We start from the raw sequence: 51745 nt of genomic DNA, 5'->3' as shown, positions 1-51745 counted from the left end.
GATGATTGTTAGCTTTGTAATTGAAGATGACAGCACTGATTTAAAATAAAGATTTTATTTATCCATAAAAAACCCTAGCATAGGCTAGGGTTTTTTGTTGGTTGCCATTATTCTTCCACCCACTGTCCTTTTCGATAAACCAAGGCAAATTTAGTCGCTTTGCCGTCTTTTTCTGAGCCGATATATTGCTCTGCATTTTTACGACTCCAACGCAAAATTGTTGGATTGCCCTCATTGTCGGTATCTGGCGCGGTAAATAAATACTGGAATTTATCTTCCAACTGATCTTGTATCGCGCGTAACTCTGACAGTTTTGGTGGGCGCGTCTCGCGCACTTTAGGAAATTTTGACGCTGCCAAGAATAACCCTGCTGCCCCTTCACGCAAAATATAATGGTCATCAAATTTTTGTGACTTGAGTTCTGGCATAGGGATTGCGGTCATGCGTGGCGGCGCTGCATCGCCATTTTTGAGCACTTTACGGGTGTTATCGCACTGCTGACAGGCAAAATAGGCACCAAAACGCCCAGTTTTAAGCACCATTTGCCCATCGCATTTATCACAAGGTATGGTAGGCACATCGTCATTGCCTGCGGTTTCAAAGACGCCTTTTTCTAATAGATAGCCATCACAGTCAGGATTGTTACCACAGACATGGAGTTTTAACCCGCCATCGACGATATACCCATCCATCGCGGTATGGCATTTCGGGCAGCGTTTTTTCTCAAGTAGCGCTTGTATCTCGTCGTTGTTGTCCGCGTCGTCCTCACCGAGATTTTGGCTCTCTTTACTGGTTTGGCTATGAAAGGCTTCCACAGGCATCAAATTTTTGGTGCCTTTACAACGCTCTTTGGGGGGTAAATTATAGCCGGTACAACCCAAAAACACCCCTGTAGAGCCTGTACGGATCTGCATTGGGCGCTGACATAAGTCACAATGAATATCTGGGACATCGGTTGGGTCATTAGGCTTCATGCCGTCTTCGTCTTTGGCACGCTCTAACTTGCCTTTAAAATCGCCATAAAAATCATCCAGCACTTTTTTCCAGTTTTGCTGACCTTCAGCGACTTCATCTAGGTTTTCTTCAAGCCCAGCGGTAAAAGTATAGTCCATCAAATGCGGAAAGCTGTTAACCAATCTGTCAGTGACAATATCACCCATTTTTTCGGCGAATAAACGTTTGTTTTCTACCTTGACATAACCACGTTCTTGAATGGTTGAGATGATAGCGGCATACGTGGACGGACGACCAATCCCACGTTTTTCCAGTTCTTTGACTAGGCTTGCTTCAGTATAGCGTGCCGGTGGCTTGGTAAAATGTTGGGTAGGCTCGATACTATCGACCACCAATTTTTCCCCAATTTTTACATCAGGTAATAGATTGTCTTCATTTTTGGCCGGGGGCTGTACTTTGGTGTACCCATCAAAGGTCATCACCCGACCTTTGGCTCTAAGCTCAACCTCACCAGCATTGACAATCAACGTCATGGATTGGTACTGCGCAGGTGGCATCTGACACGCCACAAACTGGCGCCAAATCAGCTCATATAAGCGCTGGGCATCGCGCTCCATGTCTTTTAGCGAGGCAGATTGCACCAAGACATCTGATGGTCGAATCGCTTCGTGCGCTTCTTGGGCGTTTTGCTTGTTGCCATACACATTGGGCGATGTTGGGACATATTTTGCGCCGTATTGCTTGTCAATAAAACCGCGCACACTGGTGAGTGCATCCGCTGACAAAAAAGTACTGTCAGTACGCATATAGGTAATGTGACCTGCTTCATACAGGCGCTGAGCCAGCATCATGGTTTTTTTAACCGGAAAACCAAGGCGAGTACTTGCGGCTTGTTGCAAAGTTGAGGTGATAAAGGGTGCAGCAGGTTTTGACTGGGTAGGTTTTTCTTCCCGATCCGCCACGATAAAATCTGACTGTTCAAGCAGCGCAACAACGGCATTGGTCTGTGCTTCGTTTTTTAGTTCAAGGGGTTTGCCCGATTTTTTTACAGCTTCTAGGCGAATGGTCTCTTGTTTGGCTTGCTGACTGTGGGTATTGCTGTGAATTTCCCAATATTCCACTGGAGTAAAAGCGCGAATTTCACGTTCACGCTCCACTACTAGACGCGTGGCGACAGATTGTACTCGCCCTGCCGACAGTCCGCGCGCTACTTTTTGCCATAGCAATGGCGATACCATGAAACCTACGACACGGTCTAAAAATCGTCTAGCTTGCTGCGCGTTGACACGGTCATAGTTTAGCTTGGTCGGGCTTTTAAAGGCATTTTGAATCGCGTTTTTGGTGATTTCGTTAAATACCACACGGCTGTATTTGTCATCACTGCCACCGATGACTTCTTTAAGATGCCAGGCAATCGCTTCCCCTTCTCTATCCAAGTCGGTTGCAAGATAAATTTCTTTGGCGTCTTTGGCAAGGGATTTTAATTCTTTAATCACTTTAACTTTGCTGGGTAGAATTTCATAATGTGCCACCCAGTCGTGCTCGGGGTCAATGCCCATGCGCCGTACCAAGGCTTGCTGCGCTTTTTGCTCTTTGGTAAGCTTGGTATCCGACTTATCGTCGGTTTTTGCTGCGCCAGAACCCGACACAGGTAAATCACGCACGTGCCCTACACTAGAGCGGACGATAAAATCATTTCCCAGATACTTATTGATGGTTTTGGCTTTGGCAGGGGATTCCACAATCACCAAGGCTTTGCCTTGCCCCGACGTTTTAGGCGCTGTTTTTGATACTGCTGTTGATTTGGGCGCGGCGGCTTTGGTGTCTGCTTTTGTATCAGCCGTATCCGTGGTTTTGGTTGATTTTCTCGCTGTCGGTGTTTTACTCATGTTGGGTTCACAAAATCATTAAAAAGGGTAAGTTAAAATACGAAAAGTTAGTTATTCTGCACCAATTTGGCATAATCATGCAATTTACTTTTTAACATGATTAGGTCTTTTTCGGTGGTTTCAAGTTCTGATTTCATGCCCAGTTGGCTATTTTCTTGCCAATAAATACACACAAAATTGGCTTTACAGCTTAAACCTTTAACGGTTGTTGCGATGGATGCCGGTAAATCCACCTCCCGATTATCGAGCGCAAAATTAGCGGGATAATGCCCGGTAAAGGGTCGCCATTTGCCCTCAATCACCTGATAATCACAGGGGCGCATCTTCGCGTCCTCAATCACCACGCCGTACTGCGCCATCATGCCTTTACCGCGTTCGCCTGTATCGCCGATAATCCAATCGGGGCATGCGACCAGTTTTGGCTGCACGCCTACGCGTCTGGCTGCCATGCGTAGATTATCACGCATGGTCTCGCGAGCAGAGGGTTTTAACCCCATGATACTACCGACAATAAACACCCCGATGGCGATGGCTATCCATATTCCCATTGATTATATTACTCGTACCAGCTACTATTTTTGGATTTTTTAGATGACGTTTTTGCTTCAGTTTTGGTGTCAGCTTTATCAGTCGGCTGCGGCTCGGAAGCTAGCATATCCATAATTGGCTGCCACTGGGTTTGAATGTCGCGATACGGTTTTTGGCTTTTATCAAAAATCGTCAAGCCACGCTCTGCCAACGCTTGATAAATACTACGCTCAGATAGCCAAGCCAGGGGCTGCTGCCCAATATCAGCAAAATACGCCATCAGTTTTTCGGTCGGCTCATTGTCCTGCATCAATTGACTACGCACGCGATTGGCAACCAGATAAATATCGACTTTGCCTTTGCGGATACGTTTGATGTCTTCTAGGCTTTTTAAAAAGCGTTTGGTACTGTCAATATCAAAAAAAGCGGGTAAAACAGGAATTAAAATCGCCTTGCATTCGGCAATCAGCTGCTCGGCTTTAGTGCCTGATAACGCACCTGGGGCATCAATAATCAGCCAGTCATTTTTACCCAGGGTTTTTGGGATATCACCTATATCATTGCTATCGCGCCAGTCAATACCGATAACGGCAGGTACGTCCGCTGGGCGCATTTTTAGCCACTGTAGGCTTGATTTTTGGGGGTCTGCATCTGCCAATGCCACTGTTTTGCCTTGGTTTGCCAATGCCGCCGCTAGACTTACCGCAATGGAGGTTTTACCACATCCCCCTTTTTGATTGGCGATTAAAATTTTTTGCATGACCCTCACCCTGTTGATAAAAAATTAATGCAATATCACCACATTAACTCAAAAATTTGACCCTGTTAATTTGACGCTATTCATTTGGTTGTATTAAGTAGCCTAACAAAATTTTAACCATTGATAAATGCTTTTATATAAATAATCTGCTAAATTAAAAAATATCAATTCATTAACGGTTTGATCGGTTTAGCCAGTTTTTGACTGGCTAATAGCGACCGTAAACCTCAAAGGTACCACCATGACGATGCTTTCATTCATAGAGACCTATCACCCAGCAACCACCTCAAAAAAAATGCTTGGACTGTTTGCTGTCACTACCTCGATGACAGGTTGTGCTACCTTGGGCGGCGGATTAACACCCACTCAGTGCCAACAAAGCAATTGGCAAACCATTGGTTATCAAGATGGTTTACTGGGTCGCAGTCAAGATTATATTCAAAAGCATATCAAGCAATGCGCTAAAGCCAATGCTGTACCCAACCAGCAACAGTGGCGACAAGGTCGTGAAGAAGGATTAAAACGTTATTGCACACCGCTACGCGCTTACCAGTTGGGACGTGAGGGCTATGACTACAATGATGTATGCCCACAATCGATGACGCTTGATTTGTTAAAAGCGCATGACGAAGGTTATCTCAACTACCAACGTGAGCAAAGGCTAAATCAACTGTGGTACAACACCGACCCATTTTGGGGCTCACCCTTCTACGGTAGTCGTTTTGGTGGTTGGGGCGGTTTAGATAGAGGGTCACGTCCGTATTATCCGCGGAGTGTACCTAACATCCGTTACCCAAAATACAGCGATACCAATCAGCCTAAATCAAGCCAACCTGTAGCGCCTCGCCCTATTACCCCTAGCAATGATGCAACCATAGGTTCAAAAAATAATCGCAGCTAAGATAAAAACAACGCGACGAACTTATCGTGAAATTTTGTTTTGAAATCTCGTTGCGCAATCTCATTGAACGATGGAACCCGCTGCTTGGAACCCAATGCGTGACGACGATAATTTACAGGTTAGAACTAAAAAAGAAGTTCGGGTGTATTTAACCGAACTTTTTTATTAAACCAGTAGCTTATTAAATCAACCGCTTATCACCTCAATAGCTTAACCCATTACAGTAGTCAAAATAGCCGTGTGCTTGATCCGCTTGGTTATCAAACCAAAGGATTGATTGTCGGTATTTTTTGGCTTTCAGCGTTTTGGCTGGCGTTGGATCTTTGAGACGCTTTGTTTTTCTGAGATTTGGTGGGGTCAAAGCTTTGTACAGCGGGTGCGGTTGGTACCCCTTTTTGCTGAAGCTGCTCGTCAATCTGCCCCGCTTGGATGTTTTCCCCTTCAAATACACGGATATGCTCATCACGCTTTAACTGCAAATTTTCAAAGTCAAACAACTCACGGTCAGCGAGCTGTGACGGTGCGACATTTTGCATCGCGCCGAATATCGAATCCAAGCGATTCGGGTATTGTTGATCCCATGTACGCAGCATGTCATTAATCATCGCCCGTTGTAGGTTTTCTTGACTGCCGCACAGGTTACAAGGAATAATCGGAAACTGCTTATAATTGGCATATTTGATAATGTCTTTTTCTTCCACATACGCAAGCGGACGAATCAAAATATTTTGCCCATCATCCGATAACAGTTTTGGTGGCATCGCTTTGAGACTACCGCCGTGAAATAAATTTAAGAAAAACGTCGCCATGATATCATCACGGTGATGACCCAGTGCCACTTTGGTTGCACCGATTTGTTTGGCAAATCCATATAACGAACCACGGCGCAGACGTGAACAGGCAGAACAGTAAGTTTTACCTTCTGGTACGATTTGCTTGACCACGCTATAGGTATCTTTTTCTAAAATATAATACGGAATGCCATGCTTGGTCAGATAATTGGGCAAAATATCTTCAGGGTAATCAGGTTGTTTTTGGTCAAGATTGACGGCAATCACATCAAACTGAATCGGTGCTATTTTCTTTAAGAACAATAAAATATCCAGTAAGGTAAAACTGTCTTTACCGCCTGAAATACACACCATGACCACATCACCGTCTTCAATCATGTTGTAGTCACGAATCGCCCAAGAGACCAGCTTACGTAATTTTTTTTGTAGCTTACGAAAACGCGCGGATTTGATGTCATCGCGTTGACTGTCCCCTTTGGCATCGCCCAATGTTTGCTGCGCGTCATTTTTTAAAGCATCATTGTTTGACGCATCATCATCCCAATCATTATCATCAAGCCCATCTATGTCACTATCTGAGTCTACGTCACTCTCTAATAGTTGGGCTGATAATTGGGGATTTAATTCAACGGCAGACATGGTTGCCGCTGGGTTTACAGAATTGTTTGATTGCATAAAATACCTAACTGATGATAAACCAATAAATAAAAATATGAGGACGCTTCAGCTATCAACGACGCGTAATTGATTGGGATAATTGCAAATAAAAAAGCATTTAGCGTAAGGCGGACTAAAATACCACCCACAATAAATGCTTGATTGAGCGTATCTATAGCCGCCTATCGGATAGGAAATGCTTATCAGATAGGCGGCTATTATACGGCAAAATTACGCGCTTGTAGTCACTTGAATGACAGCTTGCTGTTTTAGAACATATTTTTTATCCGCGTCATCCAACTGGTATTTTCTTTTTTTACTTGCTCCTCGATTTGTTTTTGTTGCTGCTCAAGCTTGATATCCATCAGATTTTTTTCTTTAAATAGACTATATTGGGCATCGCCTTTGTAAAACTCAGTTTCACGGTAACTGTCATACGCATGTTGGAATAGCACATTGAGTACAGCGGCGAGCGGCAAAGCAATCAGCATACCTGCAATGCCTGCCAGTGCCGCCCCGGCAAGTACCGCAAACATCACCCATAATGGTGATAAACCAATTTTATCCCCCAACAATAACGGCTGCAAAACATAACCTTCCACCGCCTGCCCTACCATGAAGGCACCGACAATTAGCACTAAATGTACCCAGTCGACGCCAAATTGAAACAGCCCTGCAATAATCGCCGCAATAAAGCCAAGGGTAAAGCCAAGATACGGCACAAAACTTGCGATACCCGCTATCATACCGATGATAAGACCGACTTTAAGTCCAATGAGTTGCAATTGTACCGCATACACCATACCCAGCAGCACCATCACCAGTAACTGACCTTTGATAAATGACATCAACGCTTCATCACTTTCTTTGGCGATACGATAGACCGATGGAATATAACGGTTGGGAATCATATGACGCATTTTTACCAAGCGCTCATCCCAATTATATAAAAAATAAAACATCAAAATCGGCACCAGTACCACAATGCCCGCCACGTTGATTATATTCATGCCTGATAACATTAAATTGGTAAAAAATGAGCGTGCATCGGTGATATTGTAGTTTTCTTTGAGAAAATCGACCAAGCCTTTGGACATATCACGTACTTGCATGGCAGGTAAACGTATGGGTGTGTGAGAACGCACCCAGCCTCGAAGCGTATTGTTATAATAGTCAATTGCCGTCGGTACATACTTCCATGCCGATTGTAACTGCTCCCACACCAGTGGAATGAGCCACCAAAGTATCAATCCAATCATCAGCGCAGTGGACAAATATACCAGCAAAATCGCCACCCAGCGGCGAATGTGTGCCTTGTCCTGTAATTTTTGCACCAACGGATTAATCGCATACGATAAAATAAATGCTACCAAAAATGGCAAAATTACCGATTGTAATTGATAAATGATATAGCCTATTGCAACCAAAAATAGCGATATAAATACCCGTTTGAAAAACACATCTTTCGTAAATCGATAAGGGAATGGGTTGTACATAGGTTCCTCAAAAAAGCCAAATACGCCAAAAATATAAGGGTAATGTCAAATAAAAGACGGTCACTGCCATCGTTGTATTTTCGACTAATTTTAGGTAATTTGACAAAAATAGATAGCGCAAACTGCACAACTCATACAAATATTCAAAGCTATGTTATAAAGCCCTATCACATTTGTGAGGCTAGAAGGCGTCATCAACGATAAACAGCCTAATGCTAGCCAGGTAGGAAAGCGATGGATTATTTTTCTTTTTGATGGGAATTTGGGTATAATGCGCGTATTACTTTTCCCAATGATTCTGGCGATAGGAAGACCATGACTACACAACCCACTTCGTTAAGTTATAAAGATGCTGGCGTCGATATCGATGCTGGCGAAGCGTTAGTTCAGCGCATTAAATCAGTTGCCAAAGCAACTAGCCGCTCTGAAGTAGTCGGTGGTTTGGGTGGATTTGGCGCCTTGTGCCGTATTCCACAAGGCTATAAATCCCCTTTATTGGTCTCAGGGACTGATGGTGTCGGTACCAAACTCAAACTGGCTTTACAACTTCAGCAGCACGACACCATTGGTCAAGACTTGGTCGCGATGTGTGTCAATGACCTGCTAGTCTGTGGCGCCGAGCCGTTATTTTTCTTGGATTATTATGCCACAGGAAAACTGGACGTCGATACCGCAGCAACGGTTATCAGTGGTATCGGTGACGGCTGTAAATTGGCAAATTGTGCGCTCATCGGTGGCGAGACGGCTGAAATGCCGGGTATGTATCAAGATGACGACTATGATTTGGCAGGTTTTTGTGTGGGCGTCGTCGAAGAGTCGGAAGTTATCACGGGTAAAAACGTTGCCAACAGTGATGTGTTAATCGGTATCGCCTCTAGCGGCGTGCATTCAAATGGTTATTCATTGGTGCGTAAAGTCATTGAAGTCAGCGGTGCCGATGTTGCCACTGAACAATTAGACGGCAAAGCATTAAAAGACGTGTTGATGGCACCGACAAAAATCTATGTCAAAGCCATTGGACAACTGCAAAAAACCTTGGGCAACGCAAGCTTGCATGCGATGGCACATATCACCGGCGGCGGCTTGACGGAGAACCTACCACGCGTATTGCCCGACCATTTGGCGGCGCAAATTGATGTGAAATCTTGGACATTCCCGCCTGTATTTGCTTGGTTGCAAGAAAAAGGCAATATTGCGCAAATGGAAATGTACCGCACTTTTAACTGCGGTGTGGGTTTTGTCGTCGTGGTACCGGCAGATAAAGCAGACCAAGCCATTGAATTACTCAATGAACAAGGCGAAACCGCATGGAAATTGGGTGAAATCGTTGAAAGAAAGGGCGATGCGGTAACCTATCGCTAATTTTATCAGCGACTCAATCGGTTACTTTACTATTGGGCTATTTTACCCTTAAGCTAATTTACCCTTTAGTTAATTTACCATTGAGCTAGTTTAAAAGGTGCGTTTTTACGCACCTTAGTTTTTCCAACCTATTGCTTTGCTATCCTTATGAATTTGAACATGACAAACCCTACCCCGTTAAAAATTGCCGTCCTCGTCTCTGGTAGTGGCAGTAACCTGCAAGTATTAATTGATAAGCAGCTACAGCAACTATTGAACATTCAAATCGTGGGCGTGATTAGTAATAAAGCCGATGCCTATGCGCTTGAGCGCATCCGCCTTGCCAATGAGCAACAAGTCAATATTGCAACCGCGGTGATTGAGCGTGACGATAATGGCAAAAAATATACCCGTGTCGGTTTTGAACAACAGGCACTGCAAGAATTACGCGCTTGGCAACCTGATTTGGTGGTATTGGCAGGATTTATGCGGATTTTAACGCCACTGTTTATTGATGGTGTCACCAGCAGCACGGGATTAAACGTGCCGATGATAAATCTGCACCCGTCACTGCTACCCAATTATAAAGGCTTGGACACCCATACCCGCGTGTTACAATCTGGCGAGCGCTATCATGGTTGCAGCGTGCATCTGGTAACGAGCGAACTCGATGCAGGGGAAGTCATCGCACAAGCGGTGACCTGCGTCAACGCGGCTGAAAATGCTAGCCAATTACAGCAGCGCGTCCATGCGATGGAACACCAACTGCTGCCTATGGTGGTGGGGTTATTTGCTGAGCGGATTGTTTGGCTTAACAATAACCAACTCACCAACCGCCTTGGACTCAATTTGCCTATCAAGTTATGGTTATAGTTAAATTATGGCTATTATCAAAAAAAACGCCTACAATCAAATTTAGGCGTTTTTTATGTTTATCACAGTTTATCCTCGAAGTGCCGATACACTCAGTATCACGATTAGCAAAAATACATAGCGCCCTACCCACACGTTGTCTAAAAATGCGTTAAAGCAAAGCTTACGATCGTAGGTCAGACATTGTTTATTTTGTCGGTAAAACATGGCAACGATAGGTAGCAGCGCCAATACTGAAAGCGCGCCAAAATAATGCCAAAACACGCCCGCCAAACTGAGCAAAAATACCCCTTGAAGTAGGCTAATTATCAACACATCGTGTTTACCAAATAAAATCGCGGTGGATTTGACCCCAATTTTTAAATCATCCTCACGATCTGCCATCGCATATTGGGTATCATATGCCACCGTCCAGCACATATAGCCGAAAAACAGCAGCCAGCACCAAATATCAACCTCGGTCTGCCCTGTTAATACTTGCGATACCGCAACATACGCCATCGGAATCGCCCAACCAAAAGCCGCTGCCAAGAATACTTGCGGCAAATGGGTAAAGCGTTTCATAAACGGATAGATAAACGCCAGCGCCACCGCACCAAATGACCAAATAAAAACCTGCACGGGCAAAAATATTAATAACGCTGCACTCACCCAAGATAAAATTAAAAACGTCCAAACCGCTTCTTTACCCGTCAAGCGACCATCCGCCAGCGGTCTACCTTTGGTTCGCGACACATGCCCATCGACTTTTCTATCAGCAAAGTCATTGATGGCACAGCCTGCCGCTCGCATCAACACCGCACCCACCGCAAAGATTGCCACCACATGCCAAGGGGGGAATTGCTCAAACCCTTTTGCCGCCAAAAAAACCGCCCATAAAGTCGACCAAAACACCAGCTCAATGCCCACAGGCTTATCAAAGCGGGTCAGGTGAATATAGGCTTGTAGCTTATCTTTAAAAGACAGAGTGTGTGTAGTCATAGAATTGTTAATTAAACTAATCAAAAAGGGGGATAAAGTTGATGCTAGTGTAACGCTAAACGTTAGCCAAATCGTCGATAAATTTGTTACCCTTACAGCTGTAAGCCAATCATCAGCAGTTGGTAATCCAGCCCAATCGGCGATTGGTCTTGCAAATAGCGTCTAAATGTCGCCGTATCGATGCTGTCTTTGCCAGAGACGGCGCCGCCCATTTGCTTGAGATTTTTTAACAGACTTTTTAAATTGTCATAAGAAAAGGCAAACGATTGCTCGGTGTGATATATTAGCGTGCCTTGACGCTGTTGCTGCAAGGTCTCTATCGCCGCTAGCCAAGCGTGACTGGGTAAAAAATCAAAAACAGGTAACTTGGGAAAGCGCTGACTGACTTCATGAAAAGAACCTGCCACCGGAATCGCCAAATGCAGCTGACCTTTGGTTTTGACGATGCGCCCAAGCTCTGCGATAACGCTTGGCGATGTCCAATGAAGGGCAAAACTACTCATCACCAAATCGGCTGATTGATTCGCCAATGCCATATCTGCCATATTGGCGCAAAGCGCTTGGCTGTGCAGCGTCATTGGAGAAGTTGGTGAGGATGAGGTAGATGACAGCGGCATCGACAAAAGATGCGCGACTCGCTGTTGCCAAATTGCAAGCATACTGGCAGCAGTATCGACGCCATATAACTGAGCGGAAGCTAACGCTGCATTTTGTAAAAACTTTGACATCACCGCCTGCGTCAATTTTCCTGTGCCACAGCCCACATCAACCACGCACATATCGGTTACGCCGGTATGGTAACGCACAATGAGCTGCGCCAAATGCTCTGCCACCTGCGATTGAATCGGCGTGGCGGCATCGTATGAGTTGGCAAATTGTTCAAAAACAGGGGTGACAGTACAGGTCATCATCGACTAAAACAACAAATCAGTCAACTTTAACACTATTAATCAGCCCTGCATAGTCATAATCGTCTTGTGTGAGCAAATCAACCCCGCAAGGCAAATTGCCTATCCAATCCAAAAAGCGATTAATCATGGCTTTGCCAACAAAAGATTTGCCATGCTGCGGCACAATCATCTCGACATCTAACTGCCGAACCGCATCTGCCCAAAAACGGGTGACTTTATTACTGACCATGTAGCGCTGATGAAACCCTCGCATGGTCGGAATATGGGAATCAAAATCTTCCACTGGCACATTCGCATCACCGAGCAACGAAGCCCCCATATCGCCTGAAAATAAAATTTTGCTGATGGGGTCATAAAACTGAAAATTACCTTCTGAATGCAAAAAGTGCGCAGGCAAAGCAAATAACTGGCTTTTCCCCAAAGGCAACACCGCGCCTTCATCTGGTAGCGCAATCAAGCGCTTAAGATACCCTTCTTGCAGACGGTCAGTGGTAAACGCGGAGTTAAGATGCGGTAAAAAACGCTCCCACAATCTTGAGATGACGATATTGGCTTGGGTATGCAATAGCCAACGCGGCAATGACGCAATGATATCGGGGTCTTGGTGTGAGCCAATCACATAGCGGATATGCCTTATATCCGTATGTTTGAGCAGTGCTAGGGTTAGCGGCGTATAGGTCAAATCCCCACCTGGGTCAATAACCGCGCCGACAGTTTCTTCATCTGAGTGCAAAATTAAAAATTGATTGGACTGAATACCGTCACCTTTTACCAAATCACTAAACATAATGCACTGATGCTTGCCATTATCAAAAATTATTTTACCGCTCATAACCTATCTACCCATTTAACCGACAAATAAAACTTAGACCACTAATAAAACATGCTATAACATACGCTATAAAATTGTCCAGCAAAGTGACTTTGAATAACTCTGAGTGACTTTGCAAACCATTGTTAACCGTTCGTTATTTGCCTCAATAAACTGTCTTTAAACCCTTAGAAATAGTGAGGATTATAGCACTTTATTGACGGGGTTGAGGGCATTTTTACCTAAATCAATGTTAACTAAATTGTGCTCAAATTTGTTTTTAGTGGTATCATACCAAGCAATTTTTTAGGCAAAATTTGTGTGCTTTAAGCGCATGATTGCTACAAACGGTAAAGGCAATTTGTTATGATTTTGGCACTTGAAAGTGTGTTTGACCAATGCTCGGTGGCATTCATGGATTTAGCGGGTAATGTCGTCGCTGAACAGACCCTGACGGGAAATCGTCTGCAAACCCAGCAAATTTTGCCGATGATACACGCGCTGATGACAGCATCATCGATTGATTGGTCACAACTGACTGCGATTGCTTTTAATCGAGGACCCGGGGCTTTTAGTGGCATACGCATTAATACGGCGGTAGCGCAAGCCATCGCTTTTGCCCATGATGTGCCTTGTTTGCCTATATCAAGCCTGCAAGCTATCGCCCAAGCGGCATTTGAACGACACCAAAGCCCCCACGTATTGGCGCTGACAGATGCGCGCATGAACCAAGTGTACGCAGGTGAATACGCCGTGAGCGATGGTATCATGCAGCTTGTGGCAGGCGCTACTGAGCATTTGCTTGATTATGACAGTGTGATAGACAAAGACTTAGCCTTAGTAGGCAATGGCGCAACCTTGGTCAATGCGCAGCTAGGTCAAGCCATCTTTGCCGATATTCGCCCCTCAGCCGTTATCATTGCCAAACTTGGGCTAACCTTGTACCAGCAGCACCAATCCGTCCCTGCTGAGCTGGCACTGCCGGTTTATTTAAGAAATAATGCGTGGAAAACCCTAGCCGAACAACAAAAGGCTTAATTTATCGGCTGATTACTCATGTTGTGTTAAGTTTGACTCGCTACCCTTTACCTTGTTATAAGCGCAAAAATTGTTAGCTTTGACTGTTAATAACTAACATAGTTGGATACGTTATGGATCTTATTTTGATTTTTAAAGCCATCATCATGGGCATGGTTGAGGGCATTACCGAATTTTTACCGATTTCAAGTACCGGGCATTTAATTCTTGCCGACTCCCTGTTAAATTTTTGGACCAAAGATAAAGCCGACTTGTTTATCGTCGTCATTCAACTGGGAGCGATTTCAGCGGTAATTTATTTGTACTGGGGGCGGCTATGGCGCGCCTTGATGGGACTTATTACGGGTAAAGACCCTGAGCGTAACAACCCGCGTCAATTGGGTATCTCGCTGATTATTTCCACCATTCCGATTATGCTGATAGGTTTGCTGTTTGATAAAGCGTTAAAAGCGGCGTTATTTAACCCAACCGTAGTGGCGATCTCATTGATTGTCGGTGGTTTGATTATCTTTTGGGCGGAGCGCCAACAACACAAACATACGGTCAAATATGCCGAAGCAGAAGATATCGATATTAAAACGGCGATTATCATTGGTTTGATTCAATGTCTTGCCTTGATTCCTGGTACTTCTCGCTCAGGGTCTACCATTATCGGCTCGCTATTTTTGGGGGTATCACGTAAGGCGTCTGCGGAGTATTCTTTCTTTTTAGGGATTCCTGTATTGGTGGGTGCTGGGCTACTAGATCTGACCAAAAACCATCATATTTTAACCACCACTGAAGACTGGACCATCATGGCAGTGGGTGTGGTAGTCTCATTTATTTTTGCCATGATTTTCATCAAATGGTTGGTTAACTGGGTCAGTACCCGCGATTTTACGATTTTTGCTTGGTGGCGCATCGTGGTAGGCGTACTGGTACTCATCGCTGGTATGCTGGGCTATATTTAAATCCCTATGCTATCTCATCAATCAATCCAACTGTATTATGTTGACACTTTGCCAAGCGAGCAGCGTTTGGCAAATGTTGAAACGATACTCGCCCCTTTATCCGTCAATTTACAATTGCAAAAGATTACTAGCAAAGTAACTCAAAAATGGCTGAAATCAGTCGATGATAACAGTGTGCTGATTGATGAGGTAGGTGATGTTTTTGTCATCGCAGCGGGCATGAAAGTCAGCCCAAATTGGCAAAACCTACAACAGCGGGTGGTCAAAGCAGGCAAAAAAACTGAACTGCTACTCAAAGCCATGCAGCTACAAGCCAGCATGACTGTCATTGATGCAACCGCAGGGTTTGGGCATGATAGCTTAATCTTGGCAAGTACCGGTGCCAGTGTGACTTTGCTTGAACAGCAGCCACTCATGTTTTTGCTACTGCAACTAGAACAGCAAAAAATGGCGCAGCATCGCAACTGGCAAAAATTGATGAGTCGATTAACGATTTATCATGGCGATGCGATAGAATTGCTGGCTAAGTTGCCTAAAGTCGACCGTGTCTATCTAGACCCGATGTTTCCCGCTGATAGCTACAAATCAGCGGTTAATAAACATATGCAGATGTTGCATACTGTGACGACCCCACCGTCGATTGCGCAATCACAACAATTATTGTCAGCAGCGTTGGCGCAAATAACCCCACAGGGTGTGGTAGTAGTCAAAAGACCCAAATCAGCGCCTTTTCTTGCAGACCAATCGCCTAACCTAAGCCTATCAAATGAGATCGTGCGTTTTGATAATTATTTGAACAGCGTTTAAATGAAGTGTTAAAAAAAAGCTGATGGGTATCAGCTTTTTTTGTGGGTGTAGTTGTTATTGACCAACTTTTTGGTTACCGACGGCAGGCGCTGCATCATCGCTGGCTTTTGGTGCATTGGGCGAAGCAGGTGCATTATCAATCACGGTATCATTTTCCGTAATCTTATCCATGTCTGAATTATCCGCGCCGCCGTCATCTGCAGCGTCTGCCTCGGTGTTACTCGCTGGCATCGCATCAACAGGGGTCGCTGCTGTGCCACTGGCGCTGGTAGCGTCAGGACCGGCATCTACGGTGGCATTGGCTTCGGTCACAGCGGCGCTATTTTTTTCATCGGCAGGCGCAGCTGACATTGGTACGGCTTGTGATTCTGCCGCTGATGCTGCCGCGGCATTGTCTGTGCTGTCTGTCTTTTTATCACAAGCTGTCAACGTAAGCGCCGATACTAAACTCAGCATGGTGATTTTTGCTAGTGTGTTTTGCATGGGTAATCCTCTACTATCAATAAATCGCTCAACCCGACAACGTACTTGATAGTCTATATAGTAAAAATTGCTCAATCAACAAGGTTGCTAATTCAAAGATGATAATGATGTCACCTTAAATTTTACCATGGCATTGCTTGTATTTTAAACCAGAACCACATGGACAAGGGGCATTTCGGCTAATCGCTAAGTTGGCATATGGATTGTCACCATTTTCAGCCATCTCTGGACTCGCGGTTGCCGCTGCTGAGCCGCTTAGACCAAAGGAATACGTAGCTCGCGTGCGTTGCTGGCTATTACGCGCAATCATGTCTTCATCGTCACTCAGCTCACCGGTCACGCCATTCATTTCTTGGTGCTCAAAATGCAGACGCATCATCTCGGCTTGTTCACGTTGCTGACGCTCAAGCTCAGCGATTTCTTCTGGCGTTGGGATATGCACACGCGCTAAATCTTGCACGGTTTCAGACTTGATAGCACCGAGCATACTTTGGAACAATGAGAAAGATTCAGATTTATATTCTTGCTCAGGATTTTTTTGCGCATAGCCTCGCAGATGGATACCTTTACGCAGTTGATCCATTTGGTTGAGATGTTCTTTCCAATGCTTATCTAGACTAGATAGCATAAAGTGACGCTCAAGCTGGGCGGCATTTTCTTCACCCATTTGCTCACGGCGAGCGCGGTAGTTGAGTAACGCAGCCTCGATAATTTTTTGGCGTAAACCTTCTTCATCCAGACGACGATCGGCATCTAGCCAGTCATTGATTGGCATATAAATACGAAACTCATTTTCAAGCTCGTCTTCAAGCCCATCAATGTCCCATTGGTCATCAATCGAACCAGGTGGCACAAATTGGTCAATCAAGGCATTGTACACATCGTAGTGCATCGCTTCGATACCTGCTTGTAGATTACTTTCGGCGAGCAGTTCATCGCGCTGCTTATAGATAACCTTACGTTGTTCGTTGGCAACGTCATCGTATTTGAGTAGGCTCTTACGGGCATCAAAGTCGCGGTTTTCCACTTTGCTTTGGGCGTTTTCAATCGAGCGTGACACCATTTTGTGCTCAATGGCTTCGTCTTCTTTTAGCCCCATGGCGCGCATCATATTCACCACGCGATCGCCAGCGAAAATCCGCATCAAGTCATCTTCAAGCGACAAGAAAAAGCGTGACTCCCCCGGGTCACCTTGACGGCCCGCACGACCGCGCAATTGGTTATCGATGCGGCGCGATTCGTGACGCTCAGAACCGATGATATGTAAGCCACCCGCCTCTAGCACTTGTTGGTTTCGCACTTGCCATTCGGCATGGGCTTGTTGTTTCATTTCAGGGGTGACATTATCGATTTTGGCGAGCTCTGCTTGCCAGTTACCCCCCAAGATAATATCGGTACCGCGACCTGCCATGTTGGTGGCAATAGTGACCGCATTGGGGCTACCCGCTTGCGCGATAATATCGGCTTCACGCTCGTGCTGTTTGGCATTAAGGACGTTATGTTGAATGCCTTCTTGCGTCAGTAACTCTGAAAGCACTTCACTGGCTTCAATGGTTGCCGTCCCCACCAAAATCGGCGCCTGTTTCTCTTGAATGCGTTTGATTTCGCGGATGATGCCTTGATATTTGCCCATTTTACTTAGGAAAATTTGGTCATCAAGGTCGATACGCTGAATTGGTTTGTGGGTGGGGATAATCACCACATCTAAATCGTAAGTTTGTTTAAACTCCGCAGCTTCGGTATCGGCTGTACCCGTCATGCCTGAGAGTTTGTCATACAGACGGAAATAATTTTGGAAAGTAGTAGTTGCAAGGGTTTGGTTTTCGGCTTGGATTTCGACCTGTTCTTTGGCTTCAACCGCTTGGTGCAACCCTTCTGACCAGCGGCGACCGGGCATGGTACGCCCTGTGTTTTCATCGACAATGATGACTTCGCCTTCATGCACGATATAGTGAATGTTTTTAACAAATAAATGGTGCGCACGAATCGCAGCTTGAACGTGGGCTAGTAGTGGCAAGCGCGTTGGGCTATATAGGCTCTCGTTTTCGCTAAGCTCGCCTTTTTCTACCAAGAATTTTTCGATTTTCTCGTAGCCTTTTTCACTGATTTCGATTTGACGATTTTTTTCATCAATCCAAAAATCCTGCTCACGGTTTTCGCGGTTGCCTTCTTCGGTTTCTGAGCGTTTGAGGCGCGGGATGATGGTGTCAATCAGCCTGTACATGGCGGATGAGTCTTCGGCTTGACCCGAGATAATCAGCGGCGTACGCGCTTCATCAATCAAAATCGAGTCAATCTCATCGATGATACAATAGTTGAGTCCGCGCTGTTTTTTCTCATCTAGGCGAAATACCATATTGTCACGCAGGTAGTCAAAGCCGTATTCGTTGTTGGTACCGTAGGTAATATCTGCGGCATAGGCCTCAAATTTTTCCATCGGGTCTTGCTGTGAGTAAATCACGCCGACAGTCAAGCCCAAAAAGTCAAACAACGGGCGGTTTAATTCGGCATCGCGGCTTGCCAAGTAGTCATTGACGGTGACGACATGCACGCCTTTACCGCTAATCGCGTTGAGATATATCGCAAGCGTTGCCATCAAGGTTTTACCTTCACCCGTGCGCATCTCGGCGATTTTACCTTCGTGCAAGGTGATACCCCCGATGAGCTGTACATCGTAGTGACGCATGCCAAGCACACGGCTTGAGGCTTCACGACAGACCGCAAAAGCTTCAGGTAAAATGGCATCTAGGCTAGTACCCTGCTCAAACTGGGTTTTAAATTCCGCAGTTTTCTGTTTTAATGCTTCGTCAGAGAGGGGCTGGATTTTGGGTTCTAAGGCGTTGATTTTGTCGACCAACTTACGCATTCGCTTAAGCTCACGGTCGTTTTTGGTGCCGATAACCTTGCCTATCATTTTGCCTAACATACGAGGGTTTTCCTAAAGTGCTCAAATCAATAAGTGCAATGACTTTTAATACGATGACGGTTAATAAAGGTGTTCAAAATAAATTTTGCTATTATATATGGGTTTGCTTTTTTTAGATACAAGGTTATGACAGCCTGTAAGTTTGAACCGCTTGCCTCTATTACCTTTATCTTTATCAATCCATCCCCATAATTGAGCTTTATTTTCGAGTTTTTCATTGTTGAAATTTTCTTGAAAGATTTTAACGCCATCTTTGCCATTATGCTATCGAGTTTGCCATGACTGCCACATTGACGCCACAACAACTGATTCATCAATTACCCAAAGCCGAACTACACGTGCATATCGAAGGCACGTTTGAGCCGGAGCTGATGTTTGCCATCGCTAAACGCAACCAAATCGATATACCCTACCAAACCATTGAAGATGTCAAAAATGCCTACAATTTTCATAATTTACAATCGTTTTTGGATATCTACTATGCCGGCGCAAACGTTTTGGTCAAACAGCAGGATTTTTATGATTTAGCGTGGGCGTATTTTGAAAAATGCCAGGCTGATAATGTGGTGCATACGGAGATTTTCTTTGACCCACAGACCCATACAGAGCGGGGGGTGGATTTTGCTACCTGTTTTCAAGGGCTTTATCAAGCAAGCTTAGATGCCAAAGCAAAAATGGGCATCACCTCGCATTGGATCTTGTGTTTTTTGCGTCATTTGAGCGAAGACAGCGCGTTTGCCACCCTTCAGCAGGCGTTGCCATTTAAAGATAATATCATTGGCGTGGGGCTTGACTCTAGCGAAGTGGGCAATCCACCAGCCAAGTTTGAACGGGTATTTGCCAAAGCTCGAGCGCTTGGGTTTTTGACGGTTGCGCATGCGGGCGAAGAAGGCGATCCCGCGTATGTTTGGCAAGCGTTGGATTTGCTAAAGGTCAATCGTATCGATCACGGTGTGCGCTCGGCAGAAGATGATAAACTCATGCAATACTTGATAGCGGAGCAAATGCCGTTGACGGTGTGTCCGTTAAGTAATCTTAAACTAAAAGTGGTGCAAGACATGGGCGAACACAATATCAAAACCATGCTGCACCAAGGCGTGTGCGTGACAGTGAACTCAGATGACCCGGCGTATTTTGGTGGCTATATGAATGACAACTTTGTCGCTATTGAGCAGGCGCTAGCGCTATCAAATGACGATATTAAACAATTGGCGATTAACAGCTTTAACGCGTCTTTTATAGGGGATGCTGAAAAACAGCATTGGATCTCAAAAATCCAATCGCTTTAAGCTTTTAAATAAGCCGGTAAATAAACTGGTAAATAAGCTCGAAAAAATAGGCTGGAACTAACGTGCATTTGTGCATACCAGCCTTAACCCACCTCACACACCCAACATGGTGCGACAAACGCACCTGTTGCTTAACTTCATAACGTTTAACTATTATGCCCCAGACCATGCCTCACAATCTTGACCATCACACCCCCATGATGCAGCAATATCTCACGCTAAAAGCGGATTATCCCCATGCCTTGGTGCTGTACCGGATGGGTGATTTCTATGAGCTGTTTTTCGATGATGCCAAGCTTGCTGCCGATATTTTGGGCATCACCTTGACCCGACGTGGCAAAGATAAACAGGGCAATACCATCCCGATGGCAGGTGTGCCGTTTCATTCGGCAGACGGCTATATTGCTCGGCTGATTAATGCCGGGCAAACCGTGGTGGTATGTGAACAAGTTGAAGAAGAAAAGCCAGAAGACGGCTCTGAAGACAGCCTTGAAGAAAACACTGTAGCAACAGACACTGCAGCCAAAAGCATAGCAAAAAACACGGCAACAAAAACCAGCAAAACAAAAGCCAATGCCGCTAAGATTATGGAACGTAAAGTCGTCCGTACCTTAACCGCAGGAACGCTGACGGATGATAACCTCATCACCCAAGGGCAGACGCCAACGGTCGTCGCTATCAGCTTTGCCAAACAGCAAATGTCGGTGGGATTGGCACAGCTGGATTTGGCACAAGGACAAATCCGCGTCACTGAGCTTAACTGCGATAGCCATACTGCGCTACAAAGCGAGCTTGCTAACGCGCTCGCCCGCTTTGATCCCAGTGAAGTGCTGATAGATGAACAGCTGTCTGAGGCATGGCAACATTTTTTGCAGGATTGTCTGAGCGCAAATAGCCCAACAGCCACCCTACCGCCTATTTTGTCACAGCCGCACAGTTATTTTCTGCCCAATAACGCGCTTGAACATCTGACCCAGCATCTAAGTGTCACCACGCTGGCAGGGTTTGGCATTGAGCAAAAACCGCTTGCCATCTCATCGGCATCGGTTGTACTGCATTACGGCAAACAGACCCAGCAAGCTGATTTACGCCATATTCGTAGCCTGCAGCTTGAGCATAACGGCGATTTTTTGCAGCTTGATACCATCAGTCAGCAAAATTTGGAAATTTTTAAACCCGTGCTGGCATCGGGTATTTCGCTGTTATCGGTGATTGATCATTGCCAAACGCCGATGGGTAAACGCGCTTTAGTGCATCATTTGCACCGACCGCTACGCAATGTCACCCTGATTAACCGCAGACTTGATGCGGTTGAACAACTGATGACATTACCGATAGCAGCGTTTGAATTACTTAAACAAACCTTAAGCGAAATCAGCGATATCGAACGCATTGGGGGACGCATTGGCTTGGGTTCAGCAAAACCGACCGATTTGCTCAAATTGCGTCTGAGCTTGGCGCAAGCGTTAGCGTTGTCAAAGCAGTTGCAGCAACATTTTGATTTTACCAACATAACGACGCTAAGTGCTGAGACGCCTTTGCTTGCCATGCTTAGCAAACAGCTACCTGACTTAGCCTTAACTGATAGCTTTGCCAATATCCATGCCTTGCTAGACCAAGCGATTGTCGATGAGCCGCCCGCCCACATCCGTGATGGCGGCATGATAAAAAAGGGCTATGACCCACAGCTTGATGAATTACAAAATCTGCATGGCAATATCGAGCAAACATTGGAAGAATTGGCGGTGCAAGAGCGGCAAAAAAATAACTTGCCCATGCTCAAAGTGGGCTTTAATAAAGTGAGCGGATTTTATTTTGAACTTAGCGCCCTACAAGCCAAGAACGCGCCTGAATATTTTACTCGCCGTCAAACGCTCAAAAATGCTGAACGCTTTATCACGCCAGCACTCAAAACCATTGAAGAATCCTATTTATCAGCTCAAGGGCAAGCGTTGACCCTTGAAAAACGTATCTATGAAAATCTGCTCCATCAGCTCAAGTCGCAGCTTGGCGAGCTGCAGCGCCTTGCCAAAGCGATTGGGTATTTGGACGTACTTGCCAACTGGGTCAGTCTAACGCGTTTGCAGAATCGTTCTACTCATAGTAAAAACTGGTGCCGCCCGTTGTTTAATGCCAGTGATGATACTGTAAGCCTCAATATCCAAGGCGGACGCCATATCGTGGTTGAAGCAGGTCAACAGCGCCAAGCTCACCATCAGACGGCATCGCTTGACCCATTTGTCGCCAATGACTGTGTCATGGGAACAGCCACCCAACTTGAACGCTTGATGCTCATCACAGGCCCCAATATGGGCGGTAAGTCGACCTACATGCGTCAAACCGCGCTCATCGTGCTACTTGCTTGTTGTGGGGCGTATGTCCCTGCCCAGTCGGTGACGCTCGGTCGTATTGAGCGGATTTTCACCCGCATTGGCTCAGCGGATGACTTGGCAAGTGGTAAATCAACCTTTATGGTCGAGATGATCGAAACCGCCAATATCATGAACCAAGCCAATGCCAACTCGTTGGTACTCATGGATGAAGTCGGTCGTGGCACCAGCACCCAAGATGGTCTAGCGATTGCGCATGCGTGCGTGAATTATTTAGCAGAAAAAATCGGCTGTTTGACCCTATTTGCCACCCATTATTTTGAGCTCACTGAACTGGCTGAGCGCCACCCCAAAATGTTTAATCAACACCTTGTCACCCAAGAAATCAACGGGCAGTTACTACTACTGCATAAAATCGCACCGGGGGCGACGCATCGCAGTTTTGGACTCCATGTCGCCAAAATGGCAGGTTTGCCGCAAGACTTATTAGCCCAAGCGCAATATTATTTGGATAACCAAAGCGAACAAAAAATTTTGCCAAACCATCCTTTACCCTATCCACCAAAAGATGAGAAACAATTGGGTCTGGATTTGCAAAGTGCCGCGGCTGACTATCAAACATTGAAGGCTGATGAATATAAACTTACTCAACAACTAACAGCCATAAACCCTGACGAGCTGACGCCGAAACAGGCGTTAGAATTTATTTATTCATTAAAGGAATTGTTAAAAAAAGCGTAACGCGCTAAAATAATACGATTGTATTTTTTATGCTTTTAACATTTGTGCAACTAAAAAAAGGTAGCCACCGCCATGACTTTCGTCGTTACTGATAACTGTGTTCGTTGTAAATATACTGACTGCGTTGAAGTCTGTCCTGTGGACTGTTTCTATGAAGGTCCGAATTTTTTGGTCATCCATCCCGATGAATGTATTGACTGTGCGCTGTGTGAGCCAGAATGTCCTGCCAATGCGATTTTCTCAGAAGATGAAGTGCCAAAAGGTCAAGAAATATACATCGAACTTAACGCAGAACTCGCCGAAAAATGGCCAAACATCTCAGCCATGCACGACCCACTACCCGATGCCAAAGAATGGGATGGCGTACCCAACAAATTACAGTATATTGAAAGATAGCCTTTCTAACATACGCCAGTTAGGTGAATTTTAGCAAGATACTATAAATAAGATGCTATAAAACAGCATATAGAACGAGGACGGCAATCAGTGAATATTGATTGCCGTTTTTATATTGTCATCTCTTATTATGCCAACGTTGTTGTCTATCTGCTTAACTTACCCTCTTTAGCTTAGCCTATTTTTTTGCAAATTGATGATGAAAAAAAACGCGCCATTAGTTAGCGCGTTTTTAATGTCACAGTAACATCAGCCTTTTACGGCACTGCCCCAAACTGGCACCACGGTTTGCATCAATGGTTTTAATAGTTTGATATTTGCCGCAAAGATAGAACCTGTTTGCATCGCATTGTGTGCGCCTGTATGGTCAACCACAGTACCGCGCGCTTCCGTGACAATTAACTCACCGGCGCAGATATCCCAAGGTTTGATAGACATTTCAAAATAACCATCAAACCGTCCCGCTGCGACATATGCCAAATCTAACGCGGCTGAACCCACACGGCGCACTTGACCGCCTTGTTCGCAGATTTTTTGTAAGCTTTCAAAATGCTCTTTGGCATACGATACTTTACCTTCCGCGCGGTTACGCTCAAGCGGATGACCTGTGGTAAAAAAGCCGCCATCAATGGTTTTATGCTCACTGACGCTGATACGGCGTTGGTTGAGACGCGCGCCTTTACCACGACTGGCTGAAAACATCTCATCACGCACTGGGTCATAGATGATGCCATGCTCGGTGACGCCATTTTTTTGCACCCCGATTGAGACACAAAAATGCGGCAAACCATGAATAAAGTTGTGGGTACCATCTAATGGATCAATGACCCAGCACCAGTCTTTATCATTGCCCTTGCCTTCTTGTAGCCCAAATTCTTCACCCAAAAACGAGTGGGTTGGGTAGCTTTCTTTAAGCATCGCGATCAATAATTCTTCGCTATAACGGTCGATTTGGGTCACCAAACCATCTAAGCCTTTGCTTTCAATCGTGAACTCTAGCTTGTGGCGATTGTTGTGTGCATTTAAAATCTCTTGACCTACTTTTTGTGCAGCGCGGGCTGCCATGACGACCATCGGTTCCATAATTGACCTTTTGTTGAAGGATAAAAATTTAAAATTTATGACAAAATCGTTTGCATCTGTTTGACCACACCCGCGACATCTAGCCCACAATCGGCTAATTGCTGCTCAGGGCTGCCATGCGCGATATATTTATCGGGGATACCGATATTAAGTAGCGTTGGCAAGGTTTGGCTTGTTTTTGCTGCTTGAGCAACGAGGTATTCATTGACCGCACTACCGGCACCGCCCATGATTTGGTGTTCTTCAAGGGTAACAATGGAGCAGTTTTGCGCCAATAGAGTATCCAGTAATTCGCTGTCTAACGGTTTAACAAACCGCATATTATAAACAAAAAACGTCGTCGTTGGGTAAGTTTCGGCTAAGTTTTGACACGCCGTGACCGCCGTCTTTACCATGGTACCAAAAGCAAGCACCGCAACTTTTTTCGCCACGTTGCTCGTACCTGCAGCAGTGGCATCAATAGTCTGTTCAAGCGCTGCCTTACCGATTGGATACATCGCTTGGTTTTTATCAATCTCTGCCCCAATGCCGTTACCGCGTGGATAACGTACGGCAGAGGGTCCAATATGCTCATAACAAGTATTGAGTAAGTTATAGCACTCATTCTCATCTTTTGGACAAGCAATCACCATATTAGGCACAGTTCGCATAAAGGCGATATCAAACACCCCCGCATGAGTCGCACCGTCTTCACCGACCAAGCCTGCACGGTCAATGGCAAACATCACGTTGAGATTTTGCAACGCCACATCGTGAATCAGTTGGTCATAGCCACGTTGTAAAAATGTGGAGTAAATCGCGACAATCGGTTTGACGCCTTGGGTCGCCATGCCACCCGCTAGGGTCACTGCATGTTGCTCGGCAATCGCCACATCAAAGAATTGGCTGGCAAAGCGCTTGGCAAATTCGGTCATGCCTGAGCCTTCAGCCATCGCAGGGGTAATCGCCATCAGTTGTTTGTCTGTGGCGGCTTTATCGCAGATAAACTCACCAAACACTTGCGAGTATTTTTTGGCGGGAGTAGCTACAGTAGCTACGGGCTTTTGGCTGGCAACTGGCACAGATTTTTCTTGCGCTGGGTTGATTTTTTTAAGTTTGGTAATGGCATGATAAGTAATCGGGTCGCATTCTGCAGGTAAAAAGCCTTTACCTTTGACCGTATGCACATGGACAAGTACCGCACCTTTCAACTGCTTGACCCGTTCAAACACTTGAGTCAATTTGGCAACATCATGCCCGTCAAACGGTCCAAAATAATGAAAACCGATGGCTTTAAATAAGTTTTCGGGGAACACTTCATCAATGAGTTTATTGGCGATTTTCTCAGGTAATGTCTCTAACTGAGAGGGTTTAGGAATACCTTTTTCTGCCAATTTTTCGACAATTTTATTGGGCAGGCGCGATGTCCAATCATCTAAGGCTTCGTTTGCCATGTGCAAATAATGACGAATACGGCGGTCTTCACTGGAAATGACGCGCTTGGTAAAAATCGCATCACCATTTTTATCGATATCGACTGCCAAACCACGCTGCCAAAGGGTGGCTAAATGTTTAGAAAATCCGCCCGTTGCCTGTGAGATTGACATGTCATTATCGTTGAGCACCACAATCAAATCGGCATTTTGTTGCACCGCGTCATTCATCGCTTCAAACGCCATGCCACCTGTCATAGCACCATCACCGACGATGCTAACCACTTTGTCATGTTTGCCTAAATAGCGCATAGCAAGCGACATGCCTAGCCCTGCAGAAATCGCCGTCGATGAATGCCCAACGCCAAAGGTATCATACTCAGACTCATGACGCTCAGGGAAAGCAGTCAGCCCATGTTGGCTACGAATGGTGGTAAGCTTGTCACGGCGACCCGTTAAAATTTTGTGGGGATACGCTTGGTGCCCTACGTCCCAGACAATTTGGTCTTTGGGTGAGTTAAAGACATAATGCAGTGCAATGGTGAGCTCAACGACGCCAAGGTTAGAACCAAAATGCCCACCGCTGACGCCCGTTGTATACAGCAAAAACTCGCGCAGTTCATCGGCTAATTGCTGCAATTGCGCGGTACTGAATTTTTTTAGGTCATCAGGACTGTCCACACCATCGAGCAGCGGCGTATGCGGCTTTAGCATAGGGATGGTATCAAAGGTTTTTAATGAGTAGTTTTGGTTAGCTATTTTAGTTTTTGACATATCTTGGCTGACACTTTTCATTGCTTACAGGGACTCGATGAGCCCTGTTGACACAGGTGAAAAAAATAAATGGTAAAACGCACAATGACTATCGACACCTTCTTGGTGGCACAAAATTGGCACAAAGTTGACAGACTGCCAAAGCGTTGAACGCTTGAAAATCTAGGTGGCTAAGCTGGCATTACCAGCTTTGAATTGCCAATGTGGCGCATGAATGTGGCATAATAGCATTTTTTTGTTGATTAAACATCAAACCTCGCTATTTTAGATTGTATCTTATAGCTGCTATAAAGTTTAGACTAAAGCCTTGAGTTTTTGATAAATTTTGACAAAAAAGTTATCTCAGATAGCATACCAACCTAGCTTGCGGTTTATTGATAAGATGCGTAATGACGCTATCCTTCTTGATATTTTAATCAATGCCTTCATGTAAAGGGCACTTTTATTTTTGGGTTTGCCGACTTGGTTCAGTTGGTTGGGTCAGTGGGTCATTTTTTTGGACATTTTTTTGGAGTAGTGGGTGTCGTATCAATTTATCACGCAAGCAACCTTACCAACAGCGCATGGGCTATTTGATATTCATGTGTTTGAAGATACGGACGACACGGCACGCGATGCTCTGGGCAATCGTAAACATGAACACGTCATGCTGACGGTTGGCTTGCCCACGGCCGATAAATCCGAAATCCCATTGGTACGCATTCATAGCGAATGTTTGACAGGGGATGCCTTTAGTTCGCTTAAATGCGACTGCGGCCCCCAGCTCAACGCCACCATGCAGATGATTCAAGCTTATGCTAAAAATGGCGGCTGCGGGGCGATTTTATATTTGCGCCAAGAAGGACGCGGGATTGGACTGACCAATAAAATCCGAGCTTACGCATTGCAAGACCAAGGACATGATACGCTTGATGCCAATTTGCTGCTCGATTTACCTGCCGATGCTCGCACCTATGAGATGTGCAAGCCGATGCTTGAGCACGTCGGTGTGGATAAGGTAAAGCTGATAACCAACAACCCCAACAAAATTGACTATCTCAATGATATTGGTATTGAAGTGGTTGAGCGGGTGCCCCTGCTTGTTGGGGTCAATCCGCACAATGAAGCCTACCTCAACACCAAAAAAGAGCGTATGGGGCATATGATTGAGAATGGATTATAAAATTCATTCTCATGACATGACACAAAACCCATGTTTATTTTTACCATAAATTAATCCCAAGCGCGCCCAGCATCATTTTTGCACCCACAATCAGCAGCAGACCACCGAACATGCGCTTTAAAGTGTTGGCAGGCAATTGGTGCGCCAATTTTGCCCCCACTTTGGCAAATAAATAACTCATCACTGAAATACATAAAAACGCAGTGATATGCACAAAGCCAATCGCCTCAGCGGGCAAGCCCTGTACATCTTTGCCAAAAAACATAAACCCGAGCGCCCCCGCAATGGCAATCGGTAAGCCACAGGCTGCTGACGTACCCACCGCTTGTTGCATGGTCAAACCAAAACGGCTCAAAAACGGTACGGTAAAACTGCCACCGCCAATACCAAAAATCGCCGATGCTGCCCCAATGAACCCGCCCACTCCTGTTTGTACAGGCGCAGATGGCAAGTGAGTGGTCGCGATAACTTCCGATTTTTTAGCCAAAAGCATTTTTAGCCCCATAAACAGCGCCATGCCAGCAATCAAAAACGCCAAGACCTTACCATGCAATAAATCTGCGATATAAGCACCAACAAAACTACCAACCACCAAGCCAATTGACATATTGCGCCATACATCCCAGCGCACGCCACCGCGCTTATTGTGCGATTGCATGGAGCTTATCGATGTCACCACAATCGTGGCAAGCGATGTCCCTACCGCCAAATGGGTAATAACATCGCTTGGATAGCCATAAGCTTTAAAAATCGCCATCAGCACGGGTACGATAATCAATCCGCCACCGACACCAAATAGCCCGGCACAAATGCCAGCAAATGCCCCGGCCAGCAAAAACCACAGATACATCATTTTTTGCATTTCCTTTGATTAAAAATAGCGTTAGTATAGCAAACTTATCTTTTTGACGTTTGTAACATTGTGCCTAAGCTTATGAACCCGACCCTATGTACCCATCCTCATGAGAATTGATTCGCTTTGCCATACCCATTTAGCCAGCACCCACTCAACCAACAGCCAGCTGATTGAGTGGATGGTGCTAAGCTATCACGACCAGTCGCCCACCGACCATAACCGACCGCATTTTAGCCGCCCCCATTTACTCACTGCTGATACCCAATCAGGCGGACGTGGTCAACATGGCAGAACATGGCAATCACCGCTAGGCAATGTTTATTTATCGCTGTATGTGCCGACACAAGCCTATGCATTGCCGCAAAATCTTTGCTTATCTTATCGACTAGATGGTCGCTTGTCACTGTGCGTGGGTTATCAGCTCTGTCAAATCCCTATCATAGAACACATCAATCAAACAAGACTGGCAAAGCATTTGCCAACCATTGGTGTCAAATGGGTGAACGATGTGGGTTTTTATCAACCACAAGCCAACCTACCTGACCAATTTCAAAAACTCTCGGGTATTTTGATAGAACCTGTCAATGTCGCAGGTCACATGCTAGGCATCGTTATCGGTGTGGGCATCAATATTGCCCATGCCCCTGTGCTGACCGAGCAAACCCAAGAAGGCTTAAACTACCAAGCGGTAAGCCTGCAAGATTTGACAGCGCAGCGCTTACAACCCAGTGAGTTTTATCAGCCCGTTCGCGATGCCATAACTAATGCGATTGGGCAATTTAATCAGCTGCAAGCGGCTGAAGCGAGCCAACAATTTATCCATGATTTTGCCCAAAAAGACCTATTAAAAAACAAGTATTTGCAAATTCATAACGCCTTATCTGAGCAATCAATCACAGGCATTGCAGCAGGTATCGATGCGCAAGGCTGTCTACTCATTGAGCAAGCAGATGGCAGCATACAAACGATTTGGACAGGCACCATTCAAGTTTTGGATTCAGCCGTTTCATCGTTGCAGGCAAATAAACACAAATAAAGCATCCCATTCAAAGGCTATTATTTATGACAAAACTTTGGCTAGACTTGGGTAATACCCGCTTAAAATATTGGCTCACGGACGATAGCGGTCAAGTGCTCGATCATGCGGCTGAGCAGCATTTGCAAGCGCCTGCCGAATTGCTCAAAGGGTTGACCTTTCGGCTTGAACGACTCAATCCTGATTTTATCGGGGTGTCATCCGTGCTCGGACAAGCCGTCAATAATCACGTTGCAGAAAGCCTAGAGCGATTGCAAAAACCGTTTGAATTTGCCCAAGTCCATGCCAAGCACGCGCTGATGTCGAGCGACTATAACCCCGCCCAACTTGGCGTTGACCGCTGGCTACAAATGCTCGGCATCATCGAGCCTAGCAAAAAACAATGCGTTATTGGCTGCGGCACTGCCGTTACCATTGATTTGGTCGATCAGGGTCATCACTTGGGGGGCTATATTTCCCCCAGTATCTATTTGCAGCGCGAGTCACTATTTTCGGGAACGCGCCAGATTAGTATTATTGATGGCACTTTTGATAGTATAGATTCAGGCACCAATACCCAAGACGCGGTGCATCATGGTATTATGTTATCCATTGTCGGGGCCATCAATGAAACCATTCATCGCTACCCTCAATTTGAAATCACCATGACAGGCGGTGATGCCCATACTTTTGAGCCGCACCTATCAGCCAGCGTGGAAATTCGGCAAGACTTGGTATTGGCGGGACTACAGCGTTTTTTTGCCCCTAAAAATAACACTAAAAATCAAAACTAAAAACCAGAAATAAAATTAACCGTTAAGAAAAAAGGAAATTACTGATGAAAAAAATCATTCAAACCACAAGTATCGCCTTACTCACTACGAGCCTATTAACCGCCTGTATGACTGCGCCCACCTTGCCCGCCAAACCAACGCCTTCAACAGTCAACCAGCCAGCCAATGCCACTCGCACGGTCACGCTTGCACTGGGTCAAAACATCTTTGTTAAAGAACACCAGCTAAATCTGACTTTTGATAAAGTGCTCAATGATAGCCGCTGTGCCACAGGCGTACAGTGTATTTGGGCAGGCAATGCCACAGTAGCGGTCACGGCTATGACTACCGCCTCTCGCCCACAAACCCTCAACCTATCGATTGGGGATTTGCGCGGAGACTTGCGTCAAACACAGCGTTTTGCCAATATGGATATTACCTTGACTGCGCTATCATCCACGCCTGTGTCCAGTCAATCTACTGCCACGTCAACCAGCAAACTGCCTACTATCACCTTGACAATTAAGCAAATTCCTTAATTGTTATATCCCTAAAAAAGTCATACAAAAAAAAGGGGTTAATTACCCCTTCTTTTATACCCAATCAGTGATTTAAACCGTTGCCACCATCGGGGCTTCACGTTCAACTTTTAATTTCAAAATGCGCGATGTTGAAGTTTCTAGAATGGTAAACTTATAGGCACCGATATCAATGGTTTGATTGACTTTTGGGGCATCGGTCAGCTGCGAAATCAAATACCCGCCAATGGTGAACTGATCGGCATCGAGTAGAAAATCTGGATCGTCAAGCTCCAAACGTAGTTGGTGCAAACTTGCTGTGCCATTCACAATCCAATAATCGTCATACGGAATAATTTCTAAGGTTTCATCTTCATCAGGGAACTCACCTGCAATCGCCTCTAGCACATCAAGCGGTGTCACTAATCCTGCGACTTGACCGTATTCATCAATCACCATTGCCAAATTACCTTTGGCTTTTTTGAGCATATTGAGCAGTTTTAGATTGTCAATGCTCTCTGACACAAACACAGGCTGCTGCTTGTTAAGTAAGGGTTTAATGGCGGTTTCAATATCTGCGACATTGTTATCGAGCAAATCCAAAAAGTCTTTGGCGCGTACTACCCCAAGCACTTTATCAATGGTATCTCGGCACACAGGGAACAAACTATGCGGCGTATCAAGCAATTGCGCGCGCATTTCTTCGCGGCTACCGTTGATATTGACCCAAGAGATATCATTGCGCGGCGTCATGATGGTATGTACATCGCGCTCATTGAGCGCTAATACGCCACTAATCATATAACGCTCTTCTTGCGCAAAAGGCATACTATCAAAATCAAAATGCTCTGAATTATTCTCTGGGGTAACCGCTTCTTCGGTTTTACCACCCATTAAACGTAAAATCGCATCCGCGGTACGGTCACGAATCGGAATTTGATTTTCATATTTGGTTTTATTGCGTTTGGCTACTTGGTTAAACGCTTCAATTAAAATTGAGAACGCAATCGCCGCATACAAGTAACCTTTTGGCATATGAAAGCCTAGTCCTTCGACAATTAAACTAAAGCCAATCATCAGTAAGAAACTTAAGCATAAAATCACCACGGTTGGATGACGACCGACAAACTCTGTGAGCGCTTTAGACGCAGCCACCATCAATGCCATGGCAATGATTACTGCCGCCATCATGATTTCAAGGTGTTTTGCCATGCCTACAGCGGTAATCACCGCATCAAACGAGAACACCGCATCTAAAATCACAATCTGTGCAACAACCGCGATAAACCCAGCTTGTACTTTGCTTTGGTTGGTATGCTCAGGTTTTCCTTCTAGCCGCTCATGCAGCTCTGTCGTTGCTTTAAACAACAAGAACACCCCGCCTACCAATAAAATAATGTCGCGAACCGATAAATCAAAACTTCCCAATGTGAGCACGGGATCGGTTAAGGTAATGAGCCATGACATAATCGACAATAAGAACAGCCGCATGACCAATGCCAAGCCAAGACCTAGATTACGGGCTTTAGCACGCTGATGCGGCGGGAGTTTATTGGCTAAGATGGCAATAAAGACAAGATTATCAATACCTAAAACAATCTCAAGAATGACAAGCGTCGCAAGGCTTAGCCACGCTGACGGGTCAGATAGTAGTTCTAACATAGTGGGTCAGTTATTCTCTTGTAATGAGGGGCAAAAAATCAACAAACAGCAAAAACGAAAAATCAGCCGTTACCTTAGCAAATCATAGCAAAAAATCAATGATAATTTGTGTCTGCTTTTGTAGATGGCACGCCAATTGTGCCAATACATCACTTGATCTTTAACTCTACCTACATACTGCATCAACTGACATTGCAGAAAAATATACTGATCAGTCATTTCATTTGATTCACAAATTCTTGATTTAGGTTAAATTAATCCATAGGACAGCGAAACTTCACTATGACTTTACAAGGATAAGTATATGTCACATCATCGCTTTATGCGCCGTGCCGCCAAAGGATTGGTTTTTTCTTCCATCGCATTTTCTGCGTCTTCTTATGCCTCAAGCTATTATAACTGTGCCAATGCCACGGGCTGTGTCGCAGTCACTACTCTCAACGCCACCTCAGATTATGCAAAAACCAAATACCCTATCGTACTTGCTCATGGGCTTGGGGGCTGGAGCAAAATGTTTGGTTTGGTCGATTATTTTAATGGCATCCCTCAAGATCTCACCAAAAATGGCGCAAGTGTGTATGTGACCAAGACGTCAAGTGTCAATGACACCGAAGTACGCGGTGAGCAGCTACTCCAACAAGTCAAAACCATCATTGCAATCACCGGCAGCCCGAAGGTTAACTTAATCGGTCATAGCCACGGCGGGATTGATATTCGCTATGTGGCGGGGGTTGCGCCATCGCTAGTCTCATCTGTGACGGCGATTTCCAGTCCTGAGCAAGGCTCAAAAATGGCGGACTGGACGGTCAAAATGGTGACCGAAGGCAGTGCGGCTGATGGCTTACCCGCTGGCGAATTTAATACCGCCTCTTTAATGGCAATCAAGTTTTTTGAATTGGTGGGCGGTGTGATGGATATTGGATCTGGCGTGCCACTCAATCAACTTCAGCAGCAAGATGGCTGGGCAGCCGTCAATGCACTCACCACCAATTATGCAGCCAAATTTAACCAAAAATTCCCTGCAGCCATGCCGACCAGTTATTGTGGATACCCAAAAAACACGGTGGTCAATAATGTGCGTTATTACTCATTTAGTGGCGACCAAACTATGACGACGCTTGTCGATCCGTCTGATGCAGTGTTGGGGTTGACGGGTTTGTCATTCAATGGCGAAGCCAATGATGGTCTTGTCTCACCCTGTTCAAGTCGTCTGGGTGCAGTGATTCGTGATAACTACAAAATGAATCATATGGATTCAGTCAATCAGGTATTTGGCATTGTCAGTTTGCTAGACACCAATCCATTGACTGTCTATCGCAACCAAGTCAATCGCTTAAAAGGTCAATCGTTGTAAGCTTATGCCTATGGTTCCTTCAAACAACCCTGACACAAACCAACGATCGATAAACTGGCTAATAATCGTATTAGCCAGTGGCATCATCGCATTATTGATAGCCTGCATACTGTGGTTAAAACCTAAGGACGCTGTCAAAATAGCCAATCCTTTGCCGCAGGATGCTGCCAGTACCAGTCCATCTAGTGGATTGCCGTCCCATCAAATCCTAACCAACACATCACCCATCACCGCAAACACTGCCCCCTTACCTACATCACTGCCCAAATCACTCCAAGGCACCCAAGTCGATGGCGAAATTATTATCGATGGAAACAAGCAATTGGTGGTGACCGCCGGTTTGCGCCGACTGTTTGATTATTTTTTGTCCGCACAAGGGGAAGAGCCGTTAAGCCAGATTGAACAACGGGTGATTGCCTATATTCGTGAACATACGCCTGAGCCTGCCGCAAGCCAAGCGGTTCAGATTTTTCAAAATTATCTAACCTATTTGACTGCTGTCAGCCAGCTAGATAAGCCTAAAGCACAGCAAAACCCCAACGTCAGCGCATTAGATTTATCTGCGATTAAGAACCAACTACGCGCAGTACAACAGCTGCAAGCCCGCTATTTTGACGCCAAAACCCGTGAAGCCTTTTTTGGGGATGAACAAGCCCTCAATGACTACAACATGACGGTCGTCGAAGCCAACCAAAACGCACAACTGAGCAATGACCAGCGCCAAGCAATCATTGATAAGGCGCAAACTGCCTATATCGCCAGCGTTAAAGACCCAAATCTACAGACAAAGCTAACCCAGCAGCGCAATATTGACAAGTTATTAGCGCAAACGCAGCAAATGCAGCAGCAAGGGGCAACGCAAAGCCAAATCAATGCCATGCGTAGTCAATATGTCTCCCCTGAAGCGGTCAAACGGCTTGAGCAGCTTGACCAATCTGAAGCGCAATTTGCGCAGCGTGTGGCAACTTATCAGACACAGTCTAACCAAATACTGGGCAAATTGGGTAATGTGCCGCAAGCACAGCAACAAATTGTGGCTTTACAGCAGACGATGTTTACGCCTGAAGAACAGCTACGCCTCGATGTATTGACAAAACAGCGTTAACTTCCCCCTTAAAATGAGTTAAATGAGTTAAATGCACTGTTGAATTGCCATAAGCTGTTGAATTATCACAGGCGCGTTTGAACCTATTTTACACGGTAACGGGCTGAACGCGCGTGGGCATCCAAATTTTCTTCCACCGCCAATATATCGGCAGTTTTTGCCAACGTTTGGCTACCTTGCTCGCTACAATAAATAATCGAAGATTTCTTTTGAAAATCATACACGCCGAGCGGTGAACTAAAACGTGCGGTACCTGACGTTGGCAACACGTGATTAGGGCCAGCGCAATAATCGCCAATGGCTTCAGGGGTATAGCGACCCATAAAGATAGCGCCCGCATGGCGGACATCTTTGACCATCGCCTCTGGGTCATCTACCGACAATTCCAAATGCTCCGGGGCAATGCGGTTAATCACCTCAATACCTTCTGCGCGGTCTTTCACCAAAATCAGCGCGCCACGGTTGGCAATCGCCGCTTTAGCAATGTCAGCTTTTGGCAAATCTGCTAAGGCTTTTTCGATTTCCTGCGCAACTTTTTTGAGTAATGGCTCAGATGGGGTGACAAAAATCGCTTGCGCAACGGTGTCATGCTCAGCTTGCGACAATAAATCCATGGCTAACCAATCCGCTTTATCATTTGCTACACCTTCGGCATATACCAGTACTTCCGAGGGACCGGCAATCATATCAATGCCCACTTGCCCAAACACGGCGCGTTTGGCGGCTGCCACGTATTTGTTGCCAGGTCCTGTGATTTTATCGACTTGCGGGATGGTGTTAGTGCCGTAAGCCAACGCTGCCACCGCTTGCGCGCCCCCAATGGTAAAGACTTTATCCACACCCGCCAAATAAGCGGCTGCCAATACCAAGGGATTTAATTCACCGCGAGGGGCAGGCACCACCATGATAATTTGCCCGACCCCTGCCACTTTGGCGGGTAACGCATTCATCAAGACGCTGGATGGATAACTTGCCAGCCCACCTGGCACATAAATACCCACTTTATCGAGTGGCGTAACTTGTTGTCCAAGCGTATTGCCTAGCGTATCTTGATACGTCCAGCTTTCTTGCCGTTGGCGCTCGTGAAAAGATGTGACGCGCTGTGCCGCCAGTTCAAGCGCTTGCTTGATTGTAGGATTTAACCCATCAAATGCTTGTTTGAGCTTTTCTTGTGAAATCTCTAGCTCAGCAAAAGTTTTGGCAGGATGGTTGTCAAATTGTTGCGTCAGTTTTAACACCACCTCATCCCCACCCTGACGCACTTGCGCGATAATATCATCAACCGTAGCCAGTAGCGCTGGATCATTTACCGTTTCAAAAGCAAGCAGCTCTGTCAATTCCTGCTCAAAACTGGCTTGTTGGCTATTTAACAATCGCATGGTATTCCCCTAAGAATAAAAAATGACTAACCCATAGCATAACAAATTTTTCATGGATGAAAGCGGCTTTTTAGCCTGCACAGCTTCGTCAACCCATCAAAATTAGTGCATCAAAATCGGCTAAACTGAGCCAACCCATCACGACTTTCAGTTTTCATCCAGTTAAAATTCACCCAGTTAAAAAAAGACGTCTTAATAACGTCTTTTTTTAATCTTCAATGTCTTAATTTTCCATGTTTTCATCTTCCATGTTTTAATCGGCATAGCCAGCTTTAATAATGCTGTAAATTGTCGAGTGCATACACAAAGGTTTGGATTTTTGCACCATTGTCAAGCGTGGCTGTTACTTCAACGCGCTGATAGGCTTCACCTTCAAACTCATCTAGCCGCGTCCAATGATTGACCAAATCATCCGACGAAAACACCAAGCCCGCTACCATGTCGCCTTGTTCATCTGGGATGACTGCAGGAAATCCAAGCGCCGAGCCCCAACCGCCATCTGGCATCAAATGCCCACGAATAGTCGCAGGCTGCCAACTGCCGTTGATAGGTGTCATGATAGCGTGGTTGTCGCGATTGGGCGCTAGCGTGCCATACACAAAAAGATGCTGCATCATGGTGATTTTTGAACCGTTACTGGGTGTTATCAGCGACGCTTTGCTTAAAGCTTTCGATGATGGGCTCAAGCAGGGCAAATTTGCGTTTATAACTGACTTGATTGACAATTAAACGCGAAGAGACTTGGCAAATCTCTTGACGCGGCTCTAGACCATTGGCTTTCAAGGTATTACCGGTATCAACCACATCCACAATCAAATCACCCAAGCCTACCAAGGGCGCAAGTTCCATGGAACCATATAGCTTAATCACATCCACTTGCTCACCGCGACTGGCAAAAAACGCGCGCGTCACATTGACATATTTGGTAGCAATCCGAAGACGACGACTGGGTAATTGTAGCCCCACTTTACCTGCCGTCATCAAACGGCATTTGGCAATTTGTAGGTCAAGCAATTCATATAAATTGCTTGATCCATGCTCCATCAGCACATCTTTACCCGCCACACCAAAATCCGCCGCCCCATGCTCCACATAGGTTGGCACGTCACTGGCGCGTAAAATCAAAATCCGCACGTCAGCATGCGTGGTCGGGAAAATCAGTTTACGTGATTCTTCGGGGTCTTCAAGTAGTTCGATACCTGCTTTTTTTAGCAGGGGCAAGGTATCTTTTAAGATTCGCCCTTTGGATAAGGCTAAGGTAAGACCGTTATAATTGGCATCATTTGCTTGTGTCATTGTCTTATACCTGTTATTCGCCTTTTACCCGCTCAATGGCGACACCCAAGCCGCGCAGTTTATCTTCCACATACTCATAACCACGGTCGATGTGGTAAATGCGCTCGATACAGGTCTCGCCTTGGGCTGCCACCGCTGCCATTACCAGTGACATAGACGCGCGTAAATCGGTTGCAATGACAGGCGCGGCATTGAGTTTATCGACGCCTTGAACAACGGCAGTATGACCATCGACTTTGATATTGGCGCCCATACGTTGCAGCTCAGGGACGTGCATGTAACGATTTTCAAAAATATTCTCAATAATGGTACTGGTGCCTTCTGCAATACAGCAAACTGTCATGAGCTGCGCTTGCATATCGGTTGGAAACGCAGGGTGTGGTAATGTGCGGATATCAACCGCTTTTGGACGACCTGCCATTTTGACATTAATCCAGTCGCTGCCAACAGTGACTTGGGCGCCCATTTCTTCAAATTTTTTAAGCACAGATTGCATCAAGCTTGCTTCGGTTTTTTTGGCAGTCACTTCGCCGCCTGTCATCATGGCAAGCGCAAGATATGAGCCTGTTTCAATACGGTCTGGTACTACTGAGTACTCACAGCCATTTAATTTGTCAACGCCTTCAATGGTCATATAAGCGGTGCCAATGCCTTCAATTTTTGCGCCCATTTTGACAAGCATATTAGCCAGATCAACTACTTCTGGTTCACGCGCACAGTTTTCTAGGTGCGTGGTTCCTTCTGCCAATGCCGCTGCCATGATGGTATTTTCCGTACCGCCAACCGTGACCATATCAAAGGTGAAATGACAACCTTTTAGCCGACCGCTAGCAGGTGCTTTGGCTTTGACATAGCCATTTTCAACAGTGATGGTCGCACCCATCGCTTCCAAGGCTTTTAGATGTTGGTCAACAGGGCGTGAGCCAATTGCGCAGCCACCAGGTAGCGACACTTCAGCCTGCCCAAAGCGCGCAAGCAGCGGCCCCAATACCAAAATCGATGCACGCATGGTTTTGACCAGCTCATAGGGGGCATAGTAGCTATTGATGGTACTGGTATCGCAAGTCACCGTATCGCCGTTCTTTTCAATGGTGATACCCGTGCCCGCAATCAATTTGACCAAGGTATTGACGTCTTTGAGTGTCGGTACATTGTGCAGGGTGACGGGGGTTTCTGCCAAAATCATTGCCGCAAGCAAGGGTAATGCCGCATTTTTTGCACCAGAGACGACCACTTCCCCTTTAACTTGAGTGCCACCCGTGATTAAAAATTTATCCATGTGTTTCTCCTAAAAATGGCTTATTGCGCAGCTTGTTTGGCTTGCATATCATGCCACTGGGCATAGGTCAACGCTTGGATATTGAGTGCATGGATTTCACCTGACGCAAATTTATCAGACACCAACCCCAATACGGCTTGTTGACGCGCGACAGCACGCTTACCCTCAAAGCTGTCATCCACCACGCGCACATCAAATTTGTTGCCTTGATTGGCGGCTTCGATTTTGCCACTCGGAAAATGGGGTTGTAGTAAAGTAATTAAATCTTGTGCGTTCATGGGAAATACCTAATAAAAGAGGGGTAAAATTATACTATTTTGCTGCGTAGCATAGCATAATTTTTGCTAAGTTTATACGTTATACAAAATGCTTAATTCACGCTAAAAGCGTCCTTGATCCACGTAGGCGTTGGCATAACAGCCTGCCCTGCAGTTGCAGCGCCTTCATAACTTACCACATCAAAGCGAATGTCAAAGTTATCAAATTGCGGATGCGCTTGTAAAAAAGCGGCGGTAGTTTTAACGATTTTGCGTTGTTTGGCGGGGGTGATACTGTCTAAACTTGTGCCAAATTGGCTGGCTTTTCGTTGACGCACTTCGACAATGACTAAGCAAGGGATTTTTTGCGTCGGCTCAAGCATCACCAAATCAAGCTCGCCCAAGTTTTTGTAGTGCCAGTTTTTGGCAAAAAACGTTAAGCCTTGCGCTTCAAGGTAGTGTTTGGCGAGGGTTTCATAATAGTCGCCTTGGCGCTGTTTTGGGGCGGTGAGTTTCATTTTGAAGGATGATTGACTATGTTAAAATGAAATTTATTATACTTTGAGAATTAAACAATGCAAAATCCAAAATGCCAAGTTTATCCTAACCTTCCCTTTGAAAATCTCATTCCCGCCATTGATGCGATTCATTATGACGGCCGTACATTGCGAGTAACATTGCTATTTAAACCACAAGATTATGAGTTAGTATATTTAGACTTTGAATATGTCATGGGTTTTAGAATGCTTAGAGAAGGAGATTTACTAGACTTTCCAAATGATGAATACCCTAAAAATTGGTTATTATCTGTTTCAGAAAATGGCTGGTATGAACAGGAAAAATTACGAAAAGGCTTTACTTCACAATATGTCTTTGACATGAAGGGTAACCGCCCAAATGAATTCTTTATTCTGGGTGAAAGTGATTGTATTAGTGTTTTAACGAGTCTCACAGATGTTCCAAAAATAACTTTCATTGAACGATAATTTTATAAAGAAAACGAGAAAAATATGACTTCAAATCAAGGCACACTCTATATCGTCGCCACCCCGATTGGTAATTTATCCGATATCACCGCCCACGCCATCGACTGCCTAAAAACCGTGGCTATCATCGCCTGTGAGGACACCCGTACCTCGGGCAAACTGCTCAACCACTTTAACATCCCCACCAAAACTTGGGCTTATCACGATCACAATGCCGAAGTACAGACCCCTAAACTGATTGAGATATTACAGTCAGGGCAAAGTATCGCGATTATCAGTGATGCCGGCACCCCACTCATTAGCGACCCTGGTTTTCGACTGGTGCGCGCCTGTCACCAAGCCGGTATCAAAGTCTCGCCGGTTGTCGGCGCCAGTGCTGCCATAGCCGCCCTATCGGTCGCAGGATTACCCTCAGACAAGTTTTATTTTTACGGCTTTTTGCCTGCCAAAACCGCAGGACGCCAAAGCGAATTGACTAAAATCAAGGATTTAACTGCCACGCTGATTTTTTATGAAGCGCCCCATCGTATTGTTGAGTGTATCGATGACATGATTACGGTGCTTGGCGACAATCGACAAGTGACGTTTTGCCGTGAGATAACCAAAACGTTTGAAACCATTTATCCATCAACGCTCGGCGAACTAAAGCAGTTTGTTGCAAGCGATGCCAATCAGCAAAAAGGGGAAATGGTACTGGTGGTCGCTGGGGCAAGTGAATTACAGAATCATGATAATCAACACGATGAATTGCTAAAACGATTATTGCAAGATTTGTCGGTGAAAAAGGCCGCACAGCTCGCCAGCGATATCACAGGGACGAAAAAAAATGCCTTATATGACAGAGCTTTACGACTACAACGGATAGTAGAATAAACGCTGATACTTTTCATCAGCGCTACCCCGTCAAGTGATGAAATATATTAACCATCGCTAAAATCGCAACTATCACTAATCATTAACACCAAACTAATTAGCGGCTAAAAGCTAAAACAACCTAAGACACACTTTAGTTAATGCAAAAAAGTTGGGTGCAATCACGCAGCTTTTTTGGGTGATTAATGCAAATTTTCCCCAATTAAAGCAACCAATTGTTCCGCGATTTTATCTTTACTGGCTTTTTCTAGTGTCGCCCCTGCTGCTCTATCCCTGAAAAACACCGTCATGGCATTGTCATCACTGCCAAAACCGATATCGGTGCGGGATACATCATTACAGGCAATCATATCTAAGTTTTTGGCGTCAAGCTTGCCACGGGCGTATTTTTCGATATCTTGGGTTTCTGCCGCAAATCCTACCACAAAAACCTCAGGGAATTCTTTGGCAATGGTCGCCAAAATATCAGGGTTTTTCACCAAATCCAGTGCCATCTGATCTTGCGTTTTTTTAATCTTTTGCGGCACGACATCACGCGTGCGATAATCGGCAACCGCAGCCGTGGCAATAAAAATATCGGTCGCTTTGCTGACAGGTTCGACCTCAATATCATTGCCAAATTCATCATGGTCATGATGGTAGTGATGATCATGGTCATGATGATGGTGGTCATGGTCGTGATCGTCATGGCATTCACATATATCGTCACTAGCGCATTGGCGAGCGGTCATTAGCATTTCTTCAGCCGATAACACATCGATACGATTGACCAGTAGTGGCGTTGGTATGGGCACTTTACCCCCAACGATCAAGGTTACCCTCGCGCCTGCATTACGGCACGCTTTTGCCAGCGCAAATCCCATTTTGCCCGTGGAATGATTGGATAGATAGCGCACAGGGTCTATGGCTTCAATCGTTGGACCTGCGGTGATTGTCACATTTTTACCCGCCAATACTTGTGGTGTGATTTGTCTAGCGATGAAATATTGCACGTATTCAAGCAACTGCTCTGGCTCTGGCAATCTTCCCTCACCGATATCACCACAGGCTTGTTCACCGCTGGCTGGTTGGATGATTTCATAATCATAATCGGTTAACGTCTGCAAATTAAGTTTGACCGATGGATGTTGCCACATTTGCTGATTCATAGCAGGTGCCACCAAAATCGGTGCCGTGGTGGCAAGGCAAACGGTAGTGAGTAAATCATCCGCTATTCCCATGGCCAGTTTAGCAATCGTATTTGCGGTAGCAGGTGCGATAATCAGTAAATCCGCCCATTTTGCCAGTTCAATATGCCCCATTCCTAGCTCAGCACTCTCATCCAACAAGTCGATATGCACTTGGTTGCCCGTCAAGGCCTGCAGCGTTAACGGTGTAATAAAGGCTTGCGCGCTTGCCGTCATAATAACACGGACGTCATAGCCATTTTTAATCAATAGTCGGGCAAACGAGGCAGATTTGTAGGCAGCAATACCGCCTGTGATACCAAGAAGGATGTTTTTCATAAGATAATAGCACTAAAAAATTTCGCCTATAGTAACAATTTTCTGCCATTTTAGGTATGATTAATCATCATTTATTAGGAAATGCCTATGGCAATCAAAGACTGGCACCAAGACGAGCGCCCCCGAGAGAAGCTACTGCAAAAAGGCGCTGAGAGTCTATCCGATAGCGAGATTTTGGCAATATTCTTACGCACAGGTACCAAAGACCAATCCGCTATCGAACTGGCTCGTGGCTTGATTGAAAAATTTGGCAGTCTGGCTCAGTTACTATCTGCCCCTAGTGAAGCAGTTATGGCGTGTCATGGTATCGGCATGGCAAAATACGCGCAGATTTTGGCAAGCCTTGAAATGGGCAAACGCTACCTTGCCAGCCAAGTCAAACAAGCCCCTACCCTTAACGCCAGTCAGTTAGTCAAAGACTATCTGACTACGCAGCTGCGACCGCTCAATCGCGAAGTGTTTGCGGTGCTGTTTTTGACCAATCAACTCACCTTAATCCAGTATGAGGTATTATTCACAGGTGGTATTTCATCGTGCTCGGTGTGTGTGCGGGAAGTGTTGCGCTGTGCGTTAAAATACGGGGCAAGTCAGCTTATTATTGCCCATAATCATCCAAGCACCTCTGCCACAGCGTCACAGGCAGATCTGGAAATTACTCGCAGTTTGGCAAAAGCGTGTCAGCTTGTCGATATGACTTTGATTGACCATATTATCGTGGGTCAAGATGGCACGCTTTCTTTACAAGAAACAGGCAAGATGCCTTAGCGTTTGACGCGGTTTTTAACCATTATTACCACCCAAATCATCATCAGTAAACCAATGATTAACGCAATCATCGCAAACATGGGTGAAAAAATCGACAAAGCCGACAGCCCTATCGCTGTCCCAGTCTCTGCCACTGAAACAGCGGGATTTGCCAAACCGCCCGTCGTGGCAGTCGAAGCCACGCGCGTGGTGGCAGCTGTACCTTTTATCGTAGCCGCGGCGCCGCCGCCAGCAATGATCGCTAGCGCCCAAGTCATGGCAGGACTCATATCGGTCAATGTCGAAGCCATGACCAATGTTCCTGCAATCCCTGCGAGCGGTACAGCAACCGTATCTAACAGATGATCAACCAACGGGATTAAATAACTGATCGACTCTGCAATACTGGCTACACCCAAAATAATTAACGCAGGCGTAGATGCCACCCACTGCCAGCTATCATTAAGGGGAATGATATGAAAATACGCAGCACAACTGAGCGCAAACAGCGGTACAAACACACGAAACCCGCTACTTGCCGCTAAGCCAATCCCAAGAAAGATACTTAAAATCATTTCAGTTGTCATATTCTCGATACTCAAAGTATGAATAATGCTACCGCTATCATAAATAAAAATTATTAAGAAAAAAACACATATTTAATTAGCATCGCAAAACACATCACCACAATCACTGGTCGAATAAACTTGGTACCGCCTTTGACCACCATCTGCGCGCCCAATGAAGCACCGATAAATTGCCCCACCATCATAGCAAGCCCCACTGACCAAAGCACTTTTCCACCCAATATAAAAAACATCAACGATGCTGCATTGCTGGTAAAGTTGAGTAACTTGGCATTGGCAGTCGCGGTAATCATATCCAGGCCCCGCATGGTGATACCGCCTAGTGCAAAAAACATCCCTGTACCAGGGCCCAAATAGCCATCATAAAAGCCAATCAAGGGTGACATCCCATATTGCCATTTTTTTTTGCTGATTCGTGGTGCAGATTTGACCTCACCAATAGCGGGTGCAAACAGATAATAAATACCAATAAGCGCGATTAAAAAAGGAATGCCTTTGGCTAATAACACTGGCGGAGAAAGTTGTACAGCCATGGCGCCTAGCACGGCTCCCACAAAACAGGCGATAATCGAACGCCAAATTTGCTTGGGGTGAATTTTGCCTTTGCGTATCATGGTAATAGAGGCAGAGAGCGAACCTGCCGTTGCTTGCAGCTTGTTGGTGCCCAAGGTATAAAGCGTAGGAACATTTGCCATTAACAGGGCAGGAATGGTCAATAAGCCGCCACCCCCTGCCATGGCATCTAAAAATCCCGCAATCCCTGCGACCAACGTTAACATCACTAGCACATCAAAACTCAATTGCATCATTTTTCCAAAGGTTAATTGAGGATTTATCACTATAAACAAAAAACCCCATAAGCGCGAACCTATGGGGTTTTTTTAATCAGTATGATTAGTCACGGTCTACTAATTCAACGTATGCCATCGGTGCAGCATCGCCATCGCGATAACCACATTTGATGATACGTAAATAACCACCTGGACGCGCTTTGTAGCGTGGGCCTAGTGTCGTGAATAATTTACCTACAGTCGCTTTATTACGTAAGCGGTTAAACGCTAGACGACGGTTAGCAACTGAATCTTCTTTTGCCAAAGTAATTAGTGGCTCTGCCACACGGCGAAGCTCTTTAGCTTTAGGAAGAGTAGTTTTGATGAGTTCATGTTCAAATAGTGAGTTGGTCATATTTTGGAACATGGCCTTACGATGGCTGCTGGTACGACCCAACTTAACTCCACTGTTACGATGTCGCATGGTCAAACTTCCTTTAAATTTTAACGGCTACGGTAAGAGAAGCGGTCATCAACACGTAAATCAGCAGGTGGCCAATTTTCAAGGCGCATACCAAGCTCTAAGTCTTTAGAAGCAAGGACGTCTTTGATTTCAGTTAATGATTTCTTACCGAGATTTGGGGTTTTTAACAACTCAGTTTCGGTGCGTTGTACCAAATCGCCAATGTAATAGATATTTTCCGCCTTCAAGCAATTTGCTGAGCGAACCGTTAATTCTAAGTCATCCACTGGGCGCAGTAGCACAGGGTCAACTTCTTCTTTTTCCTTAACAGGTTCTGGGGTAGCTTCCGCTTCAAGGTCAACAAATACGGCAATTTGCTGCTGCAAAATCGTTGCTGCTTTGCGAATCGCTTCTTCTGGATCGATGGTACCATTGGTTTCAAGTTCAATAACCAAACGGTCTAAGTCAGTGCGCTGTTCAACACGGGCATTTTCAACTTGGTATGCCACGCGTAAGATTGGGCTATAGCTAGCGTCCAATTTTAAACGACCAATAACTTTATTATCACCAGAATCTTTACGTACATTGGCAGGCTCATAACCACGACCTACTGCTACACGCAAACGCATTTTTAAATGACCACGATCACTTAATGTACCTAAAACTAAATCAGGATTGATAATCTCTACATTGTGAGGTAACTCAATATCTGATGCTAGTACAGTGCCAGGACCTTGTTTGTTAAGGGTCAAGAATACTTCATTTTGATCATGCAATTGGATCGCTAAACCTTTTAAATTTAACAATAGATCTAACACATCTTCTTGCAACCCTTCAAGGGTTGAATACTCATGATCAACGCCTTCGATTTCAGCTTCGATTACAGCTGCACCAGGCAATGAAGATAATAGAATACGACGTAGGGCATTACCTAAGGTATGCCCAAAACCTCGTTCTAACGGTTCGAGCGTGACTTTGGCGTGTGTTTCATTGACCGTGTCCACATGAATGGCATTCGGTGTAAGAAACTCAGTAGCATTTAGCATCATTTGTCACCTCGACTTTATAGTAAAATTAATTATTTAGAGTACAACTCAACGATTAAGCTTTCGTTGATTTCGGTTGGTAAATCAGCACGCTCTGGCGCTTGTTTAAAAGTACCTTGCAATTTGCTGTGATCAACTTCCAACCATACAGGCGTACCACGTTGACCCGCCAATTCAATTGCGTTTTTAATACGTAATTGTTCTTTGGCTTTTTCGTGTACGGCAATCACATCACCATCTTGCAATTGGATTGAAGGAATGTTCACACGAACAAACTCATCACGACCCGCTTTTTTTACTAGAATAGCACGGTGGCTAACTAATTGGCGAGCTTCTGCGCGAGTTGCACCAAAACCCATACGATAAACAACGTTATCGAGGCGACGTTCTAACATTTGAAGCAAGTTTTCGCCAGTTGCGCCTTTCATACGCGCAGCTTCTTTATAGTAGTTTGAGAATTGACGCTCTAACACACCATAAATGCGTTTTACTTTTTGTTTTTCACGAAGCTGTGCAGAATACTCTGACGTTTTGCTACGTGGATTACCATGTTGACCAGGGGCACGGTCAGCTTTTTTGGTTTTTTCTTCGTACGCTTTTACGCCTGATTTTAATTGTAAATCAGTACCTTCACGACGAGAAAGTTTTAATTTTGGACCTAGATAACGGGCCATGAAAGTCTCCTTATACGCGACGTTTTTTCGGTGGACGAGTTCCGTTATGAGGAATCGGGGTTATATCGCTAATGCTGTTTATTTTATAACCCAATGCACCTAAGGCTCTTACCGCAGACTCACGACCAGGTCCTGGACCTTTAACCAAGACATCAACATTCTTGACACCATATTCTTGTGCTGCTTTACCAGCAACTTCAGCCGCAACCTGTGCAGCAAATGGTGTAGATTTACGTGAACCACGGAAGCCTTGTCCACCAGCGGTGGCCCAAGCCAAAGCATTACCTTGACGATCGGTAATCGTTACAATGGTGTTATTAAAAGACGCATGGATGTGCGCTACGCCCTCAGCTACCGAGCGGCGAGTCACTTTTTTGCGACTACGAGTGTCTTTTGCCATCTTTTAGCTTCCTAAGTTAATTATTTTCTGATTGCTTTACGTGGACCCTTACGAGTACGCGCATTTGTTTTTGTGCGTTGACCATTTACTGGTAAACCGCGACGATGACGCAAGCCACGATAGCAACCTAAGTCTACTAAACGTTTAATATTCATCGAGATTTCACGACGCAAGTCACCTTCAGTCGCATACTCTGCAACTTGGGTACGGACAGCATCAAGCTGAGTATCATTTAGTTCACTGATTTTAGTAGTTGGTGCAATGTTTACCGCTTCTAAAATTTTAGCAGCAGTGGTACGACCAATACCAAAAATATAAGTGAGTGAAATGATAGCGTGCTTGTTGTCCGGAATGTTTACACCGGCAATACGAGCCATTGACATTTCTCCAATTATAAGGAAAAGATGAGTTAATCATCTACTGATGTAGCATTTTGAAACACTTGGTTATCTACAAATGTGTCAAAATAACGACAAGTAGCGGATAATACAGTATCCGCTACCTGATTTCAAGTCCAATCTAACAATTTAGATTAACCTTGACGTTGTTTATGACGCGGTTCTGCACTACAAATAACGCGAACAACGCCTTTGCGGCGTACAATTTTGCAGCTACCGCAGATTCTTTTTACAGATGCTTGAACTTTCATTTTCAGCTCCTAGTAGTAGTTATGAATGCTTGACTTCCATAGTTTGCATCAGCGAATAATCATGGTATTGGTGAGTCATTAAGTGCGCTTTAACTTGGGCAATAAAGTCCATAATCACGACCACACTAATCAGTACTGAGGTACCGCCTAGATGAAACGGAATACCAAACGCAGATTGCAATATCATCGGCATCAAACAAATAATTGTCATATAAATCGCACCAATAAAGGTTAAGCGATTTAATACATGATCTAAATAACGTTGAGTTTGTAAACCTGGACGAATACCTGGAATATACGCCCCACTTCGTTTCAAATTCTCTGATACTTCTTTTGGACTAAATACCAACGCGGTATAAAAATAACAAAAGAAAATAATCAAGGCTGCAAAAATTACCAAATACAGCGGCTGGCCGGGTGATAACACTAATGCCATATTCTGCAAGAAACTTTGAAAAATATTGGGATTGGGTGATTGACCTACCCACTGTCCCAAACTCGCTGGGAATAACAACAATGAACTAGCAAAAATCGCTGGAATAACCCCTGCCATATTAATTTTTAATGGCAAATGCGATTGCTGCTGTGCATATATTTTTCGTTCTTGCGATTGCTTTTGGGCATAGTTGACGGGGATGCGGCGCTGTGCACGCTCAATAAATACAATCCCTGCCACCACCGCTAAGGCCAATAAACTAAATATCAACAAGGCAATCATGTTCATTTGCCCTTGCTGGACAGAGTTAATTGACTGTGTGACCACTTGTGGAAAAGTCGCTACGATACCCGCTAAAATCAGCATTGAAATACCGTTACCAATACCACGTTCAGTAATCTGTTCACCTAACCACATCAAAAACATCGACCCTGCAACCAACGAGGTTACCGCAGGAATATAAAAACCAAGACCACTGGTCAATGTAAGATTCTGACTAATCAGACCTGTACACATACCAATTGATTGAACCAAAGCTAAGGCAAGGGTTAATTGGCGTGTATACTTGTTGATTTGGCGTTGACCGGCTTGGCCTTCTTTTTTTAATGCATCCAATGATGGTATAACCGCCGTCATCATCTGGACAATGATTGAAGCAGAAATATAAGGCATAATCCCGAGTGCCATGACTGACATCCGCTCTAATGCCCCACCAGAAAACATATTAAACAAACCTAAAATAGTATTTTCATTGGTTTGAAAAAATTTCGATAAGCTTTCTGGATCCATACCAGGAATAGGTACGTGTGAACCGAAACGATAGACGACTAAAGCACCCAACAAAAATAGTAAACGATTAAATAATTCATCGTACTTACGAATAAATGCTAGAGGATTCATCGATGTTGAATGCTTAGTCATGTAGGATTACTCCTCAACAGTACCACCAGCTGCTTCAATAGCCGCTTTAGCACCTTTAGTCACTTTAACACCTTTAAAAGTATATGCTTTGGTTACGTCACCTGAAAGGATGATACGAACACGTTGCATATCGTGGCGAATGATATTCGCTGCTTTTAAAGACTCAACGCTTACCACGTCACCATCAACTTGATTTAATTCTGATAAACGCACTTCTGCCGTTACCATTGCAAGTTTACTGGTAAAACCAAATTTTGGCAAACGACGGTATAAAGGCATTTGACCACCTTCAAAACCTGAGCGAATACCAGAACCTGTACGTGAGGTTTGACCTTTAACACCACGACCACCGGTTTTACCGATACCAGAACCGATACCACGACCACGGCGAAGTTTATTTTTTCTTGAACCTTCAGCTGGGCTCAATTCATTTAAACGTAGACCCATTATACTTCCTCCACTTTAACTAAGTAGTTAACGCGGTTTACCATACCACGGGTCGAAGGGGTATCTTCAACTTCGACAGTATGTCCAATACGACGTAACCCTAGACCTTTCAAACAAGCTTTATGGCTTGCTAGGCGATGGGCACTCGATTTTACTTGAGTAACTTTCATTTTTTTCATGTTAGCTCACCTTAGCTTAGCCCAAGATTTCTTCAACTGATTTGCCGCGTTTTGCCGCAACTTTTTCAGGAGAAGACATTTCTTTTAACCCGTTGAAAGTTGCACGTACAACGTTAGCAGCATTGGTTGAACCATAGCATTTTGCTAATACGTTTTCTACGCCTGCAACTTCTAATACTGCACGCATTGCACCACCCGCGATAACACCTGTACCTTCAGAGGCTGGTTGCATATACACGCGGCTTGCACCGTGGCTAGCAGTAATAGGATGTTGAAGGGTTGTACCTGCTAAATCAACGGTAATCATATTACGTTTGGCAGCTTCTAGTGCTTTTTGAATCGCTGCAGGCACTTCACGCGCTTTACCACGACCAAAACCAACACGACCATTACCATCACCTACCACTGTGAGTGCGGTGAAAGAAAAGATACGACCACCTTTTACAACTTTAGATACACGGCCAACTGTGACTAAGCGCTCTACTAAACCGTCTGTTTGTTCAACTTTTGCCATGATTAGAACTCCAATCCATTTTCACGAGCGGCTTCAGCTAATGCTTTAACACGACCATGATATTTAAAACCGCTACGATCAAACGCAACTTTAGTAATACCGGCAGCTTTAGCGCGTTCTGCAATTAATTTACCAACGGCAGTTGCAGCTTCGATGTTGCTAGTTTGACCAGCACGTAAAGTAGTATCTAACGTTGAAGCTTGGGCTAATACTTCACCACCCGTTGGTGAGATAACTTGTGCATAAATGTGGGTGTTAGTACGATTAACAGATAGACGATTTACGCCTAAACCACGGATATGTGCACGGGTTTTTTTCGCTCTGCGAAGGCGAGCAGCTTTTTTATCAAACATGTCATTTCACCTTATTTTTTCTTAGCTTCTTTACGAGCGACATACTCATCGCTATAACGAACGCCTTTGCCTTTGTAAGGCTCAGGTGGGCGATAGCCACGAATGTTTGCTGCTGCTTGACCTAGCTTTTGTTTGTCGCTAGATTTTAACACGATTTCAGTCGCAGTTGGGGTTTCAGCAGTAACACCTTCAGGTAGTACATATTCGATTGGGTGTGAGTAGCCTAAGTTTAGGTTAACTTTATTGCCAGCAACAGCGGCTTTATAACCAACACCAATCAATTGTAGACGACGTTCGAAGCCTTCAGTAACACCTTTAACCATGTTGCTTAATAATGCACGAACTGTACCAGTGTGCATCCAACCGTCTTTAGTGTCAGATTTTGGTGAAAGAATAATTTGATTATCTTCCTGTTTTAGC

At 45.1% G+C, this 51745-nt stretch carries 53 protein-coding genes; 18 read left to right on the top strand and 35 right to left on the bottom strand.

From position 1 onward, the window contains the following. Nucleotides 1-107: 107 nt before the first annotated feature. The 3 genes from topA to RTR63_RS04860 are packed head-to-tail and all read right to left on the bottom strand — an operon-like array spanning nt 108 to nt 4131. Complete coding sequence (gene topA / locus RTR63_RS04870; RefSeq protein WP_312522974.1) at nt 108-2843, bottom strand: type I DNA topoisomerase; 2736 nt, start codon at nt 2841-2843, stop codon at nt 108-110. 47 nt (nt 2844-2890) lie between these two features. Beyond that, on the bottom strand, nt 2891-3391 hold the full coding sequence (locus tag RTR63_RS04865; protein ID WP_095355881.1) for a hypothetical protein: 501 nt from the start codon (nt 3389-3391) through the stop codon (nt 2891-2893). 8 nt (nt 3392-3399) lie between these two features. Further along, complete coding sequence (locus RTR63_RS04860) at nt 3400-4131, bottom strand: ParA family protein (RefSeq protein WP_312522972.1); 732 nt, start codon at nt 4129-4131, stop codon at nt 3400-3402. A 241-nt stretch (nt 4132-4372) separates the two neighbouring features. Here RTR63_RS04860 and RTR63_RS04855 point away from each other — a divergent pair, with 241 nt between their 5' ends. Then, on the top strand, nt 4373-5032 hold the full coding sequence (locus tag RTR63_RS04855; protein WP_312522969.1) for a DUF2799 domain-containing protein: 660 nt from the start codon (nt 4373-4375) through the stop codon (nt 5030-5032). A 260-nt stretch (nt 5033-5292) separates the two neighbouring features. On the opposite strand, the gene ttcA is transcribed toward RTR63_RS04855, so the two are convergent. Further along, complete coding sequence (gene ttcA, locus RTR63_RS04850) at nt 5293-6498, bottom strand: tRNA 2-thiocytidine(32) synthetase TtcA (RefSeq protein WP_312522967.1); 1206 nt, start codon at nt 6496-6498, stop codon at nt 5293-5295. Between the two features lie 251 nt (nt 6499-6749). Then, on the bottom strand, nt 6750-7976 hold the full coding sequence (locus tag RTR63_RS04845) for an AI-2E family transporter (RefSeq protein WP_312522966.1): 1227 nt from the start codon (nt 7974-7976) through the stop codon (nt 6750-6752). 315 nt (nt 7977-8291) lie between these two features. On the opposite strand from RTR63_RS04845, the gene purM reads away from it, so the two are divergent. Beyond that, nucleotides 8292-9338 (top strand): phosphoribosylformylglycinamidine cyclo-ligase, encoded by a 1047-nt coding sequence (purM, locus tag RTR63_RS04840; RefSeq protein WP_312522964.1) that lies wholly within the window; start codon nt 8292-8294, stop codon nt 9336-9338. A gap of 159 nt (nt 9339-9497) precedes the next feature. Beyond that, complete coding sequence (gene purN, locus RTR63_RS04835) at nt 9498-10190, top strand: phosphoribosylglycinamide formyltransferase (RefSeq protein WP_312522962.1); 693 nt, start codon at nt 9498-9500, stop codon at nt 10188-10190. Between the two features lie 69 nt (nt 10191-10259). On the opposite strand, the gene ubiA is transcribed toward purN, so the two are convergent. The 3 genes from ubiA to RTR63_RS04820 form a co-directional block, all read right to left on the bottom strand. Continuing rightward, nucleotides 10260-11171 (bottom strand): 4-hydroxybenzoate octaprenyltransferase, encoded by a 912-nt coding sequence (gene ubiA / locus RTR63_RS04830; protein WP_312522960.1) that lies wholly within the window; start codon nt 11169-11171, stop codon nt 10260-10262. 92 nt (nt 11172-11263) lie between these two features. Then, nucleotides 11264-12082: a methyltransferase domain-containing protein gene (locus tag RTR63_RS04825; protein ID WP_312522958.1), complete on the bottom strand. Its 819-nt coding sequence runs from the start codon at nt 12080-12082 to the stop codon at nt 11264-11266. A gap of 16 nt (nt 12083-12098) precedes the next feature. Then, a complete protein-coding gene (locus tag RTR63_RS04820; RefSeq protein ID WP_312522956.1) occupies nt 12099-12914 on the bottom strand; it encodes an oxygen-binding di-iron domain-containing protein in 816 nt (271 codons plus the stop codon). 345 nt (nt 12915-13259) lie between these two features. On the opposite strand from RTR63_RS04820, the gene tsaB reads away from it, so the two are divergent. The 3 genes from tsaB to RTR63_RS04805 all read left to right on the top strand — a co-directional run bounded on the left by tsaB (nt 13260) and on the right by RTR63_RS04805 (nt 15688). Further along, nucleotides 13260-13931 (top strand): tRNA (adenosine(37)-N6)-threonylcarbamoyltransferase complex dimerization subunit type 1 TsaB, encoded by a 672-nt coding sequence (gene tsaB, locus RTR63_RS04815; protein WP_312522954.1) that lies wholly within the window; start codon nt 13260-13262, stop codon nt 13929-13931. 113 nt (nt 13932-14044) lie between these two features. Beyond that, nucleotides 14045-14881: an undecaprenyl-diphosphate phosphatase gene (locus RTR63_RS04810; RefSeq protein ID WP_050324700.1), complete on the top strand. Its 837-nt coding sequence runs from the start codon at nt 14045-14047 to the stop codon at nt 14879-14881. A 6-nt stretch (nt 14882-14887) separates the two neighbouring features. Then, a complete protein-coding gene (locus RTR63_RS04805) occupies nt 14888-15688 on the top strand; it encodes a class I SAM-dependent methyltransferase (protein ID WP_312522952.1) in 801 nt (266 codons plus the stop codon). A 54-nt stretch (nt 15689-15742) separates the two neighbouring features. Here the strand turns inward: RTR63_RS04805 and RTR63_RS04800 are convergent, their stop codons facing one another. Continuing rightward, nucleotides 15743-16171: a hypothetical protein gene (locus RTR63_RS04800; protein ID WP_096489283.1), complete on the bottom strand. Its 429-nt coding sequence runs from the start codon at nt 16169-16171 to the stop codon at nt 15743-15745. A 115-nt stretch (nt 16172-16286) separates the two neighbouring features. Beyond that, a complete protein-coding gene (gene secA / locus RTR63_RS04795) occupies nt 16287-19097 on the bottom strand; it encodes a preprotein translocase subunit SecA (protein WP_312522949.1) in 2811 nt (936 codons plus the stop codon). A 278-nt stretch (nt 19098-19375) separates the two neighbouring features. Here secA and RTR63_RS04790 point away from each other — a divergent pair, with 278 nt between their 5' ends. The 3 genes from RTR63_RS04790 (at nt 19376) to fdxA (ending at nt 23853) form a co-directional block, all read left to right on the top strand. Then, complete coding sequence (locus RTR63_RS04790) at nt 19376-20386, top strand: adenosine deaminase (protein ID WP_409418196.1); 1011 nt, start codon at nt 19376-19378, stop codon at nt 20384-20386. A 155-nt stretch (nt 20387-20541) separates the two neighbouring features. Then, nucleotides 20542-23457 carry a DNA mismatch repair protein MutS gene (gene mutS, locus RTR63_RS04785; RefSeq protein WP_312522947.1) on the top strand — a complete coding sequence of 972 codons (2916 nt, stop codon included), beginning with the start codon at nt 20542-20544 and terminating at the stop codon, nt 23455-23457. Between the two features lie 72 nt (nt 23458-23529). Next, on the top strand, nt 23530-23853 hold the full coding sequence (gene fdxA / locus RTR63_RS04780; protein ID WP_007115596.1) for a ferredoxin FdxA: 324 nt from the start codon (nt 23530-23532) through the stop codon (nt 23851-23853). A gap of 249 nt (nt 23854-24102) precedes the next feature. Here the strand turns inward: fdxA and RTR63_RS04775 are convergent, their stop codons facing one another. Further along, nucleotides 24103-24936, bottom strand: coding sequence for an inositol monophosphatase family protein (locus RTR63_RS04775; RefSeq protein ID WP_007115595.1), 834 nt, complete (start codon nt 24934-24936; stop codon nt 24103-24105). 35 nt (nt 24937-24971) lie between these two features. After that, complete coding sequence (locus RTR63_RS04770; RefSeq protein WP_312522945.1) at nt 24972-27122, bottom strand: 1-deoxy-D-xylulose-5-phosphate synthase; 2151 nt, start codon at nt 27120-27122, stop codon at nt 24972-24974. Between the two features lie 520 nt (nt 27123-27642). Between RTR63_RS04770 and ribA the strand changes: the two genes are divergently transcribed. Continuing rightward, nucleotides 27643-28284 carry a GTP cyclohydrolase II gene (ribA, locus tag RTR63_RS04765; RefSeq protein ID WP_248107170.1) on the top strand — a complete coding sequence of 214 codons (642 nt, stop codon included), beginning with the start codon at nt 27643-27645 and terminating at the stop codon, nt 28282-28284. 40 nt (nt 28285-28324) lie between these two features. Here ribA and RTR63_RS04760 read toward each other — a convergent pair whose 3' ends face one another. Next, the gene (locus RTR63_RS04760; protein ID WP_312115599.1) at nt 28325-29137 is read right to left on the bottom strand and encodes a sulfite exporter TauE/SafE family protein; all 813 of its coding nucleotides are present in this window, start codon (nt 29135-29137) and stop codon (nt 28325-28327) included. A 109-nt stretch (nt 29138-29246) separates the two neighbouring features. Between RTR63_RS04760 and RTR63_RS04755 the strand changes: the two genes are divergently transcribed. Genes RTR63_RS04755 through RTR63_RS04745 form a run of 3 tightly spaced genes read left to right on the top strand, consistent with a single transcriptional unit; the run spans nt 29247 to nt 31467 of the window. Further along, complete coding sequence (locus RTR63_RS04755; protein WP_312522943.1) at nt 29247-30176, top strand: biotin--[acetyl-CoA-carboxylase] ligase; 930 nt, start codon at nt 29247-29249, stop codon at nt 30174-30176. 26 nt (nt 30177-30202) lie between these two features. Continuing rightward, entirely contained in the window at nt 30203-30949 is a 747-nt protein-coding gene (locus RTR63_RS04750; protein ID WP_065253347.1) for a pantothenate kinase, read from the top strand. Nucleotides 30950-30993: 44 nt separating this feature from the next. Beyond that, entirely contained in the window at nt 30994-31467 is a 474-nt protein-coding gene (locus RTR63_RS04745) for a hypothetical protein (protein WP_065253348.1), read from the top strand. A 72-nt stretch (nt 31468-31539) separates the two neighbouring features. Here RTR63_RS04745 and RTR63_RS04740 read toward each other — a convergent pair whose 3' ends face one another. Beyond that, nucleotides 31540-33108, bottom strand: a complete 1569-nt coding sequence (locus RTR63_RS04740) for a TerC family protein (RefSeq protein ID WP_312522939.1) — start codon at nt 33106-33108, stop codon at nt 31540-31542. A gap of 304 nt (nt 33109-33412) precedes the next feature. Here RTR63_RS04740 and RTR63_RS04735 point away from each other — a divergent pair, with 304 nt between their 5' ends. Together RTR63_RS04735 and RTR63_RS04730 are read left to right on the top strand one after the other, a co-directional pair. Then, the gene (locus tag RTR63_RS04735) at nt 33413-34462 is read left to right on the top strand and encodes an esterase/lipase family protein (RefSeq protein WP_312522937.1); all 1050 of its coding nucleotides are present in this window, start codon (nt 33413-33415) and stop codon (nt 34460-34462) included. Between the two features lie 10 nt (nt 34463-34472). After that, complete coding sequence (locus RTR63_RS04730; RefSeq protein WP_312522935.1) at nt 34473-35567, top strand: lipase secretion chaperone; 1095 nt, start codon at nt 34473-34475, stop codon at nt 35565-35567. Nucleotides 35568-35650: 83 nt separating this feature from the next. Here RTR63_RS04730 and hisD read toward each other — a convergent pair whose 3' ends face one another. The 6 genes from hisD to RTR63_RS04700 form a co-directional block, all read right to left on the bottom strand. Further along, nucleotides 35651-36946 carry a histidinol dehydrogenase gene (gene hisD, locus RTR63_RS04725; protein WP_312522933.1) on the bottom strand — a complete coding sequence of 432 codons (1296 nt, stop codon included), beginning with the start codon at nt 36944-36946 and terminating at the stop codon, nt 35651-35653. A 272-nt stretch (nt 36947-37218) separates the two neighbouring features. Further along, nucleotides 37219-37563: a gamma-glutamylcyclotransferase family protein gene (locus tag RTR63_RS04720; RefSeq protein WP_312522931.1), complete on the bottom strand. Its 345-nt coding sequence runs from the start codon at nt 37561-37563 to the stop codon at nt 37219-37221. A gap of 16 nt (nt 37564-37579) precedes the next feature. Further along, complete coding sequence (hisG, locus tag RTR63_RS04715; RefSeq protein ID WP_065253353.1) at nt 37580-38242, bottom strand: ATP phosphoribosyltransferase; 663 nt, start codon at nt 38240-38242, stop codon at nt 37580-37582. A 13-nt stretch (nt 38243-38255) separates the two neighbouring features. Next, complete coding sequence (gene murA, locus RTR63_RS04710; RefSeq protein WP_312522929.1) at nt 38256-39521, bottom strand: UDP-N-acetylglucosamine 1-carboxyvinyltransferase; 1266 nt, start codon at nt 39519-39521, stop codon at nt 38256-38258. Nucleotides 39522-39541: 20 nt separating this feature from the next. Further along, the gene (locus RTR63_RS04705) at nt 39542-39799 is read right to left on the bottom strand and encodes a BolA/IbaG family iron-sulfur metabolism protein (RefSeq protein WP_007115578.1); all 258 of its coding nucleotides are present in this window, start codon (nt 39797-39799) and stop codon (nt 39542-39544) included. A 92-nt stretch (nt 39800-39891) separates the two neighbouring features. Further along, complete coding sequence (locus RTR63_RS04700; protein ID WP_007115577.1) at nt 39892-40296, bottom strand: YraN family protein; 405 nt, start codon at nt 40294-40296, stop codon at nt 39892-39894. 57 nt (nt 40297-40353) lie between these two features. Between RTR63_RS04700 and RTR63_RS04695 the strand changes: the two genes are divergently transcribed. Both RTR63_RS04695 and rsmI read left to right on the top strand, forming a co-directional pair. Beyond that, nucleotides 40354-40764, top strand: coding sequence for a hypothetical protein (locus tag RTR63_RS04695; RefSeq protein ID WP_007115576.1), 411 nt, complete (start codon nt 40354-40356; stop codon nt 40762-40764). A 24-nt stretch (nt 40765-40788) separates the two neighbouring features. Beyond that, complete coding sequence (gene rsmI, locus RTR63_RS04690; protein ID WP_312522925.1) at nt 40789-41637, top strand: 16S rRNA (cytidine(1402)-2'-O)-methyltransferase; 849 nt, start codon at nt 40789-40791, stop codon at nt 41635-41637. Nucleotides 41638-41819: 182 nt separating this feature from the next. On the opposite strand, the gene coaBC is transcribed toward rsmI, so the two are convergent. Continuing rightward, nucleotides 41820-43142: a bifunctional phosphopantothenoylcysteine decarboxylase/phosphopantothenate--cysteine ligase CoaBC gene (gene coaBC / locus RTR63_RS04685; protein ID WP_312522923.1), complete on the bottom strand. Its 1323-nt coding sequence runs from the start codon at nt 43140-43142 to the stop codon at nt 41820-41822. Nucleotides 43143-43229: 87 nt separating this feature from the next. Between coaBC and radC the strand changes: the two genes are divergently transcribed. Further along, nucleotides 43230-43907, top strand: coding sequence for a RadC family protein (radC, locus tag RTR63_RS04680; RefSeq protein ID WP_065253360.1), 678 nt, complete (start codon nt 43230-43232; stop codon nt 43905-43907). On the opposite strand, the gene RTR63_RS04675 is transcribed toward radC, so the two are convergent. From RTR63_RS04675 to rplF, 14 genes are all read right to left on the bottom strand, one after another. Beyond that, nucleotides 43904-44473: a DUF4126 domain-containing protein gene (locus RTR63_RS04675; RefSeq protein WP_007115572.1), complete on the bottom strand. Its 570-nt coding sequence runs from the start codon at nt 44471-44473 to the stop codon at nt 43904-43906. The two genes, radC and RTR63_RS04675, sit on opposite strands and share 4 nt — an antisense overlap. 53 nt (nt 44474-44526) lie before the next feature. Then, nucleotides 44527-45279 (bottom strand): TSUP family transporter, encoded by a 753-nt coding sequence (locus RTR63_RS04670; RefSeq protein WP_159771674.1) that lies wholly within the window; start codon nt 45277-45279, stop codon nt 44527-44529. A gap of 88 nt (nt 45280-45367) precedes the next feature. Next, nucleotides 45368-45727: a 50S ribosomal protein L17 gene (rplQ, locus tag RTR63_RS04665; RefSeq protein ID WP_036593417.1), complete on the bottom strand. Its 360-nt coding sequence runs from the start codon at nt 45725-45727 to the stop codon at nt 45368-45370. Nucleotides 45728-45747: 20 nt separating this feature from the next. Then, nucleotides 45748-46755, bottom strand: a complete 1008-nt coding sequence (locus RTR63_RS04660; RefSeq protein ID WP_065253362.1) for a DNA-directed RNA polymerase subunit alpha — start codon at nt 46753-46755, stop codon at nt 45748-45750. A gap of 29 nt (nt 46756-46784) precedes the next feature. Next, on the bottom strand, nt 46785-47426 hold the full coding sequence (gene rpsD, locus RTR63_RS04655) for a 30S ribosomal protein S4 (protein WP_007115568.1): 642 nt from the start codon (nt 47424-47426) through the stop codon (nt 46785-46787). Between the two features lie 10 nt (nt 47427-47436). Further along, a complete protein-coding gene (gene rpsK, locus RTR63_RS04650; RefSeq protein WP_007115567.1) occupies nt 47437-47826 on the bottom strand; it encodes a 30S ribosomal protein S11 in 390 nt (129 codons plus the stop codon). A 20-nt stretch (nt 47827-47846) separates the two neighbouring features. Next, nucleotides 47847-48203: a 30S ribosomal protein S13 gene (gene rpsM / locus RTR63_RS04645; protein ID WP_007115566.1), complete on the bottom strand. Its 357-nt coding sequence runs from the start codon at nt 48201-48203 to the stop codon at nt 47847-47849. 155 nt (nt 48204-48358) lie between these two features. Beyond that, the gene (rpmJ, locus tag RTR63_RS04640; RefSeq protein ID WP_040403280.1) at nt 48359-48475 is read right to left on the bottom strand and encodes a 50S ribosomal protein L36; all 117 of its coding nucleotides are present in this window, start codon (nt 48473-48475) and stop codon (nt 48359-48361) included. A gap of 19 nt (nt 48476-48494) precedes the next feature. Beyond that, nucleotides 48495-49832: a preprotein translocase subunit SecY gene (gene secY, locus RTR63_RS04635; protein ID WP_007115565.1), complete on the bottom strand. Its 1338-nt coding sequence runs from the start codon at nt 49830-49832 to the stop codon at nt 48495-48497. Nucleotides 49833-49838: 6 nt separating this feature from the next. Further along, complete coding sequence (gene rplO / locus RTR63_RS04630; protein ID WP_007115564.1) at nt 49839-50279, bottom strand: 50S ribosomal protein L15; 441 nt, start codon at nt 50277-50279, stop codon at nt 49839-49841. Next, a complete protein-coding gene (gene rpmD, locus RTR63_RS04625; RefSeq protein ID WP_007115563.1) occupies nt 50279-50458 on the bottom strand; it encodes a 50S ribosomal protein L30 in 180 nt (59 codons plus the stop codon). Before rpmD ends, rplO begins: the two co-directional genes overlap by 1 nt. Before the next feature lie 16 nt (nt 50459-50474). Further along, nucleotides 50475-50972, bottom strand: coding sequence for a 30S ribosomal protein S5 (gene rpsE, locus RTR63_RS04620; RefSeq protein ID WP_007115562.1), 498 nt, complete (start codon nt 50970-50972; stop codon nt 50475-50477). A gap of 2 nt (nt 50973-50974) precedes the next feature. Further along, nucleotides 50975-51325, bottom strand: a complete 351-nt coding sequence (rplR, locus tag RTR63_RS04615; protein ID WP_007115561.1) for a 50S ribosomal protein L18 — start codon at nt 51323-51325, stop codon at nt 50975-50977. Nucleotides 51326-51336: 11 nt separating this feature from the next. After that, nucleotides 51337-51745, bottom strand: a 409-nt coding sequence (gene rplF / locus RTR63_RS04610) for a 50S ribosomal protein L6 (protein ID WP_312522920.1), incomplete at its 5' end; no start/stop codon positions are given.

The sequence above is a fragment of the Moraxella sp. CTOTU47724 genome, assembly GCF_032014955.1.
Taxonomy (GTDB): Bacteria; Pseudomonadota; Gammaproteobacteria; order Pseudomonadales; family Moraxellaceae; genus Faucicola; species Faucicola tetraodonis.
The sequence above is the reverse complement of the archived record's forward strand: the minus strand, read 5'-3'. Positions and strand labels throughout refer to the sequence as shown.

Bases quoted from the DNA above. Each gene is read 5' to 3' on its own strand.
- topA (WP_312522974.1), bottom strand. From the start codon at position 2,843: ATGAGTAAAACACCGACAGCGAGAAAATCAACCAAAACCACGGATACG.
- RTR63_RS04865 (WP_095355881.1), bottom strand. From the start codon at position 3,391: ATGGGAATATGGATAGCCATCGCCATCGGGGTGTTTATTGTCGGTAGT.
- RTR63_RS04860 (WP_312522972.1), bottom strand. From the start codon at position 4,131: ATGCAAAAAATTTTAATCGCCAATCAAAAAGGGGGATGTGGTAAAACC.
- RTR63_RS04855 (WP_312522969.1), top strand. From the start codon at position 4,373: ATGACGATGCTTTCATTCATAGAGACCTATCACCCAGCAACCACCTCA.
- ttcA (WP_312522967.1), bottom strand. From the start codon at position 6,498: ATGCAATCAAACAATTCTGTAAACCCAGCGGCAACCATGTCTGCCGTT.
- RTR63_RS04845 (WP_312522966.1), bottom strand. From the start codon at position 7,976: ATGTACAACCCATTCCCTTATCGATTTACGAAAGATGTGTTTTTCAAA.
- purM (WP_312522964.1), top strand. From the start codon at position 8,292: ATGACTACACAACCCACTTCGTTAAGTTATAAAGATGCTGGCGTCGAT.
- purN (WP_312522962.1), top strand. From the start codon at position 9,498: ATGACAAACCCTACCCCGTTAAAAATTGCCGTCCTCGTCTCTGGTAGT.
- ubiA (WP_312522960.1), bottom strand. From the start codon at position 11,171: ATGACTACACACACTCTGTCTTTTAAAGATAAGCTACAAGCCTATATT.
- RTR63_RS04825 (WP_312522958.1), bottom strand. From the start codon at position 12,082: ATGATGACCTGTACTGTCACCCCTGTTTTTGAACAATTTGCCAACTCA.
- RTR63_RS04820 (WP_312522956.1), bottom strand. From the start codon at position 12,914: ATGAGCGGTAAAATAATTTTTGATAATGGCAAGCATCAGTGCATTATG.
- tsaB (WP_312522954.1), top strand. From the start codon at position 13,260: ATGATTTTGGCACTTGAAAGTGTGTTTGACCAATGCTCGGTGGCATTC.
- RTR63_RS04810 (WP_050324700.1), top strand. From the start codon at position 14,045: ATGGATCTTATTTTGATTTTTAAAGCCATCATCATGGGCATGGTTGAG.
- RTR63_RS04805 (WP_312522952.1), top strand. From the start codon at position 14,888: ATGCTATCTCATCAATCAATCCAACTGTATTATGTTGACACTTTGCCA.
- RTR63_RS04800 (WP_096489283.1), bottom strand. From the start codon at position 16,171: ATGCAAAACACACTAGCAAAAATCACCATGCTGAGTTTAGTATCGGCG.
- secA (WP_312522949.1), bottom strand. From the start codon at position 19,097: ATGTTAGGCAAAATGATAGGCAAGGTTATCGGCACCAAAAACGACCGT.
- RTR63_RS04790 (WP_409418196.1), top strand. From the start codon at position 19,376: ATGACTGCCACATTGACGCCACAACAACTGATTCATCAATTACCCAAA.
- mutS (WP_312522947.1), top strand. From the start codon at position 20,542: ATGCCCCAGACCATGCCTCACAATCTTGACCATCACACCCCCATGATG.
- fdxA (WP_007115596.1), top strand. From the start codon at position 23,530: ATGACTTTCGTCGTTACTGATAACTGTGTTCGTTGTAAATATACTGAC.
- RTR63_RS04775 (WP_007115595.1), bottom strand. From the start codon at position 24,936: ATGGAACCGATGGTCGTCATGGCAGCCCGCGCTGCACAAAAAGTAGGT.
- RTR63_RS04770 (WP_312522945.1), bottom strand. From the start codon at position 27,122: ATGTCAAAAACTAAAATAGCTAACCAAAACTACTCATTAAAAACCTTT.
- RTR63_RS04760 (WP_312115599.1), bottom strand. From the start codon at position 29,137: ATGATGTATCTGTGGTTTTTGCTGGCCGGGGCATTTGCTGGCATTTGT.
- RTR63_RS04755 (WP_312522943.1), top strand. From the start codon at position 29,247: ATGAGAATTGATTCGCTTTGCCATACCCATTTAGCCAGCACCCACTCA.
- RTR63_RS04750 (WP_065253347.1), top strand. From the start codon at position 30,203: ATGACAAAACTTTGGCTAGACTTGGGTAATACCCGCTTAAAATATTGG.
- RTR63_RS04745 (WP_065253348.1), top strand. From the start codon at position 30,994: ATGAAAAAAATCATTCAAACCACAAGTATCGCCTTACTCACTACGAGC.
- RTR63_RS04740 (WP_312522939.1), bottom strand. From the start codon at position 33,108: ATGTTAGAACTACTATCTGACCCGTCAGCGTGGCTAAGCCTTGCGACG.
- RTR63_RS04735 (WP_312522937.1), top strand. From the start codon at position 33,413: ATGTCACATCATCGCTTTATGCGCCGTGCCGCCAAAGGATTGGTTTTT.
- RTR63_RS04730 (WP_312522935.1), top strand. From the start codon at position 34,473: ATGGTTCCTTCAAACAACCCTGACACAAACCAACGATCGATAAACTGG.
- hisD (WP_312522933.1), bottom strand. From the start codon at position 36,946: ATGCGATTGTTAAATAGCCAACAAGCCAGTTTTGAGCAGGAATTGACA.
- RTR63_RS04720 (WP_312522931.1), bottom strand. From the start codon at position 37,563: ATGATGCAGCATCTTTTTGTGTATGGCACGCTAGCGCCCAATCGCGAC.
- hisG (WP_065253353.1), bottom strand. From the start codon at position 38,242: ATGACACAAGCAAATGATGCCAATTATAACGGTCTTACCTTAGCCTTA.
- murA (WP_312522929.1), bottom strand. From the start codon at position 39,521: ATGGATAAATTTTTAATCACGGGTGGCACTCAAGTTAAAGGGGAAGTG.
- RTR63_RS04705 (WP_007115578.1), bottom strand. From the start codon at position 39,799: ATGAACGCACAAGATTTAATTACTTTACTACAACCCCATTTTCCGAGT.
- RTR63_RS04700 (WP_007115577.1), bottom strand. From the start codon at position 40,296: ATGAAACTCACCGCCCCAAAACAGCGCCAAGGCGACTATTATGAAACC.
- RTR63_RS04695 (WP_007115576.1), top strand. From the start codon at position 40,354: ATGCAAAATCCAAAATGCCAAGTTTATCCTAACCTTCCCTTTGAAAAT.
- rsmI (WP_312522925.1), top strand. From the start codon at position 40,789: ATGACTTCAAATCAAGGCACACTCTATATCGTCGCCACCCCGATTGGT.
- coaBC (WP_312522923.1), bottom strand. From the start codon at position 43,142: ATGAAAAACATCCTTCTTGGTATCACAGGCGGTATTGCTGCCTACAAA.
- radC (WP_065253360.1), top strand. From the start codon at position 43,230: ATGGCAATCAAAGACTGGCACCAAGACGAGCGCCCCCGAGAGAAGCTA.
- RTR63_RS04675 (WP_007115572.1), bottom strand. From the start codon at position 44,473: ATGACAACTGAAATGATTTTAAGTATCTTTCTTGGGATTGGCTTAGCG.
- RTR63_RS04670 (WP_159771674.1), bottom strand. From the start codon at position 45,279: ATGCAATTGAGTTTTGATGTGCTAGTGATGTTAACGTTGGTCGCAGGG.
- rplQ (WP_036593417.1), bottom strand. From the start codon at position 45,727: ATGCGACATCGTAACAGTGGAGTTAAGTTGGGTCGTACCAGCAGCCAT.
- RTR63_RS04660 (WP_065253362.1), bottom strand. From the start codon at position 46,755: ATGATGCTAAATGCTACTGAGTTTCTTACACCGAATGCCATTCATGTG.
- rpsD (WP_007115568.1), bottom strand. From the start codon at position 47,426: ATGGCCCGTTATCTAGGTCCAAAATTAAAACTTTCTCGTCGTGAAGGT.
- rpsK (WP_007115567.1), bottom strand. From the start codon at position 47,826: ATGGCAAAAGACACTCGTAGTCGCAAAAAAGTGACTCGCCGCTCGGTA.
- rpsM (WP_007115566.1), bottom strand. From the start codon at position 48,203: ATGGCTCGTATTGCCGGTGTAAACATTCCGGACAACAAGCACGCTATC.
- rpmJ (WP_040403280.1), bottom strand. From the start codon at position 48,475: ATGAAAGTTCAAGCATCTGTAAAAAGAATCTGCGGTAGCTGCAAAATT.
- secY (WP_007115565.1), bottom strand. From the start codon at position 49,832: ATGACTAAGCATTCAACATCGATGAATCCTCTAGCATTTATTCGTAAG.
- rplO (WP_007115564.1), bottom strand. From the start codon at position 50,279: ATGGGTCTACGTTTAAATGAATTGAGCCCAGCTGAAGGTTCAAGAAAA.
- rpmD (WP_007115563.1), bottom strand. From the start codon at position 50,458: ATGAAAAAAATGAAAGTTACTCAAGTAAAATCGAGTGCCCATCGCCTA.
- rpsE (WP_007115562.1), bottom strand. From the start codon at position 50,972: ATGGCAAAAGTTGAACAAACAGACGGTTTAGTAGAGCGCTTAGTCACA.
- rplR (WP_007115561.1), bottom strand. From the start codon at position 51,325: ATGTTTGATAAAAAAGCTGCTCGCCTTCGCAGAGCGAAAAAAACCCGT.